67 protein-coding genes and 1 pseudogene (1 of these 68 running past the window's edge) are annotated in these 57,518 nt (G+C 39.7%); 31 read left to right on the forward strand and 37 right to left on the reverse strand.

From position 1 onward, the window contains the following. Positions 1-135 precede the first annotated feature (135 nt). The 9 genes from GR929_RS13740 (at position 136) to GR929_RS13780 (ending at position 8,085) form a co-directional block, all read left to right on the forward strand. Complete coding sequence (locus GR929_RS13740; protein ID WP_159520739.1) at positions 136-840, forward strand: hypothetical protein; 705 nt, start codon at positions 136-138, stop codon at positions 838-840. A gap of 384 nt (positions 841-1,224) precedes the next feature. Beyond that, positions 1,225-1,707, forward strand: coding sequence for a helix-turn-helix domain-containing protein (locus GR929_RS13745; RefSeq protein ID WP_159520741.1), 483 nt, complete (start codon positions 1,225-1,227; stop codon positions 1,705-1,707). 178 nt (positions 1,708-1,885) lie between these two features. Next, positions 1,886-3,037 carry a hypothetical protein gene (locus GR929_RS13750; protein ID WP_159520743.1) on the forward strand — a complete coding sequence of 384 codons (1,152 nt, stop codon included), beginning with the start codon at positions 1,886-1,888 and terminating at the stop codon, positions 3,035-3,037. A gap of 157 nt (positions 3,038-3,194) precedes the next feature. Continuing rightward, a complete protein-coding gene (locus tag GR929_RS13755) occupies positions 3,195-3,956 on the forward strand; it encodes an RDD family protein (protein ID WP_159520745.1) in 762 nt (253 codons plus the stop codon). A gap of 229 nt (positions 3,957-4,185) precedes the next feature. Continuing rightward, a complete protein-coding gene (locus GR929_RS13760) occupies positions 4,186-4,488 on the forward strand; it encodes a hypothetical protein (RefSeq protein WP_159520747.1) in 303 nt (100 codons plus the stop codon). Then, positions 4,481-4,777, forward strand: a complete 297-nt coding sequence (locus GR929_RS13765; RefSeq protein WP_159520749.1) for a hypothetical protein — start codon at positions 4,481-4,483, stop codon at positions 4,775-4,777. Before GR929_RS13760 ends, GR929_RS13765 begins: the two co-directional genes overlap by 8 nt. 171 nt (positions 4,778-4,948) lie before the next feature. After that, entirely contained in the window at positions 4,949-5,992 is a 1,044-nt protein-coding gene (locus tag GR929_RS13770) for a hypothetical protein (RefSeq protein WP_159520751.1), read from the forward strand. Between the two features lie 165 nt (positions 5,993-6,157). Continuing rightward, positions 6,158-6,547: a hypothetical protein gene (locus GR929_RS13775; protein WP_159520753.1), complete on the forward strand. Its 390-nt coding sequence runs from the start codon at positions 6,158-6,160 to the stop codon at positions 6,545-6,547. Between the two features lie 536 nt (positions 6,548-7,083). Further along, positions 7,084-8,085, forward strand: coding sequence for a serine hydrolase domain-containing protein (locus GR929_RS13780; protein ID WP_235934337.1), 1,002 nt, complete (start codon positions 7,084-7,086; stop codon positions 8,083-8,085). Positions 8,086-8,301: 216 nt separating this feature from the next. On the opposite strand, the gene ettA is transcribed toward GR929_RS13780, so the two are convergent. Beyond that, positions 8,302-9,987, reverse strand: coding sequence for an energy-dependent translational throttle protein EttA (ettA, locus tag GR929_RS13785; RefSeq protein WP_159520757.1), 1,686 nt, complete (start codon positions 9,985-9,987; stop codon positions 8,302-8,304). A gap of 141 nt (positions 9,988-10,128) precedes the next feature. On the opposite strand from ettA, the gene GR929_RS13790 reads away from it, so the two are divergent. Continuing rightward, positions 10,129-10,491: a response regulator gene (locus tag GR929_RS13790; RefSeq protein WP_159520759.1), complete on the forward strand. Its 363-nt coding sequence runs from the start codon at positions 10,129-10,131 to the stop codon at positions 10,489-10,491. 89 nt (positions 10,492-10,580) lie between these two features. Here GR929_RS13790 and rplQ read toward each other — a convergent pair whose 3' ends face one another. The 34 genes from rplQ to GR929_RS13960 all read right to left on the reverse strand — a co-directional run bounded on the left by rplQ (position 10,581) and on the right by GR929_RS13960 (position 31,416). After that, positions 10,581-11,192, reverse strand: a complete 612-nt coding sequence (rplQ, locus tag GR929_RS22175) for a 50S ribosomal protein L17 (protein ID WP_159520761.1) — start codon at positions 11,190-11,192, stop codon at positions 10,581-10,583. A 6-nt stretch (positions 11,193-11,198) separates the two neighbouring features. Continuing rightward, positions 11,199-12,191 carry a DNA-directed RNA polymerase subunit alpha gene (locus tag GR929_RS13800; protein WP_159520763.1) on the reverse strand — a complete coding sequence of 331 codons (993 nt, stop codon included), beginning with the start codon at positions 12,189-12,191 and terminating at the stop codon, positions 11,199-11,201. A 19-nt stretch (positions 12,192-12,210) separates the two neighbouring features. Then, a complete protein-coding gene (gene rpsD / locus GR929_RS13805) occupies positions 12,211-12,819 on the reverse strand; it encodes a 30S ribosomal protein S4 (protein ID WP_159520768.1) in 609 nt (202 codons plus the stop codon). An 18-nt stretch (positions 12,820-12,837) separates the two neighbouring features. After that, positions 12,838-13,227: a 30S ribosomal protein S11 gene (rpsK, locus tag GR929_RS13810; protein ID WP_159520769.1), complete on the reverse strand. Its 390-nt coding sequence runs from the start codon at positions 13,225-13,227 to the stop codon at positions 12,838-12,840. 11 nt (positions 13,228-13,238) lie between these two features. Then, the gene (gene rpsM, locus GR929_RS13815; RefSeq protein WP_159520770.1) at positions 13,239-13,616 is read right to left on the reverse strand and encodes a 30S ribosomal protein S13; all 378 of its coding nucleotides are present in this window, start codon (positions 13,614-13,616) and stop codon (positions 13,239-13,241) included. 27 nt (positions 13,617-13,643) lie between these two features. Next, entirely contained in the window at positions 13,644-13,760 is a 117-nt protein-coding gene (gene ykgO / locus GR929_RS13820) for a type B 50S ribosomal protein L36 (RefSeq protein ID WP_081782363.1), read from the reverse strand. An 11-nt stretch (positions 13,761-13,771) separates the two neighbouring features. Next, entirely contained in the window at positions 13,772-13,993 is a 222-nt protein-coding gene (infA, locus tag GR929_RS13825) for a translation initiation factor IF-1 (RefSeq protein WP_053187509.1), read from the reverse strand. Positions 13,994-14,034: 41 nt separating this feature from the next. Continuing rightward, positions 14,035-15,378, reverse strand: coding sequence for a preprotein translocase subunit SecY (gene secY, locus GR929_RS13830; RefSeq protein ID WP_159520771.1), 1,344 nt, complete (start codon positions 15,376-15,378; stop codon positions 14,035-14,037). Positions 15,379-15,382: 4 nt separating this feature from the next. Further along, the gene (rplO, locus tag GR929_RS13835) at positions 15,383-15,829 is read right to left on the reverse strand and encodes a 50S ribosomal protein L15 (RefSeq protein ID WP_159520773.1); all 447 of its coding nucleotides are present in this window, start codon (positions 15,827-15,829) and stop codon (positions 15,383-15,385) included. A gap of 20 nt (positions 15,830-15,849) precedes the next feature. Next, positions 15,850-16,029, reverse strand: a complete 180-nt coding sequence (rpmD, locus tag GR929_RS13840; protein WP_159520774.1) for a 50S ribosomal protein L30 — start codon at positions 16,027-16,029, stop codon at positions 15,850-15,852. Positions 16,030-16,034: 5 nt separating this feature from the next. Further along, positions 16,035-16,550, reverse strand: a complete 516-nt coding sequence (rpsE, locus tag GR929_RS13845; RefSeq protein WP_159520776.1) for a 30S ribosomal protein S5 — start codon at positions 16,548-16,550, stop codon at positions 16,035-16,037. A gap of 5 nt (positions 16,551-16,555) precedes the next feature. Then, positions 16,556-16,912, reverse strand: coding sequence for a 50S ribosomal protein L18 (gene rplR, locus GR929_RS13850; RefSeq protein WP_159520777.1), 357 nt, complete (start codon positions 16,910-16,912; stop codon positions 16,556-16,558). A gap of 14 nt (positions 16,913-16,926) precedes the next feature. Then, positions 16,927-17,484, reverse strand: coding sequence for a 50S ribosomal protein L6 (rplF, locus tag GR929_RS13855; protein ID WP_159520779.1), 558 nt, complete (start codon positions 17,482-17,484; stop codon positions 16,927-16,929). Between the two features lie 15 nt (positions 17,485-17,499). Next, positions 17,500-17,907 (reverse strand): 30S ribosomal protein S8, encoded by a 408-nt coding sequence (rpsH, locus tag GR929_RS13860; protein ID WP_159520781.1) that lies wholly within the window; start codon positions 17,905-17,907, stop codon positions 17,500-17,502. Between the two features lie 18 nt (positions 17,908-17,925). After that, the gene (gene rpsN, locus GR929_RS13865) at positions 17,926-18,195 is read right to left on the reverse strand and encodes a 30S ribosomal protein S14 (RefSeq protein WP_159520783.1); all 270 of its coding nucleotides are present in this window, start codon (positions 18,193-18,195) and stop codon (positions 17,926-17,928) included. 3 nt (positions 18,196-18,198) lie between these two features. Further along, a complete protein-coding gene (gene rplE / locus GR929_RS13870; RefSeq protein WP_159520785.1) occupies positions 18,199-18,756 on the reverse strand; it encodes a 50S ribosomal protein L5 in 558 nt (185 codons plus the stop codon). After that, the gene (gene rplX, locus GR929_RS13875; RefSeq protein WP_159520787.1) at positions 18,756-19,079 is read right to left on the reverse strand and encodes a 50S ribosomal protein L24; all 324 of its coding nucleotides are present in this window, start codon (positions 19,077-19,079) and stop codon (positions 18,756-18,758) included. Before rplX ends, rplE begins: the two co-directional genes overlap by 1 nt. Before the next feature lie 19 nt (positions 19,080-19,098). Next, the gene (rplN, locus tag GR929_RS13880; RefSeq protein WP_159520788.1) at positions 19,099-19,464 is read right to left on the reverse strand and encodes a 50S ribosomal protein L14; all 366 of its coding nucleotides are present in this window, start codon (positions 19,462-19,464) and stop codon (positions 19,099-19,101) included. A 2-nt stretch (positions 19,465-19,466) separates the two neighbouring features. Next, positions 19,467-19,724, reverse strand: coding sequence for a 30S ribosomal protein S17 (gene rpsQ / locus GR929_RS13885; protein WP_159520790.1), 258 nt, complete (start codon positions 19,722-19,724; stop codon positions 19,467-19,469). A gap of 9 nt (positions 19,725-19,733) precedes the next feature. Next, positions 19,734-19,940 carry a 50S ribosomal protein L29 gene (gene rpmC, locus GR929_RS13890; protein ID WP_235934341.1) on the reverse strand — a complete coding sequence of 69 codons (207 nt, stop codon included), beginning with the start codon at positions 19,938-19,940 and terminating at the stop codon, positions 19,734-19,736. After that, the gene (rplP, locus tag GR929_RS13895; RefSeq protein WP_159520792.1) at positions 19,940-20,374 is read right to left on the reverse strand and encodes a 50S ribosomal protein L16; all 435 of its coding nucleotides are present in this window, start codon (positions 20,372-20,374) and stop codon (positions 19,940-19,942) included. The genes rpmC and rplP overlap by 1 nt, the downstream gene beginning before the upstream one ends. A 26-nt stretch (positions 20,375-20,400) precedes the next feature. Next, positions 20,401-21,120, reverse strand: a complete 720-nt coding sequence (gene rpsC / locus GR929_RS13900; protein WP_159520794.1) for a 30S ribosomal protein S3 — start codon at positions 21,118-21,120, stop codon at positions 20,401-20,403. A 10-nt stretch (positions 21,121-21,130) separates the two neighbouring features. Next, the gene (gene rplV / locus GR929_RS13905; RefSeq protein WP_159520796.1) at positions 21,131-21,544 is read right to left on the reverse strand and encodes a 50S ribosomal protein L22; all 414 of its coding nucleotides are present in this window, start codon (positions 21,542-21,544) and stop codon (positions 21,131-21,133) included. Between the two features lie 37 nt (positions 21,545-21,581). Next, entirely contained in the window at positions 21,582-21,848 is a 267-nt protein-coding gene (rpsS, locus tag GR929_RS13910) for a 30S ribosomal protein S19 (protein ID WP_159520798.1), read from the reverse strand. Between the two features lie 15 nt (positions 21,849-21,863). Then, a complete protein-coding gene (gene rplB / locus GR929_RS13915) occupies positions 21,864-22,688 on the reverse strand; it encodes a 50S ribosomal protein L2 (RefSeq protein ID WP_159520800.1) in 825 nt (274 codons plus the stop codon). Positions 22,689-22,697: 9 nt separating this feature from the next. Then, the gene (gene rplW, locus GR929_RS13920) at positions 22,698-22,988 is read right to left on the reverse strand and encodes a 50S ribosomal protein L23 (RefSeq protein ID WP_159520802.1); all 291 of its coding nucleotides are present in this window, start codon (positions 22,986-22,988) and stop codon (positions 22,698-22,700) included. A gap of 12 nt (positions 22,989-23,000) precedes the next feature. After that, positions 23,001-23,630 (reverse strand): 50S ribosomal protein L4, encoded by a 630-nt coding sequence (gene rplD, locus GR929_RS13925; protein ID WP_159520804.1) that lies wholly within the window; start codon positions 23,628-23,630, stop codon positions 23,001-23,003. Next, positions 23,630-24,247, reverse strand: coding sequence for a 50S ribosomal protein L3 (gene rplC / locus GR929_RS13930; protein WP_159520806.1), 618 nt, complete (start codon positions 24,245-24,247; stop codon positions 23,630-23,632). The genes rplD and rplC overlap by 1 nt, the downstream gene beginning before the upstream one ends. A 23-nt stretch (positions 24,248-24,270) precedes the next feature. Next, on the reverse strand, positions 24,271-24,576 hold the full coding sequence (gene rpsJ, locus GR929_RS13935) for a 30S ribosomal protein S10 (RefSeq protein ID WP_159520808.1): 306 nt from the start codon (positions 24,574-24,576) through the stop codon (positions 24,271-24,273). 20 nt (positions 24,577-24,596) lie between these two features. Then, positions 24,597-26,708: an elongation factor G gene (gene fusA, locus GR929_RS13940; protein WP_159520810.1), complete on the reverse strand. Its 2,112-nt coding sequence runs from the start codon at positions 26,706-26,708 to the stop codon at positions 24,597-24,599. 12 nt (positions 26,709-26,720) lie between these two features. After that, complete coding sequence (rpsG, locus tag GR929_RS13945; protein WP_159520811.1) at positions 26,721-27,197, reverse strand: 30S ribosomal protein S7; 477 nt, start codon at positions 27,195-27,197, stop codon at positions 26,721-26,723. A 117-nt stretch (positions 27,198-27,314) separates the two neighbouring features. Then, a complete protein-coding gene (gene rpsL, locus GR929_RS13950; protein ID WP_159520813.1) occupies positions 27,315-27,689 on the reverse strand; it encodes a 30S ribosomal protein S12 in 375 nt (124 codons plus the stop codon). 196 nt (positions 27,690-27,885) lie between these two features. After that, on the reverse strand, positions 27,886-29,199 hold the full coding sequence (locus tag GR929_RS13955) for an HlyD family secretion protein (RefSeq protein WP_159520815.1): 1,314 nt from the start codon (positions 29,197-29,199) through the stop codon (positions 27,886-27,888). 27 nt (positions 29,200-29,226) lie between these two features. Further along, positions 29,227-31,416 (reverse strand): peptidase domain-containing ABC transporter, encoded by a 2,190-nt coding sequence (locus tag GR929_RS13960; protein WP_159520817.1) that lies wholly within the window; start codon positions 31,414-31,416, stop codon positions 29,227-29,229. A 559-nt stretch (positions 31,417-31,975) separates the two neighbouring features. Here GR929_RS13960 and GR929_RS13965 point away from each other — a divergent pair. Together GR929_RS13965 and GR929_RS13970 are read left to right on the forward strand one after the other, a co-directional pair. After that, positions 31,976-34,132, forward strand: a complete 2,157-nt coding sequence (locus GR929_RS13965) for an elongation factor G (RefSeq protein WP_159520819.1) — start codon at positions 31,976-31,978, stop codon at positions 34,130-34,132. 339 nt (positions 34,133-34,471) lie between these two features. Next, positions 34,472-35,812, forward strand: coding sequence for a DUF4842 domain-containing protein (locus GR929_RS13970; protein ID WP_159520821.1), 1,341 nt, complete (start codon positions 34,472-34,474; stop codon positions 35,810-35,812). A gap of 99 nt (positions 35,813-35,911) precedes the next feature. On the opposite strand, the gene GR929_RS13975 is transcribed toward GR929_RS13970, so the two are convergent. Further along, positions 35,912-36,874: a hypothetical protein gene (locus GR929_RS13975; protein WP_159520823.1), complete on the reverse strand. Its 963-nt coding sequence runs from the start codon at positions 36,872-36,874 to the stop codon at positions 35,912-35,914. A gap of 57 nt (positions 36,875-36,931) precedes the next feature. Beyond that, complete coding sequence (locus GR929_RS13980) at positions 36,932-38,212, reverse strand: T9SS type B sorting domain-containing protein (RefSeq protein ID WP_159520825.1); 1,281 nt, start codon at positions 38,210-38,212, stop codon at positions 36,932-36,934. Positions 38,213-38,393: 181 nt separating this feature from the next. On the opposite strand from GR929_RS13980, the gene GR929_RS13985 reads away from it, so the two are divergent. From GR929_RS13985 to GR929_RS14075, 19 genes and pseudogenes are all read left to right on the forward strand, one after another. After that, positions 38,394-40,703 carry an ATP-dependent helicase gene (locus GR929_RS13985; protein WP_201301018.1) on the forward strand — a complete coding sequence of 770 codons (2,310 nt, stop codon included), beginning with the start codon at positions 38,394-38,396 and terminating at the stop codon, positions 40,701-40,703. A gap of 185 nt (positions 40,704-40,888) precedes the next feature. Further along, positions 40,889-41,509, forward strand: coding sequence for a DUF4290 domain-containing protein (locus GR929_RS13990; protein ID WP_159520827.1), 621 nt, complete (start codon positions 40,889-40,891; stop codon positions 41,507-41,509). Between the two features lie 14 nt (positions 41,510-41,523). Next, positions 41,524-42,831, forward strand: a complete 1,308-nt coding sequence (murA, locus tag GR929_RS13995) for a UDP-N-acetylglucosamine 1-carboxyvinyltransferase (protein WP_159520829.1) — start codon at positions 41,524-41,526, stop codon at positions 42,829-42,831. 119 nt (positions 42,832-42,950) lie between these two features. Further along, entirely contained in the window at positions 42,951-43,475 is a 525-nt protein-coding gene (locus tag GR929_RS14000; RefSeq protein WP_159520831.1) for a TlpA family protein disulfide reductase, read from the forward strand. Positions 43,476-43,636: 161 nt separating this feature from the next. Continuing rightward, positions 43,637-44,248 (forward strand): nucleotide exchange factor GrpE, encoded by a 612-nt coding sequence (locus tag GR929_RS14005; protein WP_159520833.1) that lies wholly within the window; start codon positions 43,637-43,639, stop codon positions 44,246-44,248. Positions 44,249-44,265: 17 nt separating this feature from the next. Continuing rightward, positions 44,266-45,432, forward strand: coding sequence for a molecular chaperone DnaJ (gene dnaJ / locus GR929_RS14010; protein WP_159520835.1), 1,167 nt, complete (start codon positions 44,266-44,268; stop codon positions 45,430-45,432). Between the two features lie 350 nt (positions 45,433-45,782). Continuing rightward, positions 45,783-46,640 (forward strand): ATP phosphoribosyltransferase, encoded by an 858-nt coding sequence (gene hisG / locus GR929_RS14015; protein WP_159520837.1) that lies wholly within the window; start codon positions 45,783-45,785, stop codon positions 46,638-46,640. A gap of 51 nt (positions 46,641-46,691) precedes the next feature. After that, a complete protein-coding gene (gene hisD, locus GR929_RS14020; RefSeq protein ID WP_159520839.1) occupies positions 46,692-47,981 on the forward strand; it encodes a histidinol dehydrogenase in 1,290 nt (429 codons plus the stop codon). Between the two features lie 169 nt (positions 47,982-48,150). Then, positions 48,151-49,182 carry a histidinol-phosphate transaminase gene (hisC, locus tag GR929_RS14025; protein WP_159520841.1) on the forward strand — a complete coding sequence of 344 codons (1,032 nt, stop codon included), beginning with the start codon at positions 48,151-48,153 and terminating at the stop codon, positions 49,180-49,182. 130 nt (positions 49,183-49,312) lie between these two features. Then, positions 49,313-50,434 (forward strand): bifunctional histidinol-phosphatase/imidazoleglycerol-phosphate dehydratase HisB, encoded by a 1,122-nt coding sequence (gene hisB, locus GR929_RS14030; RefSeq protein WP_159520843.1) that lies wholly within the window; start codon positions 49,313-49,315, stop codon positions 50,432-50,434. Positions 50,435-50,513: 79 nt separating this feature from the next. Then, positions 50,514-50,612, forward strand: a pseudogene (locus tag GR929_RS14035) (hypothetical protein); the annotation flags it as partial. A gap of 53 nt (positions 50,613-50,665) precedes the next feature. Next, the gene (gene purU, locus GR929_RS14040; protein ID WP_159520845.1) at positions 50,666-51,550 is read left to right on the forward strand and encodes a formyltetrahydrofolate deformylase; all 885 of its coding nucleotides are present in this window, start codon (positions 50,666-50,668) and stop codon (positions 51,548-51,550) included. Between the two features lie 6 nt (positions 51,551-51,556). Beyond that, on the forward strand, positions 51,557-52,087 hold the full coding sequence (locus tag GR929_RS14045) for a TlpA family protein disulfide reductase (protein WP_159520847.1): 531 nt from the start codon (positions 51,557-51,559) through the stop codon (positions 52,085-52,087). 72 nt (positions 52,088-52,159) lie between these two features. Continuing rightward, on the forward strand, positions 52,160-52,759 hold the full coding sequence (gene hisH / locus GR929_RS14050; RefSeq protein ID WP_159520849.1) for an imidazole glycerol phosphate synthase subunit HisH: 600 nt from the start codon (positions 52,160-52,162) through the stop codon (positions 52,757-52,759). Between the two features lie 87 nt (positions 52,760-52,846). Further along, the gene (hisA, locus tag GR929_RS14055) at positions 52,847-53,587 is read left to right on the forward strand and encodes a 1-(5-phosphoribosyl)-5-[(5-phosphoribosylamino)methylideneamino]imidazole-4-carboxamide isomerase (protein ID WP_159520851.1); all 741 of its coding nucleotides are present in this window, start codon (positions 52,847-52,849) and stop codon (positions 53,585-53,587) included. A 98-nt stretch (positions 53,588-53,685) separates the two neighbouring features. After that, complete coding sequence (gene hisF, locus GR929_RS14060; protein ID WP_159520853.1) at positions 53,686-54,438, forward strand: imidazole glycerol phosphate synthase subunit HisF; 753 nt, start codon at positions 53,686-53,688, stop codon at positions 54,436-54,438. 40 nt (positions 54,439-54,478) lie between these two features. Further along, on the forward strand, positions 54,479-55,570 hold the full coding sequence (locus GR929_RS14065) for a PDDEXK nuclease domain-containing protein (RefSeq protein ID WP_159520855.1): 1,092 nt from the start codon (positions 54,479-54,481) through the stop codon (positions 55,568-55,570). 10 nt (positions 55,571-55,580) lie between these two features. Then, on the forward strand, positions 55,581-56,183 hold the full coding sequence (hisIE, locus tag GR929_RS14070) for a bifunctional phosphoribosyl-AMP cyclohydrolase/phosphoribosyl-ATP diphosphatase HisIE (RefSeq protein WP_159520857.1): 603 nt from the start codon (positions 55,581-55,583) through the stop codon (positions 56,181-56,183). 178 nt (positions 56,184-56,361) lie between these two features. Beyond that, a protein-coding gene (locus GR929_RS14075) for a PEP/pyruvate-binding domain-containing protein (RefSeq protein WP_159520858.1) crosses the window boundary here: on the forward strand, positions 56,362-57,518 show its beginning. The gene runs 1,744 nt beyond the window's last position; only the first 1,157 of its 2,901 coding nucleotides appear in the window; its start codon is at positions 56,362-56,364; its stop codon lies beyond the right edge, outside the window.

The following is a 57,518-nucleotide window of genomic DNA, read 5'->3' on the forward strand; positions in this document are numbered from 1 at the left end:
AATGTGTCATATTGCATACCGGGGAAAGCAAAACCCCGGTCCCCGGTTTTCAATCCGATTTTCCAGTCCATCCGGACGGAAAACCACAATAAAAACCGGTACGCAACATACACTTTACGTTAGGGGTAATTTTAAATGAACATCAAGGAGCAGACATATTATTTAATTGCTGACAGAATCTTAGGGAAATCTGATTCTAAAATTTATGTAGACTGGGCAGTTGACATGATTCAAAATGGGTATGAGTCAGAAAACATCATAATACTTGCTGGGCTTGACAGTTCAAATACAGAAGAACGAGAAAAGTATTTCCGTGAATCATTAAATGACTTAAAAATAGATTACATTGACAATGAGAAAGAATTGAGAAGTTTTTACTCGACTAGTTTGGCAAACAAAGTTGTTACAGGAAAAGTTTCTCCGCAAGTTGGGCTAAAGAAAATGACAGAATTGGTTTATGCAACTGACTATTCCAATGAATTTTTAGCTTTTGCAGATTTGGACGAAGATATTGATTACGTAAAATACTCTGGTCAACCACTTTTTAATTCTGGACTAACTAAAAAAAATATTGATAAGTTTATAATCAATGAATTTAAATTATTCCTGGAGACAAGAGAATTTAAAGATGAAGATTTAAGGAATAAAGCTAAATGCAAGAAATGCGGTTCGATTGAAACTCCCGTAATAAAATCAAAATGGAGTTGGAAAGAATTGAAAAAGCAAAACTATTATTGTTGCCCAAAATGCTTTTCACGACAATTAATTTATGGAAACAGTCAAAAAGGAAAAAGATTGATAATAGATGAACTTAAAAAAACTACCCCTAACAAATTGTAAATTGCATTGCGGGGTTCGTGGTATGTCGTTCGCTGGATTCTCGCAACATCGTTCCGTCCTGTCGGACAGGAACGAGCTCCAAAATCCGCAACGACAACTTACAAGTGACCGTCAGACTGTCTAAAAACCTCTTTCCATGAAAGAACTATTTGGGTAGCTGGCTTTAATAAGAATGAAGTATTGAAACCTCAATGGCTTAATTTTACTTTTCAGACAGACTGCCGTTATGGCCAAGTGAAAAACGGCACCCAAAGTTCGATAATTGTATATAGTAGAATAACAATAAGATAGATTAAAAGTCGGGTTAATGTCGGGAAAAATACCTAACAAAAACTATTTTAATTTTTAAACAAAATGTATTCTTGACAAAGATTTTGATGAAAAATGAAACAGCCAGAATTAGGACAAAAAATATTAGAGCTACGAAATAAAAAAGGCTTGACTCAAGAGCAGCTTGTTGAGAAATGTAATATAAATGTGAGGACATTACAGCGAATTGAATCTGGAGAAGTCAATCCTAGGAATTTTACAGTTAAAATTATTTTTGACGCTCTTGAATATGATATAAATAACGAAACTGTAAATCCAAGACATCAAAAATTGATTTATTTTAAAGATTCAATTGCCAGATTATATAAACAAATCCAAAATGAGATTCCAATGAAAAATTCAAAAAACTTTTTTTACAATTATTTTCTTGCAACAGGAATTGTCTGGTTTTTTTGCGCACTTTCGATTGTGCTATTTAAACTGAATTTTCAAGTTAAAGAGATTTTATTGACTATAATTATTCCACTTGCATTCTCCATATTTAGACAGTTTACTAAAAATGAATCATCTCAATTAGCTGATAAAAAGGAAGATTGAATTATAGGATTCTGGTTCGAATAAATGAACACCAGGCCATAACAATGTATAAAAATAATAGCCGAGACTGTAGTAAATTCAACGGTTGTAGCCCGTTTCAACTTTCTTGTAACTTGATAGGTAAGTGCAATGCAGTCGGCTACTATTCTTATACGTAGCGTTACCACACATTTAATAAATGACAGAATCAGAGAAATATATATCAGAATTGAATTCAAATTTCTTTTTTAAAGAATTTACTTATAGCTCGACTAAATTCAAATTTGACGAAAAGGGACAAGAACTTGAACTTGCTGACAATGTAGTTTGGTTAGATAATTTTCTGTTAATTTCACAAATAAAAGAAAGAAATGATTCTGGCAAATCGAATATTGAAAACTGGTTTCAAAATAAAGTGCTTCGAAAAGCAGTAAAGCAGATAAAGGATACTATTTCATATTTTGAGATTTATAAGGAAATTTCAATCCCAAATGAAAGAGGACATATCCTGAATATAAGTGAAGCAAGAAAAATTAAACCAATCAAATTAATTATTTATGCACCAAAACTTCAATTTCCTGAGAACCTTAGATTTCAGAAATTTTATAAAAGTAAAGAAATTGGAAATGTGCACCTTTTCCATATTGAAGACTATCTGTGGATTTGTAAATATTTAATAACTCCTTATGAGATTGGAGAATATCTGGATTTTAGGGAACGACTTTTTATAAAACATGAAAATGAATTAGATAATCTTCCTGAACAATATGTCTTAGGTCATTATTTGGAAACATTAGATACTTCTATGTTAAATTCCAGGTATGTTGAGAACTTGAAAAATTTAGTTCATGATGAAGATGAATTTGATATCTCATTTATCATTGAGAATTTTAAAGGGAAAATAAGAATTCAACCAAACAGTCTTGATTATTATGCAATAATTAAAGAATTGGCTAAACTTAATAGAGCAGACTTACGAGAATTTAAGAAACGATTTTTACTCGCAATTGAAAAATCTAAAGAACAAGACTTTACATTACCATATCGTATTACGAGTTTAAATAGTAAATGTGGATTTGTTTTTGTTCCATTGGAATATGAGCGCAGGGAATTTTGGCAGAATGCAATTATCAATTTGACTGAAGCTCATAAGTATGACCAGAAATTGGATAAATGTGTCGGCATGATTGTTTATCAGCATCCAACAGAAAAATATTTTGATGTAAATTGGTGCTATTCAGAATCTAAATGGAAATACAGTGAAGAGTTTGATAAATTACTTAAGGAAAATTATCCTTTTAGAGCTGTAAAAATGGAAAAGACATTTAGATATTATGTTGACGAAAAATAAAAACGTGTGGTAACATTTTGTATAAGTAATGGCAGGCGATGTAGCACATTTAAAGGTTTGTAGCCCGCTCAAACTGCGTAGCGGTTTGACAGGAAATTACCACACAATCTGCCACTACTCATACAATTTACCGTCAGCACCAATAAAAAAAACGAAAATGAACAAAGAATTAGAACAACAGATAAATCTATCAAGTAGAAAAAGAAGAATAGCAGCATTTATAATTGATCATTTTGTGATGACATTCCTTATGGTTTCAATTGTCTTTTTAGCTCTTGGACCAAATTTTATGGATGAAAATAATATGAGTAAAATGACAACCACAATGTTGGCTGTAATGATTCCTGGATTTCTACTCTATTTCGCTAAGGATTCAATTAAAGGAATTAGTGTTGGGAAATGGATTATGGGAATTATGGTTCGAGATGCCAATACTCCAAATGAAGTACCTTCTTTTGGTAGATTACTCGTTCGAAATTTGTTTATCATAATTTGGCCTGTTGAATTTATCGTTCTAGCTTCAAGTCAAGAAAAGAAAAGGCTCGGAGATAAAACTGCAAAAACTATAGTTGTTAAAAACCCAAACAAACCGACTAAACTTCCAAGAATTTTAGCTCTAGCAGGAGTTGGAATTGCCTTTTTCTCTTTCACGTTTCTATTTGCTGGATCGGCAATGAAAAATTCAGATGCTTACAAGGTGGCTATTTCAGAAATTGAAAAGAACGAAGAAATTATCTCTGAAACTGGCGGAATAACTGATTATGGAATGATGCCGACTGGAAATGTGAGTATTTCAAACGGAAACGGTCAGGCTCAATTAGAAATAAAAGTTCTCGGAAATAAAAAGGATTTGAATGTTGGAGTTTATCTAACAAAAGAACCAAATGGAGAATGGAAGCTAATAGAAATGAATAAATAAATACTGGTGCTAACAACGCATATAGCTTATGGCGGGTGAACGGCTGCCAGCAAGGTTTTCGCTCCGTAGCCAGCTTTGGTTTCGGTGGACAAGAAAGTGCTTCGAAACCGCCACAAGCCATATGCAAACCGTTAGGCAACATTTTGAAATGAAACTCTATACAAATTGCAAAAAGTGTAAAAAAGAAATCAGATTCTCCACATGGGAACCCGATAGGACTCGTCTTGCAATGACACAAGGAAAAAAATTAGAGTTAAAGTGCAAAAAGTGTGGTCAGACGCAAAAATATCATGTAAATGAGTTGATTGCCGAAGAAAGTAAAATTGCATTAATTATTGGGCTATTAATTTTTCTTGTTGGTACTCCGTTGACAGTTTATTGGCTTTGGGGATATTTGTTTAAGGTGGCATTAATTTATTCAACCATTACAATTGCAGCATTAATTGGTGTTCCGTTGACAATATTTACGCTAATTGAAAGGGGGCAACGAGAAAAAGTTAGTCGGTTCAATAGTTTTAAGCTAAATGAGTAAAAAATGGCAAATAAAAAACAGTTTAATAGTTGGCTTGATAATCATACTTGTCAACTTATATTGGATTTGGGATAATTTGTACTTGTTGTATCAATATCACTACACAGGTAATTTATTTCTTTTTATGATTCCAGACTGGGCATTAATTTCTAATTCAGTACTGGGATTTGTTGGTGTTATAACTGGTGTTCTTACGGCTTTTGAGAAACTGACAATAAAAAAAGGAATTTTGGTCAGTGTCTTATTGATTGTTATTGGGACAGTAATGACTTTTATATCACTGAATTAATGAATAAAAAACGTTGCCTAACAAATTGCAAATTGCATTGCGGGTGCAGTGGTGTTCGTTGTCTCTGCTCCTTTCTTGACCGTCATGTCCTGTCGGACACTGACGCTCTTCGAAATCCGCAACGACAACTTGCAAGTGACCGTTATGGGGCATAAGGGCAAACTGCAAACGATGAACAGATTACAGATAAAAAAGGATTCAGACAAAGACATTTCAATCGAGATTAGTCCTCTGAAAGATAAGGTTTCAAAGACTCAGTTAATGTTTTTAATATTCGGATCCATAGGATTATTAATTGCATTCAGCCAAATATTCTCAGATGAGAAACCATTTGCTAAATTGTTTTTGATAGTTTGGAGTATCATTTGGATTTTCTTCTTGATTAAAATATGGAATGTGCTAAAATGGAGGAGATTTGGAAAAGAGGTTATCAGGATTTCTGGAGAACAATTGATTTTAATAAAAACTTGTCCTTTAAAAAAAATTAGAGAATCATTTAATATTCAGGATTCAAGGATTTTAAAAAACGATTATCAGATTCCAGCTACGAAAGAGTTTTTTAAAGTTCATCCAGGGGTACTTAAGATTGAAAATAAAAGGAAATCTACTTTGATAGGTAAGTACCTAAATGAAATAGAGACAAATCAATTAGCAGAGGAATTAAAAACAATTGGATTAAAGAGTGAATATGAAGATACGGTTATTGACGAGACTGAAAGTACTGATCCTGACATAAAATATTCAAAAAAGTATGTAAAACGGATTAGACGAAGAATATTTTTAATTTGTTTGATTCCTGCCTTTTTATATGGGTACTCTCTATACCAAAAAGACACGAAAGAATATAATTTATTAAAATCCGTTGGCGAAGTAACAGAAGTGAACTCTGAGTTTAAAGAGCATTGGGATACAGATTATTACTATTTTTATTTCATAGCGAGCAATGGGCAAAAAGTTGAATCAAGTGGCAAATGTGGGGACAAAGAGCGATTTGATAGTTTTTATAAGGACTTAAAAGTTGTTTATAATCCTTCAAATCCAGAACAGTACATGGAATATCCATATTTTGAGGATTATTCAGTTAATTACAAGATTTTCTTCTATTTGATACTTTTGACTTTGATTTTAGCTGGAATGGTAAGCTCTGTAATATCGTTTATATATTTAGCGATTAAAGGACAGATAAAAATTACGCCCCATAACACGCGGTCATAAAACATTGCGCGGCTAGTGCTATATTTGAACGAAATAATATTTAATCAAAGGTTTAGCGGTTTGATAGTTAAGTGCTTCGAAATGCGCAACGTTTCATACCGCCATCCGTTGTGTGCAAGGTTGAAATATGAACTGTCGCTAATAATCAAAATAAACTAAAGAACAATGACCGAAGAAGAAAAAAAAGTATTGCTGGACATAGGCAGTCTTTACAAAGAATTATTAAACGAACCTTATGGAAAGTGGAATGGTAGACATAAGGAAGAACCAAGTGCTTATAGCTATTGCCGCAATGCAGAATCACTAAAAAATCAGGTTTACGAATTATTCAATACATTTCATCCCGATTACTTGTCAGAGAATCAACTTGGTGATTTTTCTCACACCTGCGATAAAGAGGTAAAGAATGTCGAACATATTTATGAACGAGCAATAAAAAGGAATGCAGCTAAAATGAGACATACTGAATTCTTACAAGCCATACACAACGCAAACAAACAAATCAAATCAGATTTATACTCGGTTTTTTCAAAAATTAAAGAAATCCCCAAATAGGAAGAATAAAACCCAGCCCATAATCGAATAGCTCGCCCCGCTAGCAAACACTAGCAGGGAGAGGCTTTCACACCACCACGGCATACGCGAGCTGCGCTCCCTCCTTTCGCTATCGCTCAGGAGCATACCGGGCGGTTCGTTAAGTCATAGGAAACAAAACCGTACTTGGTTTAAGCTGATTGTAGCGTTCCAGCAAAGGAGTGTAAGCCCGTTTTCTCAAACGTTCAACAGTAATGGTGGTACCAAGAAAGGGGCTTTGAGCAATAGCCCATCCTCTCCATTCATACGGCTTTTATGATGCAGTCAACTTTTCATCAGACTAATTGATAGCCCCTAATGATCAAATAGGTTTGGATACGATTTATACAGACCTTATCCTTTAACAAAGGAAATATGTACCTTCATCTCATCAGAATTTCCCATTTTAATGGAATTCGATGGAACTTACGTTTCCACGTTTTCAGAGCTTTCAGTAACGTACCGAAAATAGAATGACTAAAAAGAAATCAAAACAAATCGTTAGAATTTTATTGTTTTTGGGAACGATAATCTCATTGTATTTTGTTCCGTGGCCGATTGTAACAGCCTGGATCATGCCACTACCCAATACCGTTCAGGAACAAGCAGATAAAGCTGCAGATTACGGATTTGATGGTATTGTTGTTTGTGTCAACAGAAAAGGGAATCAATCAGAATTTTACACATCGGGCTATAAAAACCGAGAAAACAAAATTCCGGCCGCCCCCGATGCCTTATTTAAAATTGCAAGTGTGAGTAAATTGTACAACGCCCTGGCGGTTACAAAGCTGGTGTATGATGGAAAATTATCTTTAGACAAGACACTCGCAGATTATTTACCCGAATTAGATGACAGAATAGAATACGCAGATAACATCACGTTGCGAATGTTGGTTACACATAGAAGTGGTATTCCGAACTATACGGACACCTATATGTATTGGGCGGCTCCCAAAGAGACCGCAGATGAAAACCTTGCTTTGGTGTTGGATAAACCCGCCAACTTTAAACCCGGCGAGGATTATGAATATTCCAACACCAATTACTTATTACTCGACCGGATAATGAACCGAGTACTTGGGTATGCTACATTCCAATACATCCGGGAGGAAATTTTAAGCCCACTGCATCTCAAGCATACTTTTGGCTCTATTGAGGATGTAAACATTGATGATGTGATGAGCGGCTATTATGTGGGTTATGATACGGATTTAAAAACGAACAATGTTGGCTCGATACTGGCAACAGCAGAAGATTTGAGCAAATTTATCCGAGCGTTAAATGATGGCTCTGTTTTTAGAGATAAAAAAGAACAAGAAATTTATTCTTCCATTTATAAGTATGAGCACACAGGTCTGATACCGGGATACCAAACGATTGCCAAATATCATAAGGATATGGATGCTGTCGTCATCCAATTTACAAACACGGTAAACTTTGATGGCTACAATTGGAATATGTCAGAAATCATGTATAACCGGATCGTTAAAATATTGAAAAAGACCAACCAGCCACAGTAGCGATATCGGGCTACTTTTTCGTAGTCGGGCAGCATAAGCTTGGTAAGCTCGTTTTCGCAAGCGTTCCGGCTAATCGTTGAGTTACTGCCCAAGCTGACAGACCAAAACCGGGCGCATATCCGAAAGCAGGGCGTTGATACAAAAAATCCCCTTATTGCTTAAAGATGCAATAAAGGGATATCTCAGGTTCTGATTTTTTGGATGAGCTTTAGAAAGCTATTTCACCAGTTTTCGATACTTAATTCGGTGTGGGCCTTCGTCGCCTAAACGTTTCTTTTTGTTCTCTTCGTACTCGGAGTAACTACCTTCAAAATAATGAACGTGTGAGTCTCCCTCGAAAGCCAGGATATGGGTCGCGATACGATCCAGGAACCAACGGTCGTGGGAAATTACCACGGCACAACCGGCAAAGCTTTCCAGTCCTTCTTCCAGTGCCCGCAAGGTGTTTACGTCAATATCGTTGGTTGGCTCATCGAGCAGCAGTACATTGCCTTCCTCTTTTAAAGCCATGGCTAAATGAAGTCGGTTACGCTCACCACCCGAAAGCACGCCACATTTTTTCTCCTGGTCTGATCCTCCAAAGTTAAACCGCGACACATAGGCTCGCGCATTTAGTTGTCGGTTGCCCATTTGGATGAGCTCATTTCCACCCGAAATAACCTGATAAACTGTTTTGTCCGGATCGATCGCAGCGTGAGATTGATCGACGTACGAGATTTTCACCGTATCACCAACTTCAAACGTCCCTTTATCGGCCTCAAGCTGTTTCATGATCAACTTAAACAAGGTTGTTTTACCGGCACCGTTAGGCCCAATTACTCCAACAATGCCGTTTGGAGGCAAAACAAAATCAAGGTCATCGAACAACAAGCGATCGCCAAATCCTTTGGCTACCTGATGCGCTTCAATTACTTTTTCGCCTAACCGAGGTCCGTTGGGAATAAAGATCTCCAGTTTTTCTTCCTTTTGCTTGGTGTCTTCACTCATCAATTGGTCGTAGGCATTCAAACGAGCTTTTGCTTTGGCATGTCGCGCCTTTGGAGCCATTTTAATCCACTCAAGCTCGCGTTGCAGGGTCTTCTGTCGTTTCGACGTTTGCTTCTCTTCCTGCGCCAGTCGCTTTGATTTTTGCTCCAACCAGGAGGAGTAATTTCCTTTCCAGGGAATGCCCTCTCCCCGATCCAGTTCTAAAATCCATCCTGCCACATTGTCAAGGAAGTACCGGTCGTGCGTAATACAAATTACGGTTCCCTTGTATTGTTGCAGGTGCAGCTCCAACCATTGTACCGATTCGGCATCCAGGTGGTTGGTTGGTTCATCGAGCAATAACACATCGGGCTCTTTGAGTAGCAAGCGGCACAAAGCCACCCGACGCTGTTCGCCTCCCGAGAGCTCTCCAACCTTTTGTTCTCCGGGAGGACAGCGCAACGCATCCATCGCCCGTTCTAATTTCGTGTCCAGGTTCCAGGCGTCAAATCGGTCAATCTTTTCCTGTAGTTTTTCCTGCTCCGATATTAAGGCTTCCATCTTATCGGGATCTTCCAGCACTTCGGGCTCGGCAAATTTAAGGTTAACGTCTTCGTATGCTTTTAACACATCAACAACTTCCTGAACACCTTCTTCGACGATTTCCTTAACCGTCTTTTCCGGATCAAGATGAGGTTCCTGCTCCAAATAACCAACCGTGTATCCGGGAGAAAAAACGACTTCTCCCTGGTATGATTTTTCGAGCCCTGCAATGATCTTGAGTAAGGTTGATTTACCGGAACCGTTTAATCCAATAATACCAATCTTCGCTCCAAGGAAAAAAGAAAGCGAGATATCTTTAAGGACTTGTTTCTGCGGAGGGAAAGTTTTACTTACCCGATGCATCGAGAAAATGATTTGTTTATCGTCTGCCATATCTTGATTATTTCATTAGTATTAAATCTAAACCACTTTATCAGCTACCGTAAGCCAATTATCAGTTAGCAAAAATAAGGGAATTTCGTCACTTATATACTTAACTTTATCCATGTACTTAATAGATTAAAACAAATAGGTTTGAAAATCTTAGTTGTTGATGATAATCCAATAAATCTGAAATTTCTGTTCTACTCGTTACGGGGAGATTATGAAGTAGATACGACTGATGAAGGTCCAAAAGCTTTGCGTCTTTCAAAAGTGAACAAATACGATTTAATTTTGATGGATTTATGGATGCCTTTGATTGATGGGGCAGAAATAACCCGGCAAATAAGATCGTTAAATGATAACATCAACAACAAAACTCCGATCATCTTTTGCACCACCAGCACTGTCGATGCTGACAGGCAACGATGTTTTGATTTAGGAGCCACTGATTATCTCGTCAAGCCTATTCAAGCAAAAGAGCTGAATGAGAAACTAAAGCATTACTTAGGCTGATAAAGCCTGAGCGTTTGCGTTATTCGTGAAAAAAGAAGAGCTGACCAAATGGTCAGCTCTTTCTTTTTAAGCTATTTTGATAACCGGTGTTATTCGGTTTTCTTTTCTTCGTCATCAGCTTTTGGTTCCTCTTTTGCGGGCTCCTCAGCTTTTACTTCTTCAGCGGCAGCTTCTTCTTTCACTTCCTCTGCTTTTGGCTCTTCTACAACAGCTTCAGCTTTTGGTTCGGCAACTTCCTTTTTCTTAGGTTGAGTTGCAGCAGTATCTTCAGAAGATTTTTTAGCACCACCACGGCGTGAGCGACGTTTTTTAGGCTTATCTTCTTTAGCCGACAACAAGTTCTCGTTGTAATCAACTAATTCAATAATACACATTTCAGCATTGTCTCCCAAACGGTTACCGGTTTTCAGAATACGGGTGTATCCTCCCGGGCGTTCGCCTACTTTATCAGCTACATCTCTAAACAACTCTGCCACTGCAGTTTTGCTTTTCAATACGCTGAATACAATACGGCGTGAATGGGTTGTGTCATTTTTTGCTTTTGTAATAAGCGGTTCAACATACATCTTCAGTGCTTTAGCTTTAGCTACCGTAGTAGTAATTCGCTTACTGAAAATCAGAGAGTTTGCCATATTTGACAACATGGCCTTCCGATGAGCAGTCTTCCTTCCAAGATGGTTGAATTTTTTATTATGTCTCATTTCTGCTTATTCCTTGTCTAGTTTATACTTACTAATGTCCATTCCGAACGTTAGATTCAAGTTGTTAAGAAGGTCATCCAACTCAGTCAACGACTTTTTACCGAAGTTTCTAAACTTCAATAAGTCATTACGATTGTAGGTAACCAGCTCACCTAAAGTTTCAACATCAGCAGCTTTCAAACAGTTAAGAGCACGAACCGAAAGGTCCATATCAACCAACTTTGTTTTCAATAACTGACGCATATGAAGCACTTCTTCGTCAAACTCTTCGTTTGCAAATTTCTCATCAGAGTCTAATGTAATTTTCTCATCAGAGAAGAGCATGAAGTGATAAATCAGAATTTTAGCAGCTTCTTTTAAAGCATCTTTAGGATGAATTGAGCCATCAGTCTGGATGTCTAAGATTAACTTTTCATAGTCAGTCTTTTGCTCCACACGATAGTTCTCAACAGCATACTTCACATTTTTAATTGGTGTGAAGATTGAATCGATCGGAATTAAACCAAACTCAGCATCTACAGGCTTATTTTCAGCGCTGGGCACATAGCCTCGGCCTTTGTTGATTGTTAATTCCACCTGCAATTTAACATCAGCTTCCATCCGGCAAATAACCAATTCAGGATTTAACACCCTAAAGCCAGTCATAAACTTGTTGATGTCGCCAGCAGTAAATTCTTCTTGACCGCTAATCGAAATAGAAACTTTCTCGCTGTCAAAATCTTCAACTTCGCGCTTGAAACGAATTTGTTTCAGGTTAAGAATAATTTCAGTAACATCTTCCATCACCCCTTTAACAGTTGCAAATTCATGATCAACGCCTTCGATTTTGAGCGTTGTAATTGCATAACCTTCTAAAGACGACAATAGGATCCGACGAAGAGCATTACCGATTGTGATACCATAACCGGGCTCCAATGGACGAAATTCGAATTTACCGAATTTCTCATCAGATTCGACCATTATTACTTTGTCAGGTTTTTGGAACGCTAATATTGCCATAATAATACTGAGTAATTTATTATTTAGAATACAACTCTACAATAAGTTGTTCTTTGATATTTTCAGGAATTTCTTCCCGCTCTGGGCGATTTAAAAACTTACCGCTCATTTGAGCGCCATCCCATTCTAACCAGGCGTATTTATTGTAACGGTGCGAAGTCAGCGCATCAGAAATTACTTCTAATGATTTTGATTTTTCGCGCACGCTAATAATATCGCCCGGACGAAGTTGAAATGAAGGAATATTAACTAATTCTCCATTTACCATGATGTGTTTATGAGTCACTAACTGACGGGCACCTGCACGAGAAGCAGCTAATCCAAGACGGAAAACAACGTTATCCAATCTTGCTTCCAGCAGCTGAAGCAATACCTCACCGGTAACACCTTTTGCTGCTGATGCTTTCTTAAACAGGTTCGAGAATTGCTTCTCTAAAACACCGTAAGTATATTTCGCCTTTTGCTTTTCTTTTAACTGAACACCATATTCAGACTTTTTACGTCTGCGACCAGTTTGCCCATGCATACCTGGTGGGTAGTTCTTCTTTTCAAGTACTTTATCGGGTCCGAAAATTGGTTCACCAAATTTTCTTGCGATTTTCGTTTTTGGTCCTGTATATCTAGCCATTACTTTTTCGTTAAAATATTAAACACGTCTTCTTTTCGATGGGCGGCAACCATTGTGTGGCAATGGCGTAACATCAACGATTTCACTCACTTGAATGCCCACGCTATTAATAGCTCGAATAGCTGATTCACGACCATTTCCTGGTCCTTTCACAAATACTTTAACCTTTCTTAGGCCTAGATCATATGCAGTTTTTGCACATTCTTCAGAGGCTACCTGAGCAGCATAAGGTGTATTCTTCTTCGATCCTCTAAAACCTTTTTTACCAGCTGATGACCAAGAGATAACTTCTCCGTTACTATTAGTCAATGAGATAATGATATTATTGAATGAAGAATGAATATGCGCCTGACCGGTAGCTTCCACATTAACAACTCTTTTCCTACTGGAACTTGTCTTTTTTGCCATAATTCAATTAATTATTTAGTGGCTTTTTTCTTATTAGCTACAGTTTTCTTTCTTCCTTTACGGGTACGGGCATTGTTTTTTGTACTTTGTCCGCGTACAGGAAGACCGATACGGTGGCGAATACCACGATAACAACCGATATCCATCAGTCGTTTAATGTTCAACTGGTTATCAGAGCGAAGTTCACCTTCTACTTTGAAATTATCATTGATCGCAGAACGAATAGCTGCAAATTGGTCATCAGTCCAATCTTGAACTTTCACATTTGGATCAACTCCAGCAGTGGCAAGGACCATGTTCGCACGACTACTTCCAATTCCGTAGATGTAAGTCAGTGCAACTTCTCCTCTTTTATTATTAGGAATATCAACTCCAACAATACGAGCCATAAATAAATTTTTTACAAAGTTAATTAATTATCCCTGACGCTGTTTGAACTTCGGATTCTTTTTGTTGATCACGTACAAACGGCCTTTTCTGCGTACAATTTTGCAGTCGGCGCTGCGCTTCTTAATGGATACTCTTACTTTCATTATTTCGTACTTTAATTTTTATATCTAAAAGTAATCCTTCCTTTGGTCAAGTCGTATGGAGACATCTCCACTTTCACTTTATCACCTGGAAGAATTTTGATATAATGCATTCGCATTTTACCAGAGATATGTGCTGTTATCACGTGCCCGTTTTCAAGTTCAACTCTAAACATGGCATTTGATAATGCTTCGATAATTGTTCCGTCTTGTTCTATTGAAGGCTGTTTTGCCATAAAAAATTAAGTTTTAATTCTTTTTGCTCTTGTTTTTACAATTACATCATTGAACCCGCTCCACCGGTACGTCCTTTGATTCGGCCTGATTTCATCAAACCATCATAGTGACGCATCAACAAGTGACTTTCAATTTGCTGTAAAGTATCTAAAACAACACCTACCAAAATCAACAGTGAAGTACCGCCATAAAAATAGGCGAACTGTGTATTGATCCCGGCAATCATCGCAAAAGCCGGCAAAATAGTTACAAATCCAAGGAAAATTGACCCTGGCAACGTAATACGAGACATGACCGTATCTAAGAATTCAACGGTTTTCTTTCCGGGTTTAACTCCGGGAATAAAACCGCCATTCTTCTTCATATCTTCGGCCATCTGCACTGGATTTACTGTAATTGCCGTGTAAAAATACGTAAACAATATGACCAGTACAAATTGAGTGAAGTTATACCAAAACCCGGTGTTATCAGCGAATGCAGCCGCAAAACCGCTTAAACTTTCCGAATTGGCAAACCCTGCAATACTCATTGGAACGAACATGATTGCTTGCGCGAAGATAATTGGCATAACTCCGGCAGCATTCACTTTCAAAGGTATATACTGACGTACTCCTCCGTATTGTTTGTTTCCTACTATACGTTTTGCATACTGAACTGGGATTCTGCGGGTACCTTGTACCAACAGAATAGTTAGCATGAAAACAACAAATAGTAAAACAAACTCAACAAGGAACATAACCATACCTCCACCTGCTTGCTCGATACGGGAAACGAATTCCTGCACAATAGCTCCAGGCAAATTGGCAATAATACCAATCATGATAATCAGTGATATACCATTCCCTATCCCATTATCGGTAATGCGCTCTCCCAACCACATAACAAACATAGATCCAGCACACAGAATAATGGTTGATGTTACTGTGAACATCACCCCTTGAACTGCAAAAGCCGATTCTGGTAATTGATACGTCAGGTTAGTCAAATACGCAGGTGCCTGGAATAGCAAAATTAACACAGTCAGATAACGGGTTATCTGGTTAATTTTTCTTCTTCCTGATTCACCTTCTTTTTGTAATCGTTGAAAATATGGGACGGCTATTCCCATCAACTGAATCACAATCGAAGCTGAAATGTAAGGCATAATCCCTAAAGCGAAAATAGATGCGTTTGAAAAAGCCCCTCCTGAAAACATATCCAATAACCCCAGCAACCCATCTGAAGTTTGGTTTTTCAATTCTCCCAGCTGTGCCGGGTCTATGCCAGGTAAGGCTACAAACGATCCTAATCGGTATATTAAAAGAAAGAATAGTGTAATTCCCAAACGAGACCTTAAGTCTTCAATCTTATAAATATTCTTTAGGGTTTCGATAAATTTTTTCATCAGGTTAGAGTGTTTCTGTGGTTCCTTCTAGTTTTTCGATAGCTGCTTTTGCTGATTCAGAAAAGGCATGTGCTTTCACATTTAATTTCAACTTCAACTCGCCGTTTCCTAAAATCTTTACCCGGTCGTTTTTAGCAGCCAGACCGGCACCAACCAATACCTCCACATCAATAGCCGTAAGCTTTTTGCTTTCGGCTAATGTTTGAAGAGAGTCCAGGTTAATGGCTTTATATTCTACCCTGTTTATATTCTTGAATCCGAACTTAGGCACACGGCGTTGCAATGGCATTTGACCACCCTCGAAACCGCGTGTACGGCTATATCCTGATCTTGACTGAGCTCCTTTATGACCACGTGTTGAAGTACCACCACGTCCGGAGCCTTGGCCACGACCAATACGCTTATCCTTTTTTACGGATCCTGCTGCAGGTTTAAGATTACTTAAATCCATAATTGTTAGCTTAAACTATTTTAAATTTCTTCAACTTTCAACAAATGGCTCACTTTGCTAACCATCCCCAAAATTTGAGGAGTGGCTTCTTTTTCAACAGAGTGATTCAATTTCTTAATTCCAAGTGCTTCGACTGTTGCTTTCTGCACTTTGTTGGAACCAATTTTACTTTTTACTTGAGTAATTTTTATCTTAGCCATAGTTCCTATCCTTTATATACTTTTCCTAAAGAAACTCCACGGTGTTCGGCAACGGTATAAGCATCTCTCAGTTCGAGTAATGCGTTGAATGTTGCTTTAACCAGGTTGTGAGGATTTGACGATCCTTTTGACTTTGCCAGGATGTCATGTACTCCAACACTCTCCAATACTGCACGCATCGCACCACCGGCTTTTACTCCGGTACCTGATGATGCTGGTTTTAAGAATACGCGGGCACCACCAAATTTGGCGAGTTGCTCATGTGGGATTGTTCCTTTGTGAATAGGAATTTTTACTAAATTCTTCTTCGCAGCGTCCACACCTTTTGCAATCGCGGTAGTTACTTCACTTGCTTTACCAAGTCCCCATCCAACAATGCCGTCTTCGTTACCTACTACAACAATTGCTGAAAAGCTGAAAGTTCTACCCCCTTTGGTCACTTTGGTTACACGATTAATTGCAACCAAACGGTCCTTAAGTTCAATGTCTGTTGTTTTGACTTTCTTAATACTTCCTGCCATAATCATTAAAATTTAAGGCCACCTTCACGGGCAGCTTCAGCTAATTGTTTTACTCTACCGTGATACAAATATCCATTACGATCGAACACAACATTTTCAATTCCGGCTGTTTTCGCTTTCTCAGCTAATGCTTTTCCAACTAATGCAGCTTGATTTACTTTATTGCCTTCTTGTTCGCTGATTTCTTTATTCAATGAAGAGACCGCAAGCAAAGTGCTTCCGTCCAAATCGTTAACCAATTGGGCGTAAATTTGCTTGTTGCTTCTAAATACACTTAAACGTGGTCTTTCAGAAGTTCCGGTTACGATTTTCCGGATTCTCTTTTTAATTCTATATCTTCTTTTGTGTTTCGTTAAAGCCATGGTTTCAAATTTTACTATTTAGCAGCGGCTGATTTACCAGCTTTACGTCTTAATTCTTCACCGACAAACTTCACACCTTTTCCTTTGTATGGTTCTGGTGCTCTGAATGAACGTATTTTGGCAGCAACTTGACCGATTAACTGTTTGTCACAGCTTTTTAAAGTTACAATTGGATTGTTTCTTTTATCGGTTACAGCTTCAACCTTAACCTCCTCAGGAAGATGCAGGTATGTATGGTGAGAGTACCCAAGTACCAAGTCTAACAGTTGTCCTTGGTTTTCGGCACGATAACCTACACCAACAAGTTCCAATTTAATTTCATAACCTTCGGAAACACCAAACACCATGTTGCTAACCAATGAACGGTAAAGACCGTGCATTGCACGATGTCTTTTTTGGTCAGTTGGTCGCTTAACAACAATTTGGTTGTCTTCAACGGCTACTTCAATTTCCGGGTCTACCTTTTGCGAAAGCTCGCCAAGTTTTCCTTTAACGCTTACTACATTTTCGTTGGAAACGTTAATGGTTACTCCGGCTGGTATTTCGATTGGCAATTTACCTATCCTTGACATTACTATTCCTCCTTATTAATAAACGTAACATAAAACTTCACCACCTATATTGAGGTCGCGTGCTTCCTTGTCAGAAATCACTCCTCTAGAGGTCGATATGATTGCAACTCCCAAACCATTCAATACACGAGGGATATTATCGCTGTCGCAATATTGTCTCAAACCAGGCTTACTGATTCTTTTGATTGATTTGATGGCTGGCTGCTTTGTTTCAGGATGATATTTCAAGGCAATTTTAATGCTCCCTTGATAATTTACATCATCTTCAAACTTGTAGTTCAAAATATAACCTTTATCCTTCAGGATTTTGGTCATTTCCTTTTTTATATTTGACGCAGGGATGTCGACAACACGTTGTTTTGCAGATTGTGCATTACGAACGCGTGTCAAAAAATCTGCTATCGGGTCTGTAATTTTACTCATTACTTTTGTAATTATTATTTACCAACTTGCTTTTTTAACACCTGGAATTAAACCTTCAGAGGCCATTTCTCGGAAATTAATCCTGCTAATTCCAAATTGGCGCATATAGCCTTTTGGACGTCCAGTTAATTTGCAACGATTGTGCATGCGTACCTTTGATGAATTTTTAGGTAGTTTTTGTAAACCTACGTAATCACCTTCTGCTTTAAGCTGAGCCCTTTTATCGGCGTATTTTTCAACAAGCTTCGCCCTTTTTACTTCGCGGGCTTTCATTGATTCTTTAGCCATAACTTAGTTCTTTTTTACGTTTTTAAAAGGTAAACCTAACTCTTTCAATAAAGCAAAACCTTCTTCATCAGAATCTGCAGTGGTAACAAAAGTAATGTTCATACCGTTAATACGGTTAACTTTGTCAATATTGATCTCAGGAAAAATAATTTGCTCAGGAATTCCAAGGGTGTAATTTCCTTGTCCATCCATTTTACTTTCAATACCTCTAAAGTCACGAATACGTGGCAAAGAGATGTTGATTAGCCGTTCAAGAAATTCGTACATTCTCTCTTTTCTCAGTGTCACACGTACACCGATCGGCATTTTTTTCCTCAATTTAAAGTTAGAGATGTCCTTCTTCGATTTGGTTTGGACTGCTTTTTGACCGGCTATCATTGTCATTTCCTCTGTGGCAACTTCAATGATTTTTTTGTCGGCGATAGCAGCTCCAACTCCTTGGTTTAGAACAATTTTCTCCAATTTCGGAACCTGCATAACAGATTTATAGTCAAATTCCTTCTTTAACGTAGGAATGACTTCTTCCGAATATTTTTTCTTAAGTGTTGGTGTATAAGCCATTACTTAATCTCCTCTCCAGATTTTTTAGAATAACGTACTAGTTTACCGCTGTCGGTGAGTTTACGACCGATGCGTGTTTTCCCACCTTCTTTAGGGTCAACGTGCATTAGGTTCGAGATGTGGATTGGTGCTTCCTTTTCAACAATACCTCCCTGCGGATTTTCCGCATCAGGTTTTGTGTGTTTTTTCACCATATTAACACCCTCCACAATTGCTCTGCTTTTTTCCCGAAACACTTCGAGAACACTGCCTTGTTTTCCTTTATCGTTTCCGGCAATAGCAACAACGGTGTCACCTTTTTTAATGTGTAATTTTGTCTGCATTTTGTTTTAATATTATGCATTAAAGCACTTCAGGTGCAAGCGAAATAATTTTCATGTTTTGATCACGAAGTTCCCTTGCAACAGGGCCAAAAATACGAGTTCCGCGCATTTCGCCTGTGTTGTTCAATAAAACGACCGCATTATCATCGAAACGGATATAAGATCCATCCTGACGACGTACTTCTTTTTTAGTGCGAACAACAATGGCTTTAGACACAGTTCCTTTTTTCAAATCACTACCGGCAATTGAACTTTTTACAGTCACAACAACCTTATCGCCTAGTGATGCATAGCGCTTTTTCGTACCGCCTAAAACGCGAATACAAAGCACCTCTCTGGCACCACTGTTATCGGCAACTGAACATCTTGATTCCTGTTGTATCATGATTACTTAGCTCTTTCAATAATTTCAACTAATCTCCAACGTTTGCTTTTACTTAAAGGTCGTGTTTCCATGATCTTTACAGTATCACCAACGCTGCAAGTGTTTGTTTCGTCGTGGGCGTACAGTTTAGTCGTCTTGTTAACGAATTTCCCGTAGATCGGGTGTTTTTCTTTTCGTTTAACAGCAACAACAATACTTTTCTCCATACTGTCGCTCACGACAACGCCAACACGTTCTTTTCTCAGATTTCTTGCTTCCATTACTACAAATTAATTCTGATTTTGATTCAATTCCCTTTGACGCTTGATGGTCTGAAGGCGTGCAATGTTCTTGCGGGTTTCCGTGATTTTCATCGGGTTATCCAGCGGAGAAACTGCATGATTCATATTTAGACGTGTCAAGGTTTCCTTTTCCAATTGGATTCTTTCCAGAATTTCCTTGTCTGTTAATTCCTTAATTTCTGATGCTTTCATCATTAATCTTCTTTAATAGATTCAACATAGTCACGTCTAACAACAAACTTCGTAGTAACCGGAAGTTTCTGTGCTGCCAAACGTAAAGCTTCTTTAGCCATTTCGAATGGAACACCATCTGCTTCGATTAAAATACGACCCGGAGTAACCGGAGCTACGAATGCTTCAGGAGCACCTTTACCTTTACCCATACGTACTTCTGCAGGCTTTTTGGTAATCGGTTTATCTGGGAAAATTCGGATCCAAATTTGACCCTGACGTTGCATGTGACGAGTTACCGCAACCCTGGCTGCCTCAATTTGGCGCCCGGTAAGCCATGAACTTTGCAACGACTTTATACCAAAAGATCCGAATGCTAGTTCTGTACCACGTTGGGCATTCCCTTTCATTCGTCCTTTTTGGACTCTTCTAAATTTTGTCTTTTTCGGCTGTAACATCCTTTTTCAATTAAAAGGTTTTCGAATTATTTTCTTTTCTTTCTGAAACCGCCACTTCTGCCACCACCGCGAGGACCACCTTGAGTGTTTTTCTGTCCCAGGTTTGGAGAAAGATCACGCTTTCCATAGACTTCGCCTTTACAAATCCAAACTTTAACACCGACTAAACCGGTTTTTGTTAAAGCTTCGGCAAGAGCATAATCAATATCAGCTCTCAGTGTGTGCAAAGGAGTACGACCGTCTTTATACATTTCAGAGCGCGCCATTTCAGCACCGTTCAAACGACCGGAAACTAAAATTTTAATTCCTTGCGCACCCATTCTCATCGTAGAGGCAATCGCCATCTTTGTAGCACGTCGGTAAGCAATTTTACCTTCAATTTGACGTGCAACATTATTAGCAACGATACGTGCATCAAGCTCAGGTCTTTTAATCTCAAAGATGTTGATCTGAACTTCCTTGCTGGTGATCTTCTTCAACTCCTCTTTCAATTTGTCAACTTCCTGACCACCTTTGCCAATAATAATACCGGGTCTTGACGTGTGAACGGTGATGGTAATCAGCTTCAAGGTTCTTTCGATAATAATCCTTGAAATACTTGCTTTTGCCAAACGGGCATTCAAGTATTCACGGATCTTGGTATCTTCAACCAGCTTATCACCATAGTCGTTTCCACCGAACCAGTTGGAATCCCATCCTCGGATGATCCCTAAACGATTACTGATTGGATTAACTTTCTGTCCCATGTATTACTATTTATTCGTTATCGTTTTCTAGATTCTTACTATCAACGCAAAGTGTAACGTGATTAGAACGCTTGCGAATTCGGTGTGCACGGCCTTGTGGAGCCGGGCGAAGACGTTTTAACTGACGTCCTGAATCAACAGCGATCGTTTTTACATACAAATTGCTTTCTTCCAAACGAGCTCCCTCGTTTTTAGCCTGCCAGTTTGCAATGGCTGACATCAACAGTTTCTCAACTTTGCGAGAAGCTTCCTTTGAAGAAAACTTCAGTACATCCAGTGCTCTATTTACTTCCATTCCGCGAACCATATCGGCAACAAGCCTCATTTTTCGTGGTGAAGTAGGGCAATCTTTCAGTACAGCGAAGTATTGTGATTTCCGAGCTTCTTTCAGCTCATTTGCTCTATTTCTTTTTCTAGCACCCATCGTAAATTCTTTTAATAGTTAATGAGAATCTCATGCCTTATCGTTTGTTACCGGCATGTCCCCTAAAAGTTCTTGTAGGTGCAAATTCGCCAAGCTTGTGGCCAACCATGTTTTCAGTTACGTAAACCGGAATAAATTTATTCCCGTTATGAACTGCGATAGTGTGCCCTACAAAGTCGGGAGAGATTACTGATGCTCTGGCCCAAGTCTTGATTACAGACTTTTTTCCTGATTCATTCATTACATCAACTTTTTTCTCTAGTTTATATGCAATGAAAGGGCCTTTTTTTAGTGAACGACTCATATCCTACTCCTTTAATTATTTCTTGCGTTTTTCTACAATGTACCTATTGGAAGACTTTTTCTTAGCACGGGTTTTATAACCTTTAGCTAACAAGCCTTTGCGTGAACGAGGATGTCCTCCTGATGAACGTCCTTCACCACCACCCATTGGGTGATCGACTGGGTTCATCACAACACCACGTACGCGTGGTCTTCTTCCTAACCAACGAGAGCGACCTGCTTTTCCTGATCTTTCCAGGTTATGCTCTGTGTTTCCAACAGTACCAACTGTAGCTCGGCAAGCGACGAGTACCATTCTAGATTCGCCAGAAGGTAGTTTTACAATTGCATACTTTCCTTCGCGAGAGGTCAACTGTGCATAGGTTCCTGCACTTCGCACCATTACGCCACCTTGTCCAGGTTGAAGCTCAATATTGTGTACAATAGTACCTAGAGGAATTTCTTTAAGTGGAAGTGAGTTTCCTACCTCAGGAGCAACTCCGGTACCGCTCAATACTGTCTGTCCAACTTGCAATCCGTTGGGAGCCAGCATGTATCTTTTTTCACCATCGGCATAAACCAACAGTGCGATACGAGCAGTACGGTTCGGGTCGTACTGAATAGACTCTACACGCGCAGGGATACCGTCTTTTTCGCGTTTGAAGTCAATCGCGCGGTATCTCTTCTTGTGCCCTCCACCTATATACCTCATTGTCATGCGTCCCTGGCTATTACGGCCACCGGACTTCTGCATGGGCTTCAACAATGATTTCTCAGGCGTTGATGCAGTAACGGTATCAAAAGCTCCAATAATTTTGTGCCTTTGACCCGGAGTAACTGGTTTTAATTTTCTTACTGCCATTTCCTATTATTATATATTACTGTAAAAATCAATTGCATCTCCATCAACCAATGTAATAACTGCTTTTTTATATGCAGCTGTTCTCCCACTAATAACTCCGGCTTTTGTATAGCGGCTTTTATTTTTGCCACCATAAACCATGGTATTAATCGTAGATACACTTACATTATACAGTTCTTCAACTGCTTGTTTGATTTGTTTCTTATCCGCTTCTCTACGAACGAGAAATCCATAACGGTTCAGCTTTTCAGCCTGTTCCGTCATCTTTTCTGTCACTATGGGTTTTATCAAAATATCCATTACTTATCCCCTTTAAATCTTAAATTGTTCTTCGATTTTGCCAACCGAACTTTCAAAAAAGATTACCTTATTAGCGTTCATTACCTGGTAAGTGCTTAGCTCAGAAGCAGTTATGACAGATACGCCATGTAAATTTCTGGAGGACAAATATATGTTTTTATTTTCTTCTGGTAAAACGAAAAGAGACTTTTTATCGTTAATTTTCAGATTATTACTGATCATTGCCATCTCCTTTGTTTTTGGCGCTTCCAGAGAAAAGTCCTCAAGAATTAAAATATCGCTTGCTTTGGCTTTGTAACTCAATGCTGATTTACGAGCTAAAGCTTTTACTTTCTTGTTCAATTTGAAACCATAATTTCTTGGACGAGGTCCAAAAACACGACCACCACCTCTGAATACAGGTGACTTAATGCTACCTGCACGAGCTGTACCGGTACCTTTTTGTTTCTTGATCTTTTTAGTACTTCCAACAATTTCACCACGTTCAGTAGCTGAATGGGTTCCTTGACGTTTGTTGGCCAAGTATTGTTTTACATCAAGATAGATCGCATGATCATTAGGTTCAATACCGAAAATTTGGTCTTGCAAATCGACCTTTTTTCCGGTTTCTTTTCCTGTTTTATCTAATACTTGTACTTCCATTACTGATTAATTATTACAAATGATCCTTTTGCTCCAGGAATTGATCCTTTAACAACTAATAGGTTACTTTCAGGAATTACTTTCAAGACCTTAAGGTCTTCGATCGTTTTTTGAGCACCGCCGGTACGACCAGCCATACGCATTCCTTTAAATACTCTGGAAGGGTAAGAAGACGCACCTAGCGAACCAGGAGCTCTTAAACGGTTGTGCTGACCGTGTGTGGCGTCGCCAACTCCACGAAAATTGTAACGCTTTACAACCCCTTGAAATCCTTTACCTTTCGTTACGCCGGTTATATCGACCCAACCTTCTTCCTGGATTACATCAACAGTAATGGTATCACCAAGCTTGTAATCTCCTTCAACTTCTGTAAACTCGACAACTTTACGCTTTGGGTCCGTTCCAGCTTTCTGGAAGTGACCGAACTCAGCTTTGGTGGTGTTCTTTTCTTTCTTGTCACCAAACCCTAGCTGAATAGCGTCGTAGCCATCGGTTTCAGCTGTTTTCACTTGTGTTATAACACAAGGACCAGCCTCTATCACAGTGCATGGAATGTTCTTTCCCTCAACACTGAATACGGATGTCATTCCGATTTTTTTACCGATTATTCCTGCCATTTCTTTTTAATTTTTACAGGTTATCAAACTTTAATTTCTACTTCGACACCACTTGGCAATTCAAGCTTCATTAAGGCGTCGATAGTTTTAGCTGTTGAGCTGTAAATGTCGATCAAACGTTTGTATGAAGACACCTGAAATTGCTCACGTGATTTTTTGTTCACGAAAGTTGAACGTAACACTGTAAAAATGCGCTTGTGAGTTGGAAGTGGGATTGGCCCACTTACAACTGCACCTGTTGTTTTTACAGTCTTTACGATCTTTTCAGCTGACTTGTCAACCAAGTTATGATCATACGATTTCAGCTTAATTCTGATCTTTTGACTCATGATGAGATAAAATAATTATTTTATAATAATTCTACTTTTCCTTGCATTTCCTCAAGTACTTTCACAGCCATTTGTTTTGGCACTTCTTCGTAGTGTGAAAACTCCATAGATGAAGTTGCACGACCAGAAGAGAGTGTTCTCAATACAGTTACATAGCCGAAAATTTCTGAAAGAGGAACAGTTGCTTTAATAACTCTTGCACCAGCTTTCTCAGTCATTCCACCTACTTGGCCGCGTCGACGGTTCAAGTCACCAATAATATCACCCATATATTCTTCAGGAGTAACAATCTCAGTCTTCATAATAGGCTCAAGCAATTTTGGACCTGCTTTTGAAGCTGCACTTTTGAACGCCTGACGGGCACAGATTTCGAACGACAACTGATCCGAGTCAACGGCGTGGAATGATCCATCAAGTAATTCAACTTTCAGGCTGTCCAATTGGAATCCTGCCAAAGGACCATTTAGCATCGCTGTTTCGAAACCTTTTTGTACTGATGGAATGAATTCACGAGGAATACGTCCACCTTTTACGCTATCGATAAATGTTAAACCGTCTTTGCCTTCTTCGGCAGGAGAAACTTTAACAATGATATCTGCGAATTTACCACGACCACCAGACTGTTTCTTGAATACTTCTCGTAATTCAATCTCTTCGCTAATGGCTTCCTTGTATGCAACCTGAGGTTTACCCTGATTACATTCAACTTTAAATTCGCGTTTCAAACGGTCGACAATGATCTCCAGGTGAAGCTCACCCATACCACGAATAACCGTTTGACCTGATTCCTCATCAGTATTTACTTTAAATGTTGGATCTTCCTCGGCTAGTTTAGCCAATCCCATTCCAAGTTTATCTAAGTCCTTTTGTGTTTTTGGCTCTACAGCAATACCAATTACCGGTTCTGGAAAGTCCATGCTTTCCAACGTTATTTGACTCTTTTCGTCACACAACGTATCACCGGTGCGAATATCTTTAAAGCCTACAGCAGCGCAAATATCTCCGGCCTCGATAACATCTTTCGCATTTTGCTTATTTGAGTGCATTTGGTAAAGACGTGAAATCCGTTCCTTTTTGCCTGTTCGAGTATTGAACACCGTTGAGCCAGCATCAATTTTACCTGAATAAACACGAATAAAGCACAAACGACCAACAAATGGGTCGGTAGCAATTTTAAATGCTAAAGCCGAAAGAGGTTCTTCAACATTAGCGTGACGTACAACTTTGTCACCTGTTGATGGGTCTGATCCTATCAATTCACCCTTGTCTAACGGGCTAGGCAAAAACTCCACAACAGCATCCAACAAACGTTGCACACCTTTATTTTTGAAAGCCGAACCACACATCATCGGAACGATTACATGCTTCAGTGTACCCTGGCGGATAACCGATATCAACTCGTCAGAAGTAATTGATTCAGGATCGTCGAAATAACGCTCCATAAGGGCATCATCCAACTCTGCAACCGACTCAACCATTTTTTCGCGGTATTCTTCAGCCAGTTCTTTCAGATTTTCCGGAATTTCTTCCAATTTATAATCTGTTCCAAGAGTCGCATCATCGTACCAACGAATCGCCTTCATTTCGATCAGGTCAATTACCCCTTCGAATTTTTCTTCAGCACCGATTGGAATTTGAATTGGAACCGGATTAGCTCCCAGCTTCTCCTTAACTTCATTCACAACATTGAAGAAGTCTGCTCCAGAGCGGTCCATTTTATTAACGAAGCCAATTCGTGGAACACCATATTTTTCGGCTTGACGCCAAACTGTTTCTGATTGGGCTTCAACACCACTTACGGCACAAAACAAAGCAACAGCACCATCCAAAATACGCAATGAACGCTCTACCTCTACGGTAAAGTCAACGTGTCCGGGAGTATCAATGATATTTACTTTATATTGCTGATCGGCGTGCTTCCAGAATGTGGTTGTCGCTGCAGAAGTAATGGTAATACCTCTCTCCTGCTCCTGCTCCATCCAGTCCATGGTAGCTGCACCGTCGTGCACTTCTCCAATACGGTGAGTAATTCCCGTATAATAGAGAATACGCTCAGTAGTGGTCGTTTTACCGGCATCAATGTGAGCCATGATGCCGATATTTCTTGTATATTTTAAATCTTTTGTTGCCATGTTAAACCAATATTAAAATCTGAAATGCGCAAAAGCACGGTTTGCCTCAGCCATACGGTGTGTGTCTTCTTTCTTTTTGAAAGCACCACCTTCATTATTGAACGCAGCCTGAATCTCAGCAGCCAACTTGTCTGCCATTGATTTTCCAGAACGCTTGCGAGCATATAAGATTAAACTTTTGATAGAAACTGCCACTTTTCGTTCGGGGCGAATTTCCATAGGAACCTGGAATGTAGCACCACCTACACGGCGGCTTTTTACTTCTACTGCGGGAGTAATATTCTCCAACGCTTTTTTCCAGACATCAAGGGGTGAGAGCTCTTCGTTTTTCATACGTGATCCAACGATATCAAGAGCATCGTAGAATATTTGATATGCAACCGTTTTTTTTCCGTGTTGCATCATATCATTCACAAATCTTGTTACAAGAACGTCATTAAATTTAGGGTCTGGTAAAATGACCCTCTTCTTTGGTTTCGATTTTCTCATTCTTTCTTTTCTTTAGTGTTATTCTAATCGGTTGTTATCGATTTGGAGCTTCAGGTCTCCCGATCAGTATCGGGATCATTTACTCAACCAAACCACTAAACTCGTCAATTCCAAAAATTATTTCTTCGGTTTTTTGGTACCGTACTTTGAACGTCTTTGAGTACGTCCTTCAACACCTGCTGTGTCAAGTGCTCCTCTAACTAAGTGATAACGCACACCTGGTAAATCTTTCACCCTACCACCGCGCACTAATACAATAGAGTGCTCTTGTAGGTTATGACCTTCACCCGGAATGTAAGCATTCACTTCCTTTTGGTTCGTTAACCTTACCCTTGCAACTTTACGCATTGCTGAGTTTGGTTTCTTAGGTGTAGTTGTGTAAACACGTACACAAACACCTCGTTTTTGAGGACAAGCATCCAACGCACGAGACTTACTCTTCTCGACCTGCATGGTGCGTCCTTTTCTTACTAACTGTTGAATCGTTGGCATACAACTATTTAATTAATCATTAATATTTTTGCAAAATGGACTGCAAAGGTATTGAAAACTTCAATAAAATCAATGCATTCCACTTCCGTTTTTGACAGATTTCTCCAAAAACGGCACGCAAAAGTACTAATTTTCAGGAAAGAACAATAGCTTTTAAGGGTGTTTTTTCGATTTTATCCGAAATGAACCGAATAATCTATTTTGACCGGATAACCTTTTCTTTCAGAAGTGACTTGACTGGATTGATAAAACGCTGTATAAAACGTAAATCCTCTGTTATAATCTCAGCGTCACCTTTCATTTCCTGGCTGAAAGTTAATTGAATGTTATAATTGGTCTCCAAGTCCTGGGGAAGTTCAATTTCAGCAATATAATTATCGTTTGTAGGCACCAGAGAAATGGTTTTAACAGTTCCACGCACCATGCCATATTCCATGTACGGAAAATTGTCAAACTGAATATTTACGCCCTGTCCGGCTTTCACTTTTCCTGCCCCCCGAACAGGCAAAGTCACCCGACCAATAATTTTACTCTCTCGCTGCGGCACAACCGTAAATACAATCTCGCCATTTTTAACTTGCTGATTTTTGCTCCAAAAGTTCGTAAAAGTAACCTGCCCGTTAATCGGAGTTTTCAACACGAACGCTTTATTCCAATACTCCAGTCGACTTTTCAATACATTCAACGATTCAATCAACTCAGATTGTAATTTCAGTTTTTGATCTTCATATTCCTTTTCGGCAGCAATAACATCCTGTTGTAACTGAATAATATCTTGCTGAGTTTCTGCTAAATTTGTTCGAGCACCGTTAAATGAATACTTCTTTTGAAGCATAGCAGATTCTGATTTTTTGAAATCAATCAACGAAATAACCTCCCGAGCGTACAAGCCAGAATCGCGCTGAAACTGCTCGTAAGCAATTTGATACTCATTTTCCAGAATTTGTCGCTGGGTCCACAAACGATCATAAAATATCTTCTTCATGTGCTGCTGCTCCTGAAGCGACTGGATTTTTTGCGGATAAAAGTTTAATCGTACAAAACTGATATAATTATTATATAAGCGCAAGAATGATGAGAAATCAGCCTGAATATCCCCTAGTCGATAATCAGGCGTAAGCTTCTTAAAATATATTGTATCGAAGGTGGTGAAATATGGATTCAGTGCCTCCAGATCATCCTCCAACTTGATAACATTTTTATAGTCAGCCGTGTTTTCCAATATTGCAATCAACTGATCTTTCTTTACCGTGTCGTTATCCTGAACAAATAGCTGATCAATATTGCCAGCGTTTCGAGCGACAATATGCGCAGGTGGATTTTCAGAAAGAACAATAATTCGCGCCCGAATAATATCAGGATAATGAAACAACCATGATCCCAGCAAGAAAAGCAACAGCAAAATCAAAATCATTGTTAGCCCACTTCGCAATAACCACGAAGGCGATTTCCCAATGATTTCCTGAACCTCATCACTTCTTATTTCTATATTTTGATTGGCGTTTGGCATTAGCTTATACAATATTAATACCTTGTTCTAGTTTCCTAACTCGAGTTGGTTTTTTACCAAGTTATAGTAAGCACCTTTATTTGCTGTTAACTCAGCATGATTTCCCACCTCTACGATCTCCCCTTGATCCAGCACCACGATTTGGTCAGCATTTTTCACCGTACTCAGCCGGTGCGCGACCACAACGACTGTCTTTCCTTCATAAACCCGGTTAAGGTTTTCCATAATGGCCTTTTCATTATTCGCATCAAGCGCATTGGTCGCTTCATCAAAAAATAAGTAATCAGGATTTTTATAAATCACACGGGCAATTAAAATTCGTTGTTTTTGCCCTTGACTCAAGCCGTGTCCATCTTGTCCAATTTTGGTATTGTATCCCAACGGTAACCCTTCAATAAAATCTTGGATATTGGCGGCCTTCACGGCAAACAAAAGTTTTTCTTTATCAACCGATTCATCGCCAACAACAACATTATTGACAATCGTATCTGAAAAGATAAACCCATCTTGCATAACTGCTCCCACCTTTGTTCTCCACCACTGTTGCGAAAAATTTCTCAAATCGGTATCGCCTACTTTTATCGAACCGGCAACCGGTAGATAAAAACCTAAAAGCAGCTTTACCAGTGTCGTCTTTCCACTTCCACTTCCACCAACAATAGCGGTTACTTTTTGCTCTGGCAATTTCAGGTTAATTTGCTTTAAAACTTTCGGAGAATGAGGCCCTTCGTATTGAAAAACTAAATTTGAAATATCAATTGTCCGACTTGCCGGCATTGTATTAATCCGCGGATCTTCTTTTTTCTCCTCGTCATCTTTATTGTGAATCTCGCCAAGTCTCTCTAGGCTAATTTTAGCATCCTGAGCCAGATGAAGAAAATTAATCAGGTCAGACAACGGTGCATTCAGCTGACCGATAATATACTGAACAGCCAACATCATACCCAGTGTCATATTACCATTCAGAACAGCCATAGCTGCCAAGACTGTAATCACAATATTCTTGGTTTCATTGATGAAAACAGAACCGGCTTGCTGATATTGGTCAACGGACAAGTTTTGCACATTCACCCTAAACAGCCGTGCCTGAATTCGCTCCCACTCCCATCGCTTTTGCTTTTCGTAATTATTCAATTTAATCTCCGGCATGCCATTGATTAACTGAATCAGCATGCTTTGATTTTCACTCAACTGGGTAAACTTCTTATAATCGAGCTGACGACGGCGCTGCATAAATAAATACACCCAAACAACATACAAAACAGAACCGATAACAAAAACCAACAAAATCTTCCAACTATAAATAGCCAACACAATCCCAAACACGAACAAATTAAATAATGAAAACAATACGCTCAGTGTTTGAGTGGTCAGAAATCGCTCAATCCGACGATGATCCTGTATGCGCTGCATCAAATCGCCCAACATTTTGGTGTCGAAAAAACCGATCGGCAATTTCATCAGCTTAATCAGAAAATCGGAAATAATGGAAATATTAATCCGGGTACTGATATGAAGTAAAATCCAGGAGCGAACAAAGTCGACTGACATTTTGCCAATAAATAACATCATCTGTGCGGCCAGCACTAAATAGATAAAACTAATATCCTGATTATTGATTCCGACATCAACAATACTCTGAGTTAAAAATGGAAAAATCAGTTGAATAATACTCGCGGCTAAAAATCCAATCAGTAATTGGGTTACCAATCTGCGATGTGGACGAACATAGCGCCACAAAAACGAAAAGCCGGTGCGGTCAGTAACTTCATCATCTTGCTCATAAAAAGCAGGCGTAGGCTGCAACATCAGACATATTCCTTTCTCCACTCCTTCTTTCATGGTCGCCAACCAATGTTTTTTGAATTCCTGCTCGTTGTATTTCACCAAGTCAAAAGCTGGGTCGGCGACATACACCTTCCCCCTATTAACCTTATACACAACAACGAAATGATTTTGATCCCAGTGTACCACACAGGGTTTTGGCACATCTTTTATCAGCTGTTCGTAAGTGACTTTGGTTCCGAGACTGCGCATGCCGATTGACTCAGCAGCATCACTTATCCCCAGCAATGAAACCCCTTCGCGTGAAATGTGAGATTGCTCGCGTAAGTAATTCAGATTGAAATTGCGCCCATAGAATTTCGCAATCATTCGTAGGCAAGTTGGCCCACAGTCCATTGCATCGGGCTGCTTATAATGAGGAAAACGAGACATAGCGCATATTTACATCCTAAAAATAAAGGAATTAAGTGTTCGTACGCCAGTATTGTCGATTAGTTATTCACAATCAGAGGTTAATTATTACCCAACACCCAATAGTAGCAACAATAGTTAACTAAATACTTCTCAGATTTTGATTTGACCCCAAGTAAACTCACTCAAGTTGATTTGCTGACGAAATCAAATTTGAATAGCCTTACCTCTTCACTCACGTTTACAGGAAACAAAATAAAAGCTTCAAGAACATGGGCGCAATCCATAGACAATCTAAATAAAACTTACAACAACATTCTCCCCTTTCAACACTCATAGCATAGATTGTTGATTTAACAGGCCTTTCAACTCGCAAGCGAAACGTATCTTCTTCGTGAATCCCGCCTACGAAAAATAGAAAAAACGGCACTTCAACCCGAATCAATTCCACAAAACATTTTTATAACATATTTGCCCAAATTAAGCCCCGTTGTTTGTTAATAAATTATTACTAATTTTGGTAGCCACCATAGGAAAATCAACCTGCAAAAGCTTTTTTTTAACCAATAAAAACTAACAAATGAAAATCTATAAAACAGACGAAATCCGCAACATCGCACTAATCGGAAATGCTGGCAGTGGGAAAACCACCCTCGCAGAAGCCATGCTGTTCGAGGGTGGAGTAATCAATCGCCGTGGCGAGGTAACATCCAAAAACACAACTTCAGACTACCTCCCCATCGAGCACGAGTATGGCAACTCTGTTTTTTCCACCGTCCTTCACTCTTTCAGCAACAACAAAAAAATCAACATCATTGATACTCCCGGAATGGATGACTTTCGTGGAGGTGTTGTTTCGGCTCTCCATGTAGTCGGATGCTCGATTATCACGGTTAATACTCCGCACGGAATCGAATCAGGCACAGAAACTGCCTTTAGGTACACGGAACAAGCTGGCAAACCAATGATCTTCGTTTTCAACCAACTGGATCATGAGAACGTCAATTTTGAACAAACTATCGACCAAGCCAAATCGATCTTTGGAAACAAAGTAACGATTGTCCAATATCCACTAAATGCGGGTGCTGGATTCGACTCAATCGTTGATGTGCTTAAAATGAAGCTATATAAATATCCGAAAGAAGGAGGAAAGCCTGAGATTTTAGACATTCCTGCTGATGAAAAAGATCGTGCTGAAGAACTTCACAACGAATTGGTTGAAATGGCTGCTGAAAATGACGAGAATTTAATGGAGCTTTATTTTGACAAAGGCACGTTGACTGAAGATGAAATGCGGCAGGGAATCAAACTAGGCATGATTGATCGCAGTTTGTTTCCTGTATTCTGCACCGGAGCAAAACTCAACATGGGGGTTGGCCGCCTATTGGAATTTATTGCCAATATTACGCCATCTCCAAACGAAGCCGTTGAAGTGCCCGAAATCAATGGCAAAGAAGTTAAGAAGGGCGACGGCGCTCCTACCTCACTCATGGTTTTTAAAACAACCATTGAACAACATGTTGGAGAAATCACATATTTCAAGGTGATGAGTGGAACCGTAAAAGAAGGTCAGGACCTGATCATTGCCAAAAACGGAAACAAGGAACGTATTTCTCAATTATTTGTATCTGCCGGAAGAAACAGAGAGAAAGTTGATGCAATGAATGCAGGCGACATTGGAGCCACAGTAAAAATGAAAGACGTTGATGTCAACAACTCTTTGAGTGAAAAATCAGCCGGTTATAAATTTGCTGAAATTAAGTTTCCCACCTCTCGACACACCGTCGCATTAAAAGCAGTTAATGAAGCTGACGATGAAAAAGTAAGTGAAAGCTTCCAGAAACTTCACGATCAGGATCCTACTTACAAAGTTGAGTATTCTAAAGAACTAAAACAGATGCTGGTTCATTGTCAGGGAGAATACCATCTAAACACATTAAAGTGGTTCTATAATAACGAATTCAAATTAGATATTGAATTTGAAAAACCCAGAATCCCATACCGGGAAACCATCACCAAATTATCGCAAGCCGACTATCGGCACAAAAAGCAGTCAGGTGGTGCCGGACAATTTGGAGAAGTACATCTTTTCATTGAACCTTACATTGAAGGAGTAGAGCCCAAAACCATGGTTTCGATGAATGGAAAAGACCAAAAACTGTCAATTCGGGACACTCAGGAGCATCCGCTTGCCTGGGGAGGAAAACTAGTCTTTCACAATTGTATTGTGGGAGGTTCGATTGACGCACGTTTTTTACCTGCCATCATGAAAGGAATTATGGAAAAAATGGAAGAAGGACCACTGACAGGTTCATACGCACGCGACATTCGTGTTTATGTATACGATGGCAAAATGCATCCGGTTGATTCCAATGAGATATCATTCAAATTGGCTGGCCGTAACGCATTCTCAATAGCCTTTAAAAATGCAGGGCCAAAAATCCTCGAACCGATTTACAACCTGGAAGTTTTTGTGCAAAGCGATCGCATGGGAGATGTAATGAGCGACCTGCAAAGCCGCCGTGCTTTAATCATGGGAATGGGTAGCGAAAGAGGCTATGAAAAAATAAATGCGAAAGTTCCTTTAAAAGAAATGTACAAATACATCACTGCATTGAGTTCACTCACTCAGGGACGAGGCATGTTCTCGTTAGAATTTGATGGCTACGAAAAAGTTCCTCAAGAGGTACAAGATGAACTATTAAAAGCTTACGAGGCAGAGTTTGTAGAAGCGTAACATTCAGTAATTTTTGATCGTTAAAAAAACAATACAAAAACCCAATAAACAGAAGACCCCGGATCGCGCGATCCGGGGTCTTCTGTTTTACCTATCCACAGATATATAAGCTCTGGACCACTCCCCCGAAGTATTCTTCAAAGCCGCCACTGACAACCTATTCTTCTCCTTACTCCTTTCTTTTTCCTCAGCCATAAACCCCAAAGATGCACATGGGTAAAATTACCTATTGACCCGCTTCCAGATGTTACGTAGATTGAATATGCGAAATTGCTATACACTAACCCAGTGACAATTAAGATTTTAAGATCCACTATTAATCTATTTAAAAATGAAAAAATGAAAAAAGGTACAATGAAAATTTACACAAAAGGTGTCATGTTGATATTATCAATGATGACATTTGGTTTATTACTGCAGAACTGCGACAACCAATCTGTTGTTGACGATGAGCTTTCAAACGACTTAGCATTAAAAAAATACTCAATGATGCTCCCTGATGGGGTCATTCCTCCCGCTCCCTGCAAGCAAGTTTGCCTTGTAGCAGGTCAGCATATGTACACCGGAACTGTTGATGTTGCCTCTATGGATGGTGATGTTTATGTAACCTACAACATTACTGAACCCAATATTTACTTGATGGAAATCCATCTGGATATTTTTGACAGTGAAGAGGACTTCAAAGATCAAAAGAAAATTAGCAATGGTGGTGCCATTCCTGGTAAGTTCACATTTAAGAAGAGTTGGAATGAGGAAGACATGAAAACAAGCTTTACTGTAAAGATTCCTGCTGACTATGTTGAAGAGATGACTGATGGTGATTGCTTTTTCATAGCCTCACATGCAGCATTGTCTAACGGAGAAACTGCATGGGGAGGACTTTGTGATGAAACGGACAAAGGTGTTTCATTGAATAATGCACTTGATTTTCCCGGAAAGAACTGGTCGGTCTATTTTCAATATTGTATGGAAGAGTGTGACAATACCGTCAACTTCACCTATGCATGGGAAGATCTGATGAAAGACGGGGTTGATGGAAACGATGGTGACTACAATGATCTGGTTGTTCAGTCTGGTATTATCAAAACCGACGATCAACTAATGATTTCATTTTATGCTTCAGCCAGGGGTGCTGATTATGATCATGCATTCAAAATTAGAGTTCCAAAACTTGGAATTATAGGAGGCATGAGCGGAATTACTGGAGATGATGGCGTCGTTGAAGATGGAACAGACTACATCATTACGGTGTTCTCCAGCACAAAAACCGAACTTCCGGGCGAAGGAATAGCACCATATGGGTTTGCTGCAAATACCGTCATGACCGATACTAACTGCGATCCGGTTGGAACTGCTGACATAACGATCTCCATTAACAGTGACTTCGTTTATAACCCAGCAGAACCATACGATCCATTTATTACTGTTCATCCGGGAACACTAATTGCTTATGATCTAAACATCTGGGAACTTCACCCTCTAGACGGAGACACATGGCTAGATGCCGGAGGAGTTGAATATCCAAATGGAATCCTAATCCCATACAACTGGCAATGGCCCTATGAAAAAGTCAACATCACAGAAGCATATAATGGATTCAGCGGTGTTACTACATGGAATGCAAGCTGGTCAGACACATTATCGGATCCCTCCAAAGTATTTGATGTGGATTGTGACTAAAGCCGACAATAGACTCTTAAAATAGATAACATTAAAATGCCGAGTGGTGATCGCTCGGCATTTCAATTAAATATTCCAAAGATGAAGATTTTGGACTCTTCATTTTTTTCCTCGAGTTCTGACTAAAGACTTTAAACGGCCGATTAGTAATTTCCAAAAGAAATAAGCTCCCAATCTTTTTCCCAAGTTGCTATCTATATTCTCTAAAGTGGCAATATAAAATTTATCTGCTGGTAAATGAATTAGAAAATTACCCCTGAAGGTCTTCCAACTGTTTTGAAAATGTAAAGTTGGCAGACTCCAAAATCGACTAATCCCCCGAAAGGAATTTACATCTGCAACATAAATACCACTGCGTAACATCCTTTCAATTGCTACAGATAGTAGAACTTCGTCTCCTTGATGATGAAAATGCCGATAGTTGTTAAAATACAAATCGATATCCCTCTTAACCCTTTCAGAAAGCTGTTTAAAGAATTTTTTATCTCCTCCAATAAATTCACCACCAGCCCAGATTCCAATTGATCTTTCATTCTCAAGAAAAAACTCTTTGTCAGCGATCAGCCTCTCTCTAGTGTATGCAGGAAACCTCATATTCGTGACATCATAAAAGGTAGGAACATTTTTCTCTACACAATTAATTAAATTCAACGGAACATCTCCAATACACAATACATCATTATCAATTAATATATTGTAGTCTATTCCATCTTCTTTTGATACAAAGTATTTAAACACATCGAATTTGAAATGGGCAGAATAGAAATCAATCTCCTTCGGAACATTTAACGAAAAGCAGATTTCAACAATTTTCAATTCAGAGGAGTATCCTTCAAGAAAGCTTTTATCGTTCGTCAAAACAACCAGATCATAGGAAGTAAAATAAGCAAGTGATTTATTAAGGGCTTCACAGCACTTGACGTGTATTTCAATTTGGGATTCGAAATTGCCTCTTACTCCATTCTTTGATAACGACCGAAAACTTTTATCAACATATAGTAAAGTGTAAAATCTAATTTTTTTCATAAGTAACTCTAACCACTCAACTAGATCAATAATCAAAGATACATCATTTCTTTAATTTTCAGTGGTTAAACAACTACGCGCAAACAAGCTCCGCTATTTCTCCCGAAACAAATGCACAAACCCGTGGGCAAAATGTTCCTGATCATCACGACCTAGCGCCTCAACGACATAATAATACACTCCGGGGCTTGCATATCTTCCTCCTATTTTCCCATCCCAGGCTGATTCGCTCACTGTATTTTCAAACCCTTGGATATTATTATTCTCCCATGAGTGCACTTTCTTTCCCCATCGATTAAAGATTTGAATATTAATTGACTTTAATGATTCATATTTCACCACAAAATCATCATTCACACCATCTCCATTTGGGGTAAAAACATTGCCGACTTCAACTAACGAAATTGTCGCTTCTATAAATTCCTCAATGTAAAATGTATCCGTACAAGCAAAGCCCTCACCATTCTTGGTTGTAACCAACCTTACGTTATAATTGCCAGAATTCTCAAAAATATAAGTCGGATTCTGATCGATAGCAGTTTGCATAATACTATCCTCGACAATTCCAACCTGGCTTTCTTCGAGCAAGTCCTCCTGACTGCGATAAAAAGACCACTCGTATTGATCAGCATTAGTTGAACTACTCGTGAACGCGACCTCCAGCGGAGCTTCTCCTTCCATCGGGTTTGCAGTAAAGGATGCGTCTGGAACGATCGACTGATAGTTAACCGTCACTTCAACCTGACAGCCAAAGCGGTCATAAACGGTTAATGTATAATCTTTATTTTCAGAAGGAGGTGAGAAAATCTGTGGGCTCAATACGGCCGCAACCTGGTCGCCATCGACAGTCCATTTTGCTTTCACATCTTTAGCAACAGGCTTTTGAGCGCCATTAGACAAGTCATAATAATTCAATTCCGCATCTTCAGCAATCGAAGCCGTTAACTGAAAATAATCACAAGTTGATTCCGAAATCTCAGCGGTTGCTGTATACCAGCTATTCATCACCCAGGCTGTGTAAGTTTCAGTAACAGCTCCTGAGGTAATATTCACCCGATAACCACCATCAGCAAGATTCATAATTGTAGAAGTTGAACTTCCTGAATTATCCGTTTGAAAACCATCAAAACTTCCGGTTCCCGGATTGTATTTCAACCACTCGAATGTGGCTGCACCACTCGAAGAAGTTGCTGTTAACTCTCCTCCATTTTCATCAGGAGCAACACAAAATATATAAATCTGATCCTGAGCGCCTGAACTATACTCAGTTGAAACGGAAGCATCAGCATCAGAAGAAATCTGCGCTTCTGTAAAAATTGGAAGAAACAACGCAAGCAATAAAAGTAAAAATTGGGTGTTTTGTATCAACTTCATCTTTCAAAAATCGTCTTAATTAGTATGACAGTACAATATTAACGTTAAAAATTGATTTATCTTATGAATGACATTCCATTTTTCAGCTCAGACAGCTTTGTTGAAAACTCACCCATGCCAATGCTACAAAATAAGAAAATAGGTTATACTTTTGAAGCTGACTTTTGAAAAAACTCAAATTGTGGATTACCTCAACGAATTAAATGAAGCTCAGCGAAGTGCAGTTGAAAACACGGATGGCCCATCTTTGATCATTGCGGGTGCAGGATCCGGAAAAACGCGTGTACTCACCTACCGCATTGCCCATCTGCTGAAACAGGGAGCACGCCCCGGAAGTATTTTGTCCCTTACTTTCACCAACAAGGCGGCCAAGGAAATGAAAGAAAGAATTGCCAAAGTAGTGGGCTACAACACTGCCAAATATCTTTGGATGGGAACTTTTCACTCCATATTTGCTCGCATATTACGAACGGAATCAGAAGCGCTTGGCTACCCTTCTAATTTCACGATTTACGATGCCGCCGATTCTAAAAGTTTGCTGAAAACGATCATTAAAGATTTTAAGCTGGATGATAAAACATACAAACCCAATGTCGTTTCAAGCCGGATATCAGCTGCTAAAAACAGCTTGATTACTCCAGCAGCATACGCTACAAATGGTCAGGTAAGAGAATACGACATGAGTATTCGCATGCCGCGAATTGCTGAGATATACAAAGAATATGCCCGGCGCTGCTTCTTAGCCGGCGCTATGGATTTTGACGATTTGCTGCTGAAAACCAATATTTTATTTCGAGATAAAAAAGACATTCTGGCTAAATACCAGGAACGATTCGACTATGTTTTGGTAGATGAGTATCAGGACACAAATTTTGCCCAATACCTAATAGTGAAAAACCTGGCAGCCGCCCACAAAAATCTGTGTGTTGTTGGCGATGATGCTCAAAGTATCTATTCGTTTCGGGGTGCAAGAATCGAAAATATTTTAAATTTTCAGAAGGACTACCCCGAGCACCAGGTATACAAACTGGAGCAAAACTATCGGTCAACACAAACCATTGTTAATGCGGCGAATAGCATCATTCAAAAGAATAAACGACAACTTCCGAAAAAGGTATTTTCTGAGAATGCTGAGGGAAACTTAATCAAAGTGTTCTCGGCTTTAACCGACAATGAAGAGGGTTACCTGGTGGCAAACGAAATCAGCGAAACCCGAATGCGCCAACACTTTCGATACGAGGACTATGCCATTTTGTATCGTACCAATGCCCAGTCACGTATTTTTGAGGAAGCACTGCGCAAGCGAAACATACCCTATAAAATTTATGGAGGCCTGTCGTTTTACCAGCGTAAGGAAATTAAAGATTTACTTTCTTATTTTCGGCTGGTTATCAATACGAAAGATAATGAGGCACTCAAGCGTATTATAAACTATCCGGCACGCGGAATTGGTGCTACAACGCTTTCCAAATTAGAGCAGGCAGCTATTGCTGTTGGATGCAGTATCTTTGAGATCATCGTGCAAAGCGGCACTACAAACCACGCCGAACTAAACAAAGGAACCTTAAGCAAGGTGCAACAGTTTGCCGGCATCATCAAGCAGTTTCAGGAAAAAGCCGAAATTAGCGATGCTTACGAAATGGCCAGCGAAATTGCGACACAAACCAGCATACTGAAAGATCTGTACAAAGATCAAACTCCTGAAGGACTAAGTCGGTTTGAAAACATTCAGGAACTATTAAATGGTATTCAGGAATTCTCGATTAATGCTCGGGAGGAGGGCCAGCCCAACCAATTGGCAAACTACATGGAAGATGTGGCTTTGCTCACCGATCAGGACTCGGAAAAAGAAGAAGACCGGGATAAAGTAACCATGATGACCGTTCACTCCGCAAAAGGATTGGAGTTCAAAAATGTATTTATTGTTGGGGTTGAAGAGAATTTATTCCCATCAAGCCAATTTGGAAATGTAACAGCCGAAGCTTTTGAAGAAGAACGGCGTTTGTTTTATGTCGCCTTAACAAGAGCCGAAGAAAACGCTTACATCAGTTTTGCCAAACAACGATATCGCTGGGGAAAACTGGACTATTGCAATCCCAGTCGTTTTATTTCCGAGGTTGATGAAATATTTCTGGACATTCCGGATGAAAGCGACTTCGATTTTGACGAACTGCCATCACCCGATAAAGCAGTGCAAAAGCAATCATTTAGCAAGCCGTCAATCGCAGGTCGACGCCCCTCAACGAGCGATCAGCCAGGCTTGAACCAAAAGTTGGTGCAGCTTCGTCAAGCAAAAAAGAAAGCCCAAAATTTTGACGGGGATGATCCGCGCGACATTCAAACCGGGATGATGGTTGAACATCAACGTTTTGGGAAAGGAAAAGTACTACAGATTGAAGGAAGTTTTCCTAACCTAAAGGCCAATGTCTTTTTTCAAAATGCCGGGCAAAAGCAATTACTGCTCAAGTTTGCCAAACTAAAGATTGTATAACTACAAACGGAAAATAACGGTTTCAAACAAACCTGAAAGTCAAGATTTTCGCAAATTAATTTGTAAGCAAAATAATTTCATTTAGCTTTGCATCTATTAGGGAATCTCCTTCACTTCAGATTATCAACTAAATTACCGAATCTGAACAACCTTGTTTGACACAAAAGTTTATTAGATTTTTTTAAATGGATTATAATTCAAATCGTAAAAAATTACCCCTTCCAGAATATGGGCGTAATATTCAAAATATGGTTGATCATGTGATGACCATTGAAGACAGAGCAGAACGCAATCTGGCGGCTCAAACCATTATCGATATTATGGGTAATCTGTATCCATACCTTCGTGACATTAACGATTTCAAGCACAAACTATGGGATCACTTAGCCATTATGGCTGATTTTAAGTTGGACATCGATTATCCGTATGATCCACCGAAACCTGAAACATTTCAGGAACCGCCTAAGAAAGTTGAATACGCCAGCAATAACATTCGATTTCGCTATTACGGTAAAACGTTGGAGCTAATGGTTGAAAAGGCCGTTGAGTTTGAAGATGGAGAGGAGAAGGAAATTCTGATCACCATGCTGGCAAACCACATGAAAAAGAGCTACCTGACATGGAATAAAGATGCCGTTGATGACGATAAAATATACAAAGATTTGGAAATCCTATCAAAAGGACGAATCAAGCGTGATGATTTAGATTTGGCAGAAACCCGGGACATTCTACAACGAAACGCTCCACGAAAAAAGCAAAACTCCAATCAAACCAGAGGCCCTAAAAAACACGTTAGAAAGTCATAATACGTTTATTAGAGATGGCAACATTTCAAATTGAAGGTGGAAATAAATTATCTGGCAAACTAAAGCCACAGGGAGCCAAAAACGAAGCGCTTCAGGTTATTTGTGCTACACTTCTAACGAGCGATAAAATCACCATTACCAATATTCCTGAAATCCGGGATGTTTTGAAGTTGATCGAAATCCTAGGCGAATTGGGAGTTAAAATCCAGCGTCTAAAGAAAGGAGAATATCAATTTCAGGCCGATCAGGTGGACATGAAGCACCTACGATCGGAACAATTTGCAAAACAAGCAGCCAGCTTGCGTGGATCGATCATGATTGTAGGCCCACTGCTGGCTCGTTTTGGAGAAGCCTTAATTCCGCAACCCGGAGGCGATAAAATTGGTCGTCGTCGATTAGACACTCATTTTGTCGGACTTCAAAAACTGGGAGCCAAATTCACTTACGATCCCGACAATCACTTCTTCCAGGTTTCAACCGAAAAACTTAAAGGTCAGTACATGCTGCTTGACGAAGCTTCGGTTACCGGTACTGCCAATATTTTAATGGCTGCCGTGATGGCAGAAGGCACCACCACAATTTATAATGCCGCCTGCGAACCCTACTTGCAGCAGCTTACAAGAATGCTGGTTTCAATGGGCGCAAAAATTGATGGCATTGGCTCAAATCTTCTTCGTATTGAAGGGGTGACAGAGCTTAAAGGCTGTAATCACACAATATTACCCGACATGATTGAAGTGGGTAGTTTTATTGGCTTAGCAGCAATGACCGGTTCCGAAATCACCATTCCCAACGCAGGAGTTGACCACCTTGGAATAATTCCCGATGCATTTAAACGACTTGGAATCAAACTTCAGATAAAAGGAGATAACATTTACATTCCGGCTCAGGACGAATATGAAATTGAGACCTTCATCGACGGCTCGATCATGAATATCTCCGATGCTCCCTGGCCAGGCTTGACTCCTGATTTATTAAGTATCTTTTTAGTTGTTGCCACTCAAGCCAACGGAAGCGTGCTAATTCATCAAAAAATGTTTGAAAGCAGGCTGTTCTTCGTCGATAAACTGATTGATATGGGAGCACAGATTATACTTTGTGATCCACATCGGGCAACAGTAATCGGGCTCAATAAAAAACACATGCTTCGCGGAACAATGATGTCATCGCCCGATATTCGCGCCGGCGTAGCATTGCTGATAGCGGCTTTATCGGCTCAAGGTAAAAGTGAGATTTTCAATATCGAACAAATTGACCGTGGGTACGAAGCAATTGATGAACGACTCAGTGCAATTGGTGCCAATATTAAACGCTCAAACTAATTTCATTCAGAATAATATTTGTTAATATTTTCAAAAAAGCAGCTTTCAACACAACTACACATCTTCATTTTTACTATTATTGAGCTTGATTTAGTTGAGATTTAAACATATCCACAAAAATGAAACAAAATATTTTAGCAGCCTTCGTTTTATTATTTGCTTTTGTAACTCAGTCAATTGCACAAAATGAAGCGAAAATTGGCTTGGGAATTGGAAACAAAGCTCCTGAGATTGTTGAAAAATCAATTGACGGAAAAGAATTAAAACTTTCATCATTGGATGGGAAAATGGTATTGATCGACTTTTGGGCGTCGTGGTGTGGTCCCTGTCGTCGCGAAAACCCAACCGTAGTATCAGCTTATCAGGAGTTTAAAGACCGAAAATTTAAAAATGGAAATGGTTTTACCGTTTATAGCGTCTCGTTAGATAAAGCGAAAGAACCATGGGTAAAAGCAATTGAAGCTGACAAATTAACTTGGGACTATCATGTTTCGGACTTAAAAGGATGGTATTCGAAATATGCTGCCGTGTATGGTGTTCGAGGTATTCCTGCCAACTTTCTAATCAATGGCGAAGGTATTATCGTTGCTAAAAACTTACGTGGCCCGGCATTAAAAAATACCCTGACCCAATTATTAAAATAAGATTATAAAATCGTATAAATCAAAAGGTGGCACATGCGTGCTGCCTTTCTTTTTATAATTTTGTCAGCAATTTACAAGAATGAGGTGTCAAAATGTCCCATATTACGTAATGGCAACATTTTTGTAAACTGTGAATCCGGTAAATTAAATAACAAACAACAATGGCAGAAGAAAAAACAAATAAAGAAAAGGAGCAAGTTGAAGAAACTGAGGCAAAAGAGAACACTGCTCAGGAAAATGATAAAGCTGCTGAAGAAGATAAAAATTCAAAAAAAGCAAAGGGTAAAAAAGAAAATAAAAAGTCGAAGAAAGATAATACTGACGAAAAAATTGAAGCTTTAGGAAACGAACTAATCGAGCTAAAGGACAAACACATTCGTCTGCAAGCGGAATTTGACAATTACCGCAAACGCACCATGAAAGAAAAAATGGAGCTGATAAAAACTGGTGGAGAAACGGTATTAGTCAATATCCTGCCAGTAATCGACGACTTTGAACGAGCGCTTATTGCTTTCGGTGAGATGAAAGATGATGATCCGTTAAAGCAAGGAATAACTTTGATTTACAGCAAATTTCAGGAGTTTTTAAAGCAAAACAACATTCAGGAAATTGAAGCTAAAGAAAAAGAATTTGATACTGACTTACACGAAGCAGTAACTAAAATTCCGGCTCCAAAAGAGGAACTTAAAGGGAAAGTTGTTGATGTAATTCAGAAAGGTTACGTGATGAACGAGAAAGTCATTCGCTTTTCTAAAGTTGTGATTGGTGAATAGGCAAACAAAAAGCAAGTATGGCAAAAAGAGATTTTTACGAGATTTTAGAAGTTAGTAAAAGCGCTTCGCCCGAAGAGATTAAAAAAGCTTATCGGAAAAAAGCGATCCAATATCACCCAGACAAAAATCCGGATAACAAGGAAGCTGAGGATAAATTCAAAGAAGCCGCTGAAGCTTACGAAGTTTTAAGCAATCCTCAGAAAAAACAACGGTATGACCAGTATGGCCATGCAGGAGTAGGTGGAGCCGGAGGTGGTGGCGGATTTAGCCAGCACGACATGTCAATGGATGACATTTTTTCTATGTTTGGCGATGTGTTTGGCGGTCATGGTTTTGGCGGTGGCGGATTTAGTGGGTTTGGAGGATCATCGCGTGGCGGAGGTCGTCGGGTTCATCGCGGATCAGATTTGCGCGTAAAAGTCACTCTTTCGCTGAAAGACATCGCGAACGGCGTTGAGAAAAAGCTCAAACTAAAAAAATACAAAAGCTGCGACACTTGTAGCGGTACCGGAGCACAAGGAGGCAATGACTACACAACGTGTTCAACCTGCCGGGGGAGTGGTCATGTAACCCGAGTTACCAACACACTACTCGGGCAAATGCAAACGACTGCCACCTGTCCAAGCTGTAATGGCGAAGGTCAAATGATCAAGAACAAATGTACTTCGTGTAATGGCGAAGGTGTTGTTCGCGACGAAGAAGTTGTAAACATTAAAATTCCTGCAGGAGTTGCTGAAGGTATGCAATTGAACGTGTCTGGAAAAGGAAATGCCGGCCGCCGTGGAGGAGTTAACGGTGATTTACTGGTTATTATTACAGAGGAAAATCATCCTGACTTGATTCGCGATGGAAACAACCTGATATATAATCTTTTCCTAAGCCTTCCCGATTTTGCACTGGGAACAACATCTGAAATTCCGACCGTTGAAAGTAAAGTAAAAGTCAAAATTGATGCCGGAACACAGCCTGAGAAAATTCTTCGTTTACGAGGTAAAGGCCTACCTGATGTTAACGGATATGGCAAAGGTGATCTACTCGTACGGATTCATGCATGGGCACCGAAAAAGATCTCTCCGGAAGAGCGCAAAATGCTTGAAAAACTTCAGGAATCAGAGAACTTCCAACACACACCTGGTGCAGGAGACAAGAATTTTTTCGAGAAAATGAAAAATATTTTCGAATAAAGCATTTAAAAAAACGTAGTATGTTTCTCATAACACTTCGTTATTGTACGAATATTCTCAAAAATTAAGAAAATAATACAATCGATTGTTGTTCATGCTATAGTTTAATAAATGAATAACTATTCATATAAAAACTATAATTTGTCAATTTTTCGTTTGGTACACTTTTAATTTATCACTATACTTGCAGCACAAAATTAAAACGACATGTACAACAAACTTGGACATTACGGCCATCATCACAACAACCTATTTATTGGTAGGCCGTAATTCTTTTGTTTTGTTTTAAAAAATATTAACCCAAAGAAGGCTTACCATTAGGTAGGCCTTTTTTATTGATTTAAACTATCATGACACAATTGAGAATTGCTATTCAAACAAAAGGAAGATTAAACGAAGATTCAATGCAGCTCATGCAAGAAGCTGGAATTAAGATCAATCTGGGAAAACGTAAACTATTGGCTGCTGCTAAAAATTTCCCAATCGAAGTTTTGTTTTTACGTGATGATGATATCCCCCAGGCGGTTGCTGATCAGGTTGCCGACATTGGTATCGTTGGAGAAAATGAAATGTTGGAAAAACAGCAAAACGTTAAAATAGTTAAGCGACTGGGATTCAGCAAATGTCGTTTAAGTCTGGCTATTCCGAAAACCGAAGAATATGCCGGCATCGAGTGGTTCAATGGGAAAAAAATTGCCACCTCATATCCGGTCATTTTGAAAAGTTTTCTGGATAAAAATAATGTAAAAGCTGATATTCACGTTATTTCCGGCTCAGTGGAAATTGCCCCTGGGATTGGACTGGCTGATGCCATTTTCGATATCGTTAGTTCCGGTTCAACATTGGTTTCAAACCGCTTAAAAGAAGTGGAAGTGGCTCTTTATTCCGAAGCCGTTTTGGTTGCGCCACAAGAACTATCCGCTGATAAACAAGCCATTTTGGAAGAAATGATTTTCCGCATGGAATCGGTAGAACGAGCAAAAGATAAAAAGTACATTTTGCTGAATGCTCCGAACGATAAAATTGAAGAAATTACAGCAATCTTGCCCGGAATGAAAAGTCCGACAGTCACTCCTCTTGCTGAAAAAGGATGGAGTTCATTGCATTCGGTTATTGCAGAAAGCGACTTCTGGGAAATCATCGGTAAACTAAAAGCCGCCGGAGCCCAGGGTATTTTGGTTGTTCCGATTGAAAAAATGATTTTTTAATCCGTTTGTATCGATAAAAAAACGATCTGAAATTCAATAATTTTGACAAGCATGAAGCGTTACTTAAATCCTGACAAAAGCAAATGGCCTCAAATCCTTGAACGTCCGCTGTTTAATGCAGCGGATTTGACCGGACGAGTACAGGCTATTCTGGACGAAATAAAAACAGATGGCATGTCTGCTGTTCAAAAGTTCACCAAACAGTTTGACGGGGTGACCATCAGCGATTTTGCTGTAACAGAGGCCGAAATTACAGAGGCTGCTGCGTTGTTAGATGATGAGCTGAAAGCAGCCATTGAAACGGCATCAAAGAACGTCACTGATTTTCATGCTAGCCAAAAAACAGAGATTAAAAAGATTGAAACATCTCCGGGGGTAGTTTGCTGGCAGAAAGCAGTTGCCATAGAGAAAGTCGGTTTGTATATTCCAGGCGGATCTGCTCCCCTATTTTCAAGTGTACTGATGTTAGCCATTCCTGCAAAAATCGCAGGATGTCAGGAAATTGTATTGTGCACTCCTCCAAATAAGGAAGGAAAAATTCATCCGGCTATTTTATTTGCAGCTCAATTGGTTGGCGTAACTCAAATCTTCAAACTCGGAGGTGTTCAGGCAATCGGAGCAATGGCATATGGTGCTGATCCCGTTCCTAAAGTGTCCAAGATTTTTGGTCCGGGAAATCAATATGTGATGGCTGCAAAACAGTTGGTCAGCATTGCCGACGTTGCTATTGATATGCCTGCCGGTCCATCGGAAGTTGCTGTAATGGCTGATGATTCAGCTAATCCGGCATTTATTGCTTCTGATTTGCTTTCACAAGCCGAGCACGGCCCGGACTCTCAGGTGGTTTTGATTACCAACTCGGAGAAATTGGTGGATGAAGTGGAATCTGCACTGACCAACCAATTGGCAAAACTAAGCCGAATGGAGATTGCCACAAAAGCCCTGGACAACAGTGTTGCGATTATTCTGAATACCAAAGAAGAAATAATCGATATGATCAATGAATATGCACCAGAACACTTAATCATTTCTATGGATAACTACCTGGAAGTGGCTGAAAGAATAATCAATGCCGGTTCGGTATTTCTTGGCAATTACACGCCTGAAAGCGCAGGAGACTATGCTTCGGGGACAAACCATACCCTACCAACAAATGGGTGGGCACGCTCTTTTAGTGGTGTCAACCTGGATAGCTTTATTCGTAAAATCACTTTTCAGGAAATCACCAAAGAAGGTATCCAAAATTTAGGCCCGGTGATCGAAAAAATGGCTGCAGCCGAACACTTGGATGCTCACAAAAATGCTGTTGCGTTGAGATTGAAGGATATAGAAGACAGTTGAAAATAAATCAACGAACAGGTTGATCAAGATCTGGCAGAAACTTATTTAAAAAGACTAAATAATTTGAAAGTAAAACTTTGGAATGATATCCAAGCTTTGGAAAGACAAATTTAATACAATTGCTTTCAAAGCTTTCTATCGTCTTCCACTGCCTTCAAAAATAAATAAAATGAACATAGAAAAACTCATCCGGACAAACATCAAAAACCTGAAACCCTATTCATCAGCACGCAATGAGTACACTGGCGAAGCTATGATGTTTTTAGATGCCAACGAAAATCCGTTTAACGAACCATACAACCGCTATCCCGACCCTTTGCAGCGGGAAGTCAAGGAAAAAATTGCTGTAATAAAAGGATGTGAGCCGTCGCAAATCTTTCTGGGAAATGGTAGCGACGAACCGATCGACTTACTTTTTAGAGCATTTTGCGAGCCCAAACAAGATAACATCGTTACAATCGATCCTACTTACGGGATGTACCAGGTTGCAGCAGACATCAACGATACCGAAGTTCGCAAAGTGAAATTGGATGAGAGCTATCACTTTTCAGCCGAAGAACTTTTAAAAGCTGCAGACAATAACACCAAGCTTATTTTCATCTGTTCGCCCAATAATCCAACAGGAAATTTATTGGATAAAAACGAAGTGATTAAGCTGATTGAGGTTTTTTCAGGAATTGTAATTATCGATGAAGCATACATTGATTTTGCGCCAGATGCAAGCATGCTTCCGGAATTGAACAAATACGAAAATTTAGTGATTTTGCAGACGTTCTCTAAAGCATGGGGAATGGCCGGAATTCGCTTAGGTATGGCCTTTGCCAATTCTGAAATCATCAAAATCCTCAATAAAATAAAATACCCTTACAACATCAACATGTTAACTCAGCAAAAAGCACTGGAGCTTCTTTTACAAGAGCAAGAAAAAAAGGAGTGGGTTGAAATACTGTTGACGGAAAGGAAAAAGTTAGAAAATACGTTAAAAGATCTGGCATTCGTACAAAAAGTTTATCCTTCCGATGCTAATTTTGTTCTGGTAAAAATGCACGATGCACGAGGAATTTACGATTACCTTGTTGAAAATGGGATCATTGTCCGCGATCGCTCTAAAGTAGTTTTGTGTAACGACAGCTTGAGAATTACCGTTGGCAAACCGGAAGAGAACGAAATACTGATTGAGAAATTGAAAGAGCTTATATAAATAACATCCCTACGTTAGCTTGCCGTCATCCTGAACTTGTTTCAGGATCTCAAGAAAAACAGATTCCGAAACAAGTTCGGAATGACACAGGCCACTGCTGTATCTTTGGGATGATTACAAAAACAAAAGCATGAAAAAGGCATTATTTATTGACCGTGATGGAACTCTGATTACAGAGCCTGCAGATGAACAAATCGATTCACTGGAAAAACTTGAATATCTTCCAAAGGTATTTCGAAACATGCACTTCATTGCGAAGAACCTGGATTATGATTTAGTCATGGTCACCAATCAAGATGGATTAGGAACAGACTCGTTTCCCGAAGATACGTTTTGGCCGGCACATAATAAAGTGCTCAAGTCTTTTGAAAACGAAGGGGTAATCTTTGATGACATCCTGATCGATCGACACTTCCCCAAAGACAATGCACCAACACGCAAGCCGGGAACCGGGATGATGGGTAAATATATGGACGGCAGCTATGATTTAGCAAATAGCTTTGTTATTGGCGATCGGTTGACAGATATTGAACTGGCTAAAAACCTGGGAGCAAAAGGAATTCTGATTAATGACGGTTCTTTGGTTGAAGAAATGCAGGATAAAGGCTTGGAAAAACATTGTGCATTAGTAACATCCGACTGGGATGAAATTTATGCCCGGGTTGCAGCTCCCGAAAGAACCGCACAAGTGCAGCGCAATACCAAAGAAACACAAATCAATATTGAATTAAATCTGGATGGAACAGGCAAAGGAAACATCAGCACCGGGTTGGGATTTTTTGATCACATGCTGGATCAAATTGCCCGTCACGCCGGGGTTGACCTAACAATTCAGGTTCGTGGCGACTTACAGGTTGACGAGCACCACACCATTGAAGATACCGGCTTGGCACTGGGAGAAGCTTTTAAACTCGCGCTGGGAGACAAACGAGGCGTTGAACGCTACGGCTATTGCCTGCCGATGGACGATTGTCTGGCGCAAGTGGCCATCGACTTTGGCGGTCGCCCCTGGATTATGTGGGATGCTGAGTTCAAACGCGAAAAAGTAGGCGACATGCCAACGGAAATGTTCTTTCACTTTTTCAAATCATTCTCCGACACATCGCTTTCAAACTTAAATATTAAAGCTGAAGGCGATAATGAGCATCATAAAATTGAAGGTATATTTAAAGCACTGGCCCGTGCAATAAAAATGGCAATTAAAAAAGATGTGTTTAACTTTGAACTCCCTTCAACCAAAGGAGCATTATAATTTATTTACCACAGAGATACCTAAGAATTACTCAGAGTAAACAGAAAATGAAATTCACTTGGCGTAAGTTCTTACCTATCTCAAATTAGCAGATTGCAAATTGGGGTTATTAATTAATTTCAACGTAGTTCAATTGGTGAAAGGATTAAAAAGAGTAATTAATAAATATAAAAGTTAACTCTGAGTTCTCTGAGTAAATCTCTGTAAGCTCTGTGGTTTAAAAAAACAGATATGAAAAGCATCAAACCCTTACGTGAAAAGAAGAATACAGCAGTTCTTTTAATACACTGCCCTGATAAGCAGGGTATTTTAGCAACAGTGACTGAATTCTTGAATAAGAATAATGGGAATATCATCAACCTGGATCAGCATGTCGACCGAATTGAAAAGATTTTTTACATGCGGGTTGAATGGGAATTGGATGATTTTGCCATCCCGTCAGAAAAAATTGGTGAATACTTTGATACACTAATCGGTTCAAAATTGGAAATGACCTGGAAGATCTATTTTTCAGAAGATGTTCCCCGGATGGCTATTTTCGTTTCTAAAATGTCGCATTGTTTATTTGATATTTTGGGACGATATACTGCTGGCGAATGGGATGTTGAAATTCCGGTTATCATCAGCAACCACGAGACCATGCGTCCTGTTGCCGAGCGCTTCGGAATTGAATTCGAATACGTTCCCGTGACTTCTGAAAACAAAGCCGAACAGGAAGTAAAAGAGCTAGAATTATTGAAGAAGCATAGAATTGATTTTATTGTATTGGCTCGCTATATGCAAATCCTGTCGAAAGAGTTTGTCTCGCATTACCCCAACAAGATCATCAACATCCACCATTCATTTCTACCGGCATTTGCAGGTGCAAAACCCTACCATGCAGCGCATGCCCGTGGGGTAAAACTGATTGGTGCTACAAGTCATTATGTAACTCACGACTTAGATGCAGGCCCCATCATTGAGCAAGGTGTAACGCAATGCAGCCATGTAGATACCATTAAAAGCCTGATTCGAAAAGGACGCGACTTGGAAAAGATTGTTTTATCGAACGCTGTTTTTAATCACCTGCAACGAAAAGTACTGGTTTACAACAACCGTACAGTTGTATTTAATTAATAGAAGATGAAATCAATAGCACTTATAATGTTCCTTTTTACAACATTTACCCGAGCTGAAACTATTGAAAAAGAAATTCCGGCCGACTACGGGTATATCGTGGAAATCGGGCAGCAAGCACCTGATTTTAGCACCGTAACCGCCGATGGGCAAGAAGTTAAGCTATCTGATTTGCAAGGGAAAGTTGTGATGTTACAATTTACAGCCAGCTGGTGTGGCGTTTGCCGAAAAGAAATGCCGCACATTGAAAAGGAAGTCTGGCAGAAGCACAAAGGCAATTCAAACTTTGCCTTGTTCGGAATTGACTTGGATGAACCAAAAGAGAAAGTGCAACAATTTGCCCAAGATATACCGGTTACTTACCCACTCCTACTCGATCCAAAAGGCACAATATTTTACAAGTATGCCGAAAAAGGAGCCGGAGTAACCCGCAATGTCATCATCAATAAAAATGGCAAGATTGCTTATATGACTCGTCTATTCAAACAGGAAGAATTCAACGAGATGAAGAAGGTCATAGAGAAGTTGTTAAAGTAGTATTTTAAACCGTTAATCCGAGTACTTATAAATTCGGCACTCATGAACCCATAATAAAATGAACATCGTAAAATGAACATCGTCATTATCAAATACAACGCCGGAAATATTGAATCAGTCAGCAATGCCCTTTCACGATTGGGTATTGAAGCTGAAATTACGGGTGACCACGAAAAAATCAAGGCGGCCGACAAAGTCATTTTTCCGGGTGTTGGCGAAGCCAGCACAACAATGGCCTATTTGAAGAAAGAAGGCTTAGATCAGTTGATTCCATCGCTGACACAACCGGTTTTAGGAATTTGTCTCGGACTGCAATTGATGTGCAGCCATTCCGAAGAAGGGGACACTCCTTGCCTTGGAATTTTTGAGGAAAAAGTAAAACGATTTGTTCCCCAACCGGGAATGGAATTCACAACAAAAGTTCCACATATGGGATGGAACACCATCACCAAATTGAATAGCGATTTGTTTGACGAATCGCTCGACAACCAGTTTGTGTATTTTGTCCATTCGTACTATGCCACGGTTGGAGAACACACGGCGGCCGAAGGAAATTACATCAACCCGTTCAGCGCGGCATTGCACAAAGGCAACTTTTACGCCACCCAGTTTCACCCAGAGAAAAGTGGGCCGATTGGAGCGAAGATTTTAGAAAACTTTTTAAAGATTTAGTACAAAGTGCATGAGTTCATAAGTACATCTGCTATGTGCCATTTTTTACTTATGAACTTCGTACTTATGAACCTATGAACTATTAACATGAACTCTGACAACAAAATAACCATCATCCCAGCAATAGATCTTATTGATGCCAAATGCGTGCGACTTTCACAAGGCGACTACAACCAGAAAACGGTATACAACGAAAACCCGCTGGAAGTGGCGAAGATGTTTGAAGATGCCGGAATCACGCGTTTGCATTTAGTCGATTTGGACGGAGCAAAGGCCAAGCACATTGTGAACTACAAAGTTCTGGAAACTATTGCAGGAAGAACCAATCTGATCGTAGATTTTGGCGGTGGATTGAAAACAGATGAAGACCTGAAAGTAGCTTTTGAAAGCGGCGCGCAAATGGTGACCGGTGGCAGTATTGCTGTGAAAGACCGGGAGACCTTTTTAAGCTGGATAGAAACCTACGGTCCTGAAAAGATCATTTTGGGAGCCGATGCTAAAGATAAAATGATCGCCGTAAGCGGTTGGCAGGAGGTTTCAGAATTGTCAATTCTGGAGTTTATTGAAAGCTACACCAGCCAAGGAATACAAAAAGTAATCTCAACCGACATTGCCCGCGATGGCATGCTCACCGGCCCAAGCATTGAACTGTACAAAGAGATTATGGGTCAATTCGATGGATTGGAACTCATTGCCAGTGGCGGCATTGCCACCATGAAAGACATTCATGAACTGAACGAAATGGGGGTCCCCGGCGTAATCACGGGGAAAGCCATTTATGAAAATAAAATTAGCTTAAAGGAGATAAGCAAGTTCATAAGTGCATAAGTACATTGGTACGCCACATTTCATTTACGTACTAATGAACTTCGAACGGATGCCTTTAATTTGGAATTTGAAACCTGGAATTTGGAATTTATAAAAACATGCTAGCGAAACGAATCATACCATGCCTGGATATTAAAGACGGTCAGACCGTAAAGGGCGTAAACTTTGTCAATATACAGTCGGTGGGCGACCCGGTAGAACTTGGCGCACTGTATGCCGAGCAGGGAGCCGACGAGCTGGTTTTCCTCGACATTACCGCCACCCACGAAGGACGCAAAACTTTTGTGGAACTGGTCAAACGCATTGCCCGCGAGCTGAACATTCCCTTTACCGTTGGCGGAGGAATTAGCGAAATTAAGGATGCTGAAGCGTTGCTCAGTGCCGGAGCCGACAAAGTGAGCATCAACTCCTCAGCTGTGCGCAACCCGCAACTGATTAATGATCTGGCTCTCAATTTCGGAACCCAGTTCGTAGTCGTGGCGATTGATGCTAAAAACTACGATGGGCACTGGACAGTGACTGTAAACGGCGGTCGTATTCCAACCGACAAAGAACTGTTTAGCTGGGCCAGGGAAGCCGAAGATCGGGGTGCCGGCGAAATCCTGTTCACCTCGATGGACCACGACGGTACGAAGGGAGGCTTTGCCAATGAAGAGCTGGCTAAAATGGCCGATATGCTGAAAATCCCGATCATTGCATCGGGCGGTGCCGGAAACATGGATCATTTTGTAGATGTGTTCACCCAAGGAAAAGCCGACGCCGGACTGGCTGCCAGCATCTTTCACTACAAAGAAATTGCCATTCCTGATTTAAAAGATTACCTGAGAACCAAAGACATTGCGGTTCGTTAATAGAGTGTTTATCTTTGATCGGTGAAATCAACTGCAAAACATGACTCCAGAGAAAAATCATAAGTTGTACGAATCTGTCAGGCAAGTTTTAAACAATGCTTACCAAACCGTCTACCGGGCAGTCAATACAAATATGGTAACCACCTACTGGGAAATCGGCAGGTTAATTATAGAGGAAGAGCAAAACGGAACAATCCGTGCGGAGTATGGCAAGCAAGTTTTAAAGGATTTATCAAAAAAGCTAACAGCCGAATTTGGGAAAGGATTTTCAATTGCAAACCTTCGAAATTTCAGACAATTCTATTTAGTATTTCCTGATATATGCAGGCTTAATGAAGATTCACAGTCGAAATTACCAATTCGCTACACACTGTCTAGCGAATTGAGCTGGTCTCACTTTTGCCTGTTAATTCGAGTTGAAAGCAAGGATGCCAGGGAATTTTATATCAAAGAAGCCTCAACCCAAAACTGGAGCGTTAGGGCACTTAGCCGACAAATTAACACCTTGTATTACGAAAGGATTATTTCCAGTCAGGATAAATTGCCGGTAAAGAAAGAAGCGGAAGAAAATACTGACCCCCTGATTGAGTCGGCACGTGATTTTATCAAAGATCCCTACATCCTGGAATTTCTAAAGTTAAATCCGAATAATTCTTATCTGGAGAAAACGCTCGAAAACTCACTGATTGAAAATTTGCATTCCTTTATTCTCGAACTGGGGAAAGGGTTTGCTTTTGTTTCCCGTCAATATCACCTGAATGTCGAAAATGATCATTATTATATTGATCTGGTTTTTTACAATTACATTTTAAAATGCTTTGTACTTGTAGACCTCAAAGTCGGGAAACTTACGCATCAGGATGTTGGACAAATGGATATGTATGTTCGCTTGTTTGAGGAGAAAATAAAGCAACCGGACGACAATCCAACAATCGGAATTATTCTCTGTTCTCAACAAAATAAATCAGTGATCAAGTATTCCGTACTGTCAGACAGCAAACAACTATTTTCATCCAAATACAAGCTTTATCTCCCAACAGAAGAAGAACTTAAAAAAGAGATTGAACGCGACCGGATACATATTGAAAATGAGCTCCGGGAACAAATGGTAAAATATCAAACAAAAAATTAAATAGAACTTCATGCTAAAAGAATTGGATTACTCAAAACAAAACGGCCTGATCCCGGCCGTCATTCAAGATGATAAAACCGGCAAAGTACTGATGTTGGGGTTTATGAATGAAGAAGCCTTAGCCAAAACCGAAGAAACCGGCAAGGTGACTTTCTTCAGCCGAACCAAAAACCGCCTGTGGACAAAAGGCGAAGAAAGCGGTAACTTTTTAAATGTGGTTTCTATCGCCTCAGATTGCGATAACGACAGCCTGCTGATCAAAGTAAATCCGGTTGGACCGGTTTGCCATACCGGCAGCGATACCTGCTGGAATGAAACCAACGAGCAGGATGACCTGGCGTTTATCAAGCACCTGCAAGACTTTATTGACAAGCGCAAAGAAGAAATGCCGGAAGGCTCGTACACCACCTCGTTGTTCACAAAAGGAACACGCACCATCACCCAAAAAGTGGGCGAAGAAGCGGTAGAAACCATCATTGGAGCGATGGCGAACGACGATGAAAATTTCTTGTACGAAGGAGCCGATTTATTGTATCACCTCATCGTATTGCTGACACACAAAGGATACCGTATTGAGGATTTAGCCCGCGAGCTAAAAAAACGGCACAAGTAGCATCAACAGAAAGAAGTACAACAAGCAATCTTTAAATCCGTTTGTTTGTTTTACTTCTTTGGATGCATCTCATAATTATGATGAATGTTTTGGTCTGGTTTTCCTCCAAGTCGTAAAAACCGAGATCATGATCCAAGAATTCATATCTTTGATTTAGTGCAAACTAAAAATTCTTTTTATGCGGATCAAAACTTCGTTTTTTGTTTTGGCAGCCTTTCTACTTGCCGGAATAGTAAATGCCCAACCGGTTTCAATCGAAAGTCTTGCCAAGCTTGTTGAAACCTTGAAGAAAGACCCTAAAGGCCCTTACCAACAAATATTATGGTTTTGCCCCGACGGCTCCACTGTTCTTCCAAAACAACGATGTCCGCAACCAGGAGGCGTGCAGCGGGCAAAATACAAAGATGAAATTGTTCGTCTGGGGCAGACAAACCATATTTTTCTTGGACAAATTCTGGCAACAACACCATTTGAAGATTTTTGGGACGAGGAATTCAACCATGCACGTATCAAACAATACCTGATTGAAAAGTATTTGCAGAGCATTGACAATGGTTGGGTATTGCGACGTGCCCAATATTACCGGGGAGCAAGCCAGACAGAAGATGAAAATGCTTGGGGCATAAAGTTTCTTCAGTGGTTGTTGGCTTCTGATGCGCCAATTATGAGTCAGTACTTTCTTGTACGGGAAGCGGTAAAAGGCATTCCACATCATGCAGATACCAAAAACCTTCAGAATATAAGGTCGCTTTCATTATTGATCGCAGAGGAATACCCCGGATTCATGGATATCCGCGTGAAAATTCATGGTCAGCCAAGCTCTTCGGATACCTTACTTGTCAAGGAATTTCGAAAAGTGAACAAGGCAAAACTTCCCGATGATGTTTCAACTAAAGTTGACCAGCTGTTATCCGAGATGAATCGTTTCTACCAGCCGGTGCAGCTTCAACAGCTCAACGGTTATTTGTCGGGGATTTCAGAAACCTCGCCTTTAAAAAAAGAATTATCCGCATTTATTACCAGTCAAAATGCTTCCAACAGCAGTTCACGCATCCACGAAATTAGCAAACAGATGCTGAATATACGTGAAAAGCTAACAGAAGAAGCCCCCTCATTGCGGCTAAAGTATTTGGATATTTCGGTAAAACTGGAAGAGGCGCTGTTTAACGAACTGACAGCGTGGACCCCGCAAACGCTTGCAGAAAATTTCAAATTAAATGCAGATTTAGTGCGTGCTGCTACTGCATGTGGCTACCTTGAACTTTGGGAGTGGGAAGCTCTAAAAGATCGGCTGATACCTCCTGCCAAAACTGAAAGCTCAATACCTGAAATCAA

Source organism: Sunxiuqinia indica, assembly GCF_009847015.1.
Classification (GTDB): domain Bacteria; phylum Bacteroidota; class Bacteroidia; order Bacteroidales; family Prolixibacteraceae; genus Sunxiuqinia; species Sunxiuqinia indica.

Coding starts and splice junctions, on each gene's coding strand:
- rplN (WP_159520788.1), bottom strand. CDS start 19,464: ATGATACAACAGGAATCAAGATGTTCAGTTGCCGATAACAGTGGTGCC.
- rplE (WP_159520785.1), bottom strand. CDS start 18,756: ATGGCTTATACACCAACACTTAAGAAAAAATATTCGGAAGAAGTCATT.
- GR929_RS13770 (WP_159520751.1), top strand. CDS start 4,949: ATGAACAGATTACAGATAAAAAAGGATTCAGACAAAGACATTTCAATC.
- rplR (WP_159520777.1), bottom strand. CDS start 16,912: ATGGCTTTAACGAAACACAAAAGAAGATATAGAATTAAAAAGAGAATC.
- hisH (WP_159520849.1), top strand. CDS start 52,160: ATGAACATCGTCATTATCAAATACAACGCCGGAAATATTGAATCAGTC.
- rpsS (WP_159520798.1), bottom strand. CDS start 21,848: ATGAGTCGTTCACTAAAAAAAGGCCCTTTCATTGCATATAAACTAGAG.
- ettA (WP_159520757.1), bottom strand. CDS start 9,987: ATGGCAGACGATAAACAAATCATTTTCTCGATGCATCGGGTAAGTAAA.
- rpsN (WP_159520783.1), bottom strand. CDS start 18,195: ATGGCTAAAGAATCAATGAAAGCCCGCGAAGTAAAAAGGGCGAAGCTT.
- GR929_RS13745 (WP_159520741.1), top strand. CDS start 1,225: ATGAAACAGCCAGAATTAGGACAAAAAATATTAGAGCTACGAAATAAA.
- hisC (WP_159520841.1), top strand. CDS start 48,151: ATGAACATAGAAAAACTCATCCGGACAAACATCAAAAACCTGAAACCC.
- hisF (WP_159520853.1), top strand. CDS start 53,686: ATGCTAGCGAAACGAATCATACCATGCCTGGATATTAAAGACGGTCAG.
- rplF (WP_159520779.1), bottom strand. CDS start 17,484: ATGTCAAGGATAGGTAAATTGCCAATCGAAATACCAGCCGGAGTAACC.
- infA (WP_053187509.1), bottom strand. CDS start 13,993: ATGGCAAAACAGCCTTCAATAGAACAAGACGGAACAATTATCGAAGCA.
- GR929_RS14045 (WP_159520847.1), top strand. CDS start 51,557: ATGAAATCAATAGCACTTATAATGTTCCTTTTTACAACATTTACCCGA.
- rpsC (WP_159520794.1), bottom strand. CDS start 21,120: ATGGGACAGAAAGTTAATCCAATCAGTAATCGTTTAGGGATCATCCGA.
- GR929_RS13760 (WP_159520747.1), top strand. CDS start 4,186: ATGACACAAGGAAAAAAATTAGAGTTAAAGTGCAAAAAGTGTGGTCAG.
- GR929_RS13955 (WP_159520815.1), bottom strand. CDS start 29,199: ATGCCAAACGCCAATCAAAATATAGAAATAAGAAGTGATGAGGTTCAG.
- rpsM (WP_159520770.1), bottom strand. CDS start 13,616: ATGGCTCGTATTGTTGGAGTTGATATTCCTAATAATAAAAGAGGAGAA.
- rpmD (WP_159520774.1), bottom strand. CDS start 16,029: ATGGCTAAGATAAAAATTACTCAAGTAAAAAGTAAAATTGGTTCCAAC.
- rpsK (WP_159520769.1), bottom strand. CDS start 13,227: ATGGCAAAAAAGACAAGTTCCAGTAGGAAAAGAGTTGTTAATGTGGAA.
- hisA (WP_159520851.1), top strand. CDS start 52,847: ATGAACTCTGACAACAAAATAACCATCATCCCAGCAATAGATCTTATT.
- secY (WP_159520771.1), bottom strand. CDS start 15,378: ATGAAAAAATTTATCGAAACCCTAAAGAATATTTATAAGATTGAAGAC.
- hisD (WP_159520839.1), top strand. CDS start 46,692: ATGAAGCGTTACTTAAATCCTGACAAAAGCAAATGGCCTCAAATCCTT.
- rplQ (WP_159520761.1), bottom strand. CDS start 11,192: ATGAGACATAATAAAAAATTCAACCATCTTGGAAGGAAGACTGCTCAT.
- GR929_RS13965 (WP_159520819.1), top strand. CDS start 31,976: ATGAAAATCTATAAAACAGACGAAATCCGCAACATCGCACTAATCGGA.
- GR929_RS13775 (WP_159520753.1), top strand. CDS start 6,158: ATGACCGAAGAAGAAAAAAAAGTATTGCTGGACATAGGCAGTCTTTAC.
- GR929_RS14065 (WP_159520855.1), top strand. CDS start 54,479: ATGACTCCAGAGAAAAATCATAAGTTGTACGAATCTGTCAGGCAAGTT.
- hisIE (WP_159520857.1), top strand. CDS start 55,581: ATGCTAAAAGAATTGGATTACTCAAAACAAAACGGCCTGATCCCGGCC.
- dnaJ (WP_159520835.1), top strand. CDS start 44,266: ATGGCAAAAAGAGATTTTTACGAGATTTTAGAAGTTAGTAAAAGCGCT.
- rpsD (WP_159520768.1), bottom strand. CDS start 12,819: ATGGCTAGATATACAGGACCAAAAACGAAAATCGCAAGAAAATTTGGT.
- rplP (WP_159520792.1), bottom strand. CDS start 20,374: ATGTTACAGCCGAAAAAGACAAAATTTAGAAGAGTCCAAAAAGGACGA.
- GR929_RS13990 (WP_159520827.1), top strand. CDS start 40,889: ATGGATTATAATTCAAATCGTAAAAAATTACCCCTTCCAGAATATGGG.
- rpsE (WP_159520776.1), bottom strand. CDS start 16,550: ATGGCAGGAAGTATTAAGAAAGTCAAAACAACAGACATTGAACTTAAG.
- rplO (WP_159520773.1), bottom strand. CDS start 15,829: ATGGATTTAAGTAATCTTAAACCTGCAGCAGGATCCGTAAAAAAGGAT.
- GR929_RS13960 (WP_159520817.1), bottom strand. CDS start 31,416: ATGTCTCGTTTTCCTCATTATAAGCAGCCCGATGCAATGGACTGTGGG.
- GR929_RS13800 (WP_159520763.1), bottom strand. CDS start 12,191: ATGGCAATATTAGCGTTCCAAAAACCTGACAAAGTAATAATGGTCGAA.
- rpsJ (WP_159520808.1), bottom strand. CDS start 24,576: ATGAGTCAAAAGATCAGAATTAAGCTGAAATCGTATGATCATAACTTG.
- hisG (WP_159520837.1), top strand. CDS start 45,783: ATGACACAATTGAGAATTGCTATTCAAACAAAAGGAAGATTAAACGAA.
- GR929_RS13980 (WP_159520825.1), bottom strand. CDS start 38,212: ATGAAGTTGATACAAAACACCCAATTTTTACTTTTATTGCTTGCGTTG.
- GR929_RS14000 (WP_159520831.1), top strand. CDS start 42,951: ATGAAACAAAATATTTTAGCAGCCTTCGTTTTATTATTTGCTTTTGTA.
- murA (WP_159520829.1), top strand. CDS start 41,524: ATGGCAACATTTCAAATTGAAGGTGGAAATAAATTATCTGGCAAACTA.
- GR929_RS13970 (WP_159520821.1), top strand. CDS start 34,472: ATGAAAAAAGGTACAATGAAAATTTACACAAAAGGTGTCATGTTGATA.
- rplB (WP_159520800.1), bottom strand. CDS start 22,688: ATGGCAGTAAGAAAATTAAAACCAGTTACTCCGGGTCAAAGGCACAAA.
- GR929_RS13765 (WP_159520749.1), top strand. CDS start 4,481: ATGAGTAAAAAATGGCAAATAAAAAACAGTTTAATAGTTGGCTTGATA.
- rplV (WP_159520796.1), bottom strand. CDS start 21,544: ATGGGTGCTAGAAAAAGAAATAGAGCAAATGAGCTGAAAGAAGCTCGG.
- rpsL (WP_159520813.1), bottom strand. CDS start 27,689: ATGCCAACGATTCAACAGTTAGTAAGAAAAGGACGCACCATGCAGGTC.
- GR929_RS13755 (WP_159520745.1), top strand. CDS start 3,195: ATGAACAAAGAATTAGAACAACAGATAAATCTATCAAGTAGAAAAAGA.
- ykgO (WP_081782363.1), bottom strand. CDS start 13,760: ATGAAAGTAAGAGTATCCATTAAGAAGCGCAGCGCCGACTGCAAAATT.
- rplC (WP_159520806.1), bottom strand. CDS start 24,247: ATGGCAGGAATAATCGGTAAAAAAATCGGAATGACATCCGTATTCAGT.
- rplX (WP_159520787.1), bottom strand. CDS start 19,079: ATGCAGACAAAATTACACATTAAAAAAGGTGACACCGTTGTTGCTATT.
- rpsQ (WP_159520790.1), bottom strand. CDS start 19,724: ATGGAAGCAAGAAATCTGAGAAAAGAACGTGTTGGCGTTGTCGTGAGC.
- rplW (WP_159520802.1), bottom strand. CDS start 22,988: ATGGATATTTTGATAAAACCCATAGTGACAGAAAAGATGACGGAACAG.
- purU (WP_159520845.1), top strand. CDS start 50,666: ATGAAAAGCATCAAACCCTTACGTGAAAAGAAGAATACAGCAGTTCTT.
- GR929_RS14005 (WP_159520833.1), top strand. CDS start 43,637: ATGGCAGAAGAAAAAACAAATAAAGAAAAGGAGCAAGTTGAAGAAACT.
- rpsG (WP_159520811.1), bottom strand. CDS start 27,197: ATGAGAAAATCGAAACCAAAGAAGAGGGTCATTTTACCAGACCCTAAA.
- fusA (WP_159520810.1), bottom strand. CDS start 26,708: ATGGCAACAAAAGATTTAAAATATACAAGAAATATCGGCATCATGGCT.
- rpmC (WP_235934341.1), bottom strand. CDS start 19,940: ATGATGAAAGCATCAGAAATTAAGGAATTAACAGACAAGGAAATTCTG.
- GR929_RS13750 (WP_159520743.1), top strand. CDS start 1,886: ATGACAGAATCAGAGAAATATATATCAGAATTGAATTCAAATTTCTTT.
- rpsH (WP_159520781.1), bottom strand. CDS start 17,907: ATGAGTAAAATTACAGACCCGATAGCAGATTTTTTGACACGCGTTCGT.
- hisB (WP_159520843.1), top strand. CDS start 49,313: ATGAAAAAGGCATTATTTATTGACCGTGATGGAACTCTGATTACAGAG.
- rplD (WP_159520804.1), bottom strand. CDS start 23,630: ATGGAAGTACAAGTATTAGATAAAACAGGAAAAGAAACCGGAAAAAAG.
- GR929_RS13740 (WP_159520739.1), top strand. CDS start 136: ATGAACATCAAGGAGCAGACATATTATTTAATTGCTGACAGAATCTTA.